Below are 57,671 nucleotides of genomic sequence, written 5' to 3' on the forward strand. Positions count from 1 at the left end.
AAAATATATAAAAAAATATATTTTAATTTGAAAAAGGGGAGTAGTAAGTTTTAGCTACTCCTATTTTTATTGCTATTATAAGAATAAAATGAAATTGGCAATTTATAGACAAAAATTAGGTATTAATAAGTAATTTATAGAATATATCTATAAATAATGTGGTTAATATCAATTGGAATAGTGATGAAAGGTACAATATAATAAATATAACGTTAAATAATTAACGTGATTAAAATAACAATTATTTTAATGAAGAAATTAATGATTTAGCAATATTTATAAACAAAGATAATGATAAATAAATTTATAGTTAGGAGATATATATGAATAATTACAAAAACCTTTTAAGTCCTATAACGATTAAACATATGACAGTAAGAAATAGAGTAGCAATGCCTCCTATGGGAACAAATTACGGTGGAGCTATGGGAGATTTTACTGATGAGCATATAACATATTATGAAAAAAGAGCAGAAGGTGGAACAGGTCTTATTATAGTTGAAAATGCTTGTGTAGACTTTCCTTTAGGATCAAATGGTACAACTCAAATAAGATTAGATCATGATAGATATATTCCAAATTTATTTAAATTAACAGAAAGGTTACATAGACAGGGTGCGTCTGTAGCTATTCAAATTAATCATTCAGGTGCTTCAGCAGTTCCAGGTAGAATAGAGGGAAATACTCCAGTATCATCTTCTAATATACCATCAAAAACTGGAGGGGCAGTGCCAAGACCTTTAGAAATAGAAGAAATACATGCAATAGTACATAAATATGCAGAAGCTGCTAAGAGAGCTCAAATTGCAGGTTTTGATGCTGTTGAAATTCATGGTGGACATTCATATTTACTATGTCAATTCTTATCACCTGTGTATAATAAAAGAACTGATGAATTTGGTGGAAGTGTTGAAAATAGAACTAGATTTGCAAGATTAGTTTTAAAAGCTGTAAGAGAAGCTGTAGGACCAATGTTTCCAATAAGTTTTAGATTTAGTGCGGAAGAGTTAGTTGAAGGTGGAAATACATTAGAAGATTCTTTAGAAATGCTAGAATATTTACAAGAAGATGCAGATATTTTAAATGTATCAGCAGCTTTAAATGATTCACTTCAATATCAAATAGATGCTAACTATTTAGAAGATGGATGGCGTTCATACATGGCTAAGGCTGTAAAAGAAAAGTATCCAGAAAAAGTAGTTATAACATCAGGAAATATAAGAAATCCTAAGATTGCTGAAAGAATAATTGAAGAAGGACATGCAGATATGGTGGCTATAGGACGTGGACTTATAGCAGAACCACAATGGGTTAATAAGGTTAAAAGTGGAAGAGAAGATGAATTAAGAAAATGTATATCTTGTAATATTGCTTGTTCAGGACATAGAATTGGATTAAATAGACCTGTAAGATGTACAGTTAATCCAAGTGTAATATTTGGAGATACTCATAAAGAATTAAAAGTAAACAAGGCTACTAATGTGGTAGTTATAGGTGGAGGAACAGCTGGACTTGAAGCAGCTTGTACTGCTGCAGAAGTAGGATGTACTACATTCTTATTTGAAGCTAAGCCATACTTAGGAGGATTAGCAAGAGAAATAGCAAAACTTCCAGCTAAAGATAGAATAAATGATTTCCCAGATTATTTAATAAACAGAGCTAAAAAATTAAAGAATTTATATATATTTACTAATACTACTGCAACGATAGAAGCAATAGAAAATTTAAAACCAGATGTAGTGGTAAATGCTACAGGTTCAAACCCTCTATTACCTCCAATTACTGGATTACACAACGTAGTTGATAAAGAAAATGAAAAAGTAATGTCTATCTTTGGATTTATAAAAAATATTAAAGAATTCGAAGCAATGAAATTAGAAGGTAAGAAGATTGGTGTAATTGGTGGAGGAGCTGTTGGGCTTGATGTTGTTGAATATTTTGCTAATAAAGGTGCTCGTGTAACAATTGTTGAAAGAATGCCAGCAGTAGGAAATGGATTAGATTTTATAAGTAAGATAGATTTCTTATCTATGTTAAAGAAAAAAGAAGTTGACGTAAGAGTTGACACTTCATTATTAGAAGTTAAGCCAAATAGTTTTATTATTAATAAAGATGGTGTAGATGAGGAATTAGAATTTGATTTTGGATTTGTATGTTTAGGAATGAGAGCTTATTCACCATTAATGAATGAATTAGAAGAAAAATTTGCTTCTAATGAAGTAGAAGTTGTTAATATTGGTGATAGTGTAAGAGCTAGAAGAATTATTGAAGGTGTTGATGAAGGTAGAAATATAACAGATACACTAAAGAGAATAGGAAGATTATAAGATATAGTTATAAGCTGATGTAAAATTAATATTTTACATTGGCTTATTTTTATTAATATATATAATGGATTAAAAAGTGCTATAATTTCAGATATAATAAATATTTATTTATATTTTATAGGTGGAGAAAAAGATGAATTTAAATTATTTAAGATATTTTAGAGTATTAGCCAAAATGGAGCATTATACTAAAGCTGCAGAAGAGCTAGCAATAACTCAACCCAGTTTAAGTCATGCAATGTCAACTTTAGAAAAGGAACTTGGCACATATCTTTTTGAAAAAGATGGAAGGAATATTAAACTTACTAAATATGGAAAAATATATTATGAATATGTAGAGAAAGCATTAGGAGAATTAGAAGAAGGCGAAAAAAGAATTAAAGAGCTAATAGGTATAGGAACTGGTAGCGTAGAATTGGGATATATATTTACTTTAGGACCTGAATTTGTACCTAAGTTGGTAAATGGCTTTATAAATGAAGAAGGGAATTCAAAAGTTAAATTTACTTTTGGACAAGGAACTACATCCTGTTTATTAAAGGATTTAAAAAGTGAAAAATATGATATAGTATTTTCATCTATAGCTAAAGATGAAGAAGAAATAGAGTTTGCACCTATAATGGAAGAGGAGTTAGTAGTGATAGTAGATAAAGATCATGTTTTGGCCAGTAAGAGTTCGGTAGATTTAGCAGAGATAAGTGAATATCCATTTATTGCTTTTGGTAATAAAAGTGGAATAAGACAGATAATCGATGGATTATTTAAAGCTGTTGATAATAAGCCTAATATCATTTGTGAAGTGGAAGAAAATAATGCCATTGCTGGATTGGTGGAAGTTAAATATGGTATATCAATAGTTCCTAAAATTACAGCACTAAAATACTTTAATGTGAAGATATTGCCAATATCTAATCCACAGCATAAAAGGTATATTTATATGGCTACTTTAAAAAATAAATATCAAAGTCCAACAATGAAGATGTTTAAAAAGTATGTTGAAGAATTTTGTAGAAAAAATAGCCTTGGATAAAAATATAACTTAAAAAAAATTCCTATGCTAAAAAATACATTATATTATGGGAAAATAGGGATTTACTAATGTGAAAATATATAATTAGCATATTTTTTATGCTAAAATATATACAATAATGGGAGAAGAATTTTAGTATGAGACGAAAAATTTAACTGAAATTATAAAATAGATGTAGTTGGAGGTAAGTATATGATCGTAGTAATGAAGCCTACAGTAAGAGAAGATACTATTAATTTTGTAAAAAGTAATTTAGAGAAATATGGCGTAGAAGTCAATGTATCTAAGGGAGGTACATATTGTATTTTAGGATTAGTAGGAGATTCTTCTAAAATAGATTCAGATAAGATTTTAACTTTTGAAGGCGTAGAAAAAGTATTAAAAGTACAAGATCCATTTAAAAAGGCTAATAGATTATTTAAGCCTGATGACAGTATAATAAATGTAAATGGCACTTTAATTGGTGGAGGAAATCTTGGCGTAATGGCAGGACCTTGTTCTGTGGAAAGTGAAGAACAAATTGTAGAAGTAGCTAGAGCAGTTAAGAATTCAGGTGCCAATTTCTTAAGAGGGGGAGCTTTTAAGCCAAGAACATCACCTTATAGTTTCCAAGGTCTTGAACTTGAAGGATTAAGGCTTTTAGAAATTGCTAAGAAGGAAACAGGATTAAATATAGTAACAGAAATAATGTCTACAGATTATATTGATGAATTTGTTGACAGAGTTGATGTAATTCAAGTTGGTGCAAGAAATATGCAAAACTTTGATTTATTAAAACAATTAGGTAAGACTAATAAGCCAATACTTCTTAAGAGAGGGATTGCAGCAACTATTGAAGAATGGCTAATGTCTGCAGAATATATCATGGCTGGTGGAAATGAAAATGTAATTCTTTGTGAAAGAGGAATAAGAACTTATGAAAATTACACAAGAAATACATTAGATTTAAGTGCAATTCCAGTGGTAAAAAGATTATCACATTTACCTATAATAGTGGATCCAAGCCACGCAGCAGGATACTGGTATCTAGTAGAACCATTAGCAAAAGCTGCCATAGCTGTTGGAGCTGATGGACTTATGATAGAAGTTCATAACAATCCTCAATGTGCATTAAGTGATGGACAACAATCAATTAAGCCAGCTGCTTTTGATGAGCTTATGAAGAAGGTAAAAGTAATAGCTGAAATGGAAGGGAAAAAACTTAGATAATTCATAATTAAAATAAGAGTTGGGGAGAGAGTTTATGAAAATAGTAATAGTGGGGCTAGGGGTTATTGGTGGTAGCTATGCCATGGCATTAAAAAATGCTGGATATGAAGATGTTTATGGTATAGATACTAATACTGAAACATTAAGAAAAGCTAAAGAAATGGGTATAATTAAAGAAGGGTATGTTGAAGGAAAAGAAGTAATTAGGGAAGCTGATATAATTATTTTAGGAATATATCCCAATTTAATTAAAAGCTTTATAGAAAATAATAAGCATAACTTTAAAGATGGAGCTATAATAAATGATGTTACAGGAATTAAGGAATTGTTTATTGATGAAGTATTAAGTATATTGCCAGAAAATATTGATTTTGTATTTGGTCATCCAATGGCTGGAAGAGAGAAAAAAGGTATAGAATATGCTAGTGATGAGGTTTTTAAAGGAGCTAATTATTTAATTACCATCACTGAAAAGAATAAAGAAGCTAATATTGAGATAATAAAGAATATTGTTTATGATTTGGGATTTAGTCATATTAAAATAATAACGCCTAAGTATCATGATGAAATGATAGGTTTTACAAGTCAACTTCCTCATGCATTGGCTGTTGCACTTATTAATAGTGATGAAGAGGGAAGAGATACAGGAAGTTTTATAGGTGATAGTTATAGAGATTTAACTAGAATTGCCAATATAAATGAAAGTCTTTGGAGTCAATTGTTTTTAGGAAACAAGAAAAACTTATTAAAGTCCATGAAAGCTTTTGAAAATGAATTTAATAAAATACTTAAATGTATTGAAGATGAAGATAAGGAAGGCTTAGAAGAGCTTTTTATAAAATCATCAAAAAGAAGAGAGAAGCTTTAAATGGCAGATGAAAAAGGCATTTCTATAAGTGAGTTTATATGTTCATCATGTGAGGATATTGCTAAGAAAAAAATAGAAAAAGATATTCAAAAAGAAAAAATTGAGGCTAGAATTAATAATACTGAAATGAAATTACAACAATTAAAAAAGAAACTTAATGCAAAAAGATGTATAAGAAGTGGTTTTCGTCAGTTTGTTTTAAGATTTAGATGAAAATGCCATAGGAATAATTATCCTATTATAAAATAAATAATAAATATAATGTATGTTATAATAAATATTAAGAAGTAAATATAGAGCCAAATATAGTTTGTGAAGTGGAAGAAAATAATGCAGTGGCAGGGCTAGTAGAAATAGATTATGGAATAGCAGTGGTTCCTAAAATATCATCACTTAAGCATTTTAATGTTAAAGTTTTACCTATTAATAATCCTTCACATGAAAGATATATATATGGCAACTATAAAAAATAAATATCAAACACCATCGGTAACATTATTTAAGAAATTTGTTTTAGATAATAGTAGTGAAATTTCACAGTAAAACCAACTCAGATTAGTCTTAGTTGGTTTTATTTTTGTGCAAAAAATAGCAAATATTATAATGTATTGTAAAGTGGATGTGCAGTTAGGAATTAGTATTATAATGATAACCCCATAACTAGTTTGTTGTGGGGTTAAAATCAAACTTATTGTTTAACAGAGCCAAATAATAAAAACTAATATTCATTGGAAAATTTAATACTTACTTGTAGTATCTCTAACTATTAATTCAGTTGGTACAACAATATGCTCAATAGGTGCAATTTTATTATTTTTTTTAAGGTTTATTTGTCTTAATAGAGACTTTATAGCATAGTCAGATATTTTATCAATATTTTGACCTATTGTTGTTATAGGAATTATTGCTTCAGTAGAAATTGGAGAATTATCAAAGCCTATTAGTTCATATTCGTCTGGTATACTTTTTTTATTTCTTATAAGAATATTTAGAAATATATTTGCATGTGTATCATTACTTAGAAATACTCCTTTTTTTACATAAGGATAATTTTTATCAATATCTAAATAAATTTGATAAAGAGAATTATAGCTTTCCTCAAAAGAACTTTTAATGTCTGACATATAAATTTTAAAAGCTTGATTATTCCTTTCGCAAGTTTCTTTAAATGCTTCAATACGCTTGTAAGCAGGAGTATTGTCATTTATTTTTCCATTAATATGTATTAATATATCACATTTATTCTTAATTAGTAATTTACTTGCTTTTTCAGCACCAGAATAATTATCACTATTTACACTTGATATATAATTGTCTTCACGTTCTATGGCTACAATTGGAATATTAAATTCTTTTAATTGATGTGAACTTATAGAATGACTTAATATGATGAGTCCCTCAATTTTATAAGCCATTAGTTCCTTTATATATTTTATTTCTTCATTTGGATCAGAATTTCCTAAGAATACTAAAAATTTATAATTATATTTACTATAGGTATCTATTATATTATTTAATATTTGAGAATAATAGTGAAGAAATAAGTTAGGGATTATAATTCCTATAATTTCAGTTTTACCATTTGCTAAACTTCTGGCAACTTTATTTTCAGTATAATTTAATTCTGATAATGCTTTTTCAATTTTTTGTATTGAAGCTTGAGTCAAAGTTTCTGGAGAATTAAAATATCTTGATATTGTTGTTTTAGAAAAATTTGTATATTTAGCTATATCACTAAAAGTGATGTTTTTTTTCATGTATTTACCTCCTATTTCAATAATCCTTATATTAAGTTTATAAATACAAGGTTTAAAATATGTATTAAAGCTATGTAAAGCAAAAGAATATTAAAATTAATGAAATTATACCATTAAATATTAATTTTATCAAAAAATGTTAAAAACATATTGATTTGTAAATGTTTTCCTGATATACTTTGATTAGGGTAACCGGTTACATTATCGGTAATTTAAAATGGGAGGAATGAATAGTGAAGAAATTTTATGGTTTTATTTTACTAATATTTTGTTTTAATCTTTTTGGATGTTCTTTTAGAAATGCAGAAGTATCTAATAAAAATATTCAAGGATACGACAAAGGCGAGGAGCTTATAACAATGTGGGTTCATGTTATAGAAGAAACTCCAGAAGGACAAGCTTATAAAAATTCAGTAGAAAGGTTTAATAAAGAATACAATGGTAAGTATTGTTTAAGTGTTGAATTTGTACCTCGTAACGAAAGTGGAGGAGGATATACTGATAAAATAAATTCATCAGTAATTTCTGGAGGACTTCCAGACATAATAACTGTTGATGGTCCAAATGTATCAGCTTATGTTGCAAACAACATAATTCAGCCTTTAGTAGGTATAACTGATGATGAAAAGGCTAAATATTTACCGTCAGTAATAGAGCAGGGAACAATAAACAATAAATTATATGCATTAGGTCTAATGGAATCTAGTACGTTATTTTTTTATAACAAAGATATATTAAACGAAGTAGGAATACAAGTACCATCATTTGATAATCCATGGACTTGGGATGAATTAAACAAGGTCTGCGAAAAAGTTAAGAACTATTTAGATGAAAAAAATGGATATCCAATAGATATGTCATTCCCAGCAGGGGAAACAACTATTTATTTTTATGCACCATTTATATGGTCAAATGGTGGAGATTTTGTAAGCTCTGATGGTTTAAAGGTTAATGGAGTATTTAATTCTGAAAAGAATGTAGAAACTATTAGTTATTTTAAAGAAATTACAGACAAAGGATATATACCTAAATATACAATAAGTGATTTATTTGAAAAGGGAAGAGCTGCATTTAAATTTGATGGAGCATGGGCTATTACAAATATAAGAAATAACTATCCAGATTTTAATTTAGGAATAGCACCATATCCAGTGGGAAATGATTGGAATGGAGAAAAGTATACACCAACAGGAGGATGGGCTTTTGCAACAACTACATCTTGTAAAAACCCTGAGGCTGCAAAAGAAGCAATCAAGGTTTTAACTAATGCAGAAAGTGGCATAGATATGTATAACTTAACAGGTAATTTACCATCTACATTTGAAGCTTATGAAAATATTGATGCATTTAAAACTGATGAATTATTTAAAACAGCATATTATCAGCTTGTTAACTATGGTCATCCAAGACCAAAATCACCAGCCTATCCTCAGATAAGTACATCATATCAGCAGGCTATTGAAGGTGTACTATTAAATGATGAAACACCAGAAGAATCGTTATATAAAACAATGAGAAGAATAGAAGATAAGTTAATACGTTATCAAGATTAATATAATTGGAGGTGGAAAGTAATGAATAAGATAAGAGAAAAGATAATGGGAATGGCTTTTTTTGGTCCAGCATTAGTGTTACTAACATTATTTTTGTTTATTCCTATGATTTTAACTTTGATATTTAGTTTTACAGACTTTTTTACATTAAATCCTAGCGCAACAAAGTTTGTTGGACTTAGAAATTATACAAGATTATTTAATGATGAGTTATTTGGAAAAGCATTTTTTAATACAATAAAATTTGCACTTGTAGTTGTACCATTGCAGATGGGAGGAGCATTACTTTTAGCACTTGGCATAAATAAAGTTACTCATTGTAAAAAATATTTCAAAATAGCATTTTTTATTCCAGTAGTAATGTCACTTGCAGTAGTATCAACTTTGTGGATGCAGATTTACAGCCCTGAAGGTATATTAAACAATATGTTAAATGCTATTGGAATATCATCTCAGCCATTTATATTCAGTAAAGATCAAGCACTTAATTCTATATCAGCATTAAGTATATGGCAAGGAATGGGATATCAGATGATTATTTTTCTAGGTGGCTTGCAGGCTATTTCTCCTAGTTTATATGAAGCAGCAGAAATTGATAATGCAAGTGGATGGGGCAAATTTTGGAATGTAACAGTTCCAGAACTTAAACCAATCTCAATATATATATTATTAACAATTACAATAGGAGCATTTAAATTATTAGTTCAGCCTATGGTGATGACAGGAGGAGGACCAGCTTTCTCAACATATTCACTTGTGTACTATATCTATGATACTGGTACAGTTAATTGGGATATGGGATATTCTTCAGCAATGGCAATTGTATTTGCAATTATAGTAATTGCACTTGCAGGTATTCAATATAAACTTACAAACAAAAAGGAGGATTAATATGCTTTCAAATAAAGGAAAAATTTTAAATAGAATTCTTATAATTTTTATGCTTGCATTATCAATATTGTTTTTGTTTCCTATTATATGGATGGTTGTAAATTCTTTTAAACCAGATGCTATGATAACACAAGATATGAACAGTATAGCAGCATTTCTTCCACCACTAAGCTTTGATAACTTTTTTGAAAATTATATAACTATTATTACAAACAGCAGTTTAATGCGATATATGACTAATACGTTAGTTTATGCAGCAATACTTATAGTTTTAAGTATTATAGTTAATGGTCTAGCAGGATATGCTTTAGCAAAAATAAATTTTCCATTTAAAGAAGTATGGGTATTTATAATACTACTATTAATGATTGTACCTATGGAAACTATAAGTATTATTCACTTTTTAATGATTGCAAAAGCAGGACTATTAAATACTGTAGTTGGATATATTCTTCCTATGATTGTAAGTCCGTTTAACATATTCTTATTTAGACAAGTATTTATGAAGCTTCCAGATGATTTATATGAAGCAGCGCAGCTAGATCATTGTGGTCCATTAAAATATTTTTTCAGAGTTGTTATACCTATGTCAAAGTCTATAGTAGCAACAGTAGGGGTATTCACATTCTTAGGAATATGGAATGACTTTTTATGGCCATCATTGGTGTTTACATCAAGCAATTTATTGACAGTTCAAATAGGATTAAATTCAATTACTGCAAATGATAATGTTACAACAGGTCAGGTACTTGCAACTATAACACTGGTTACAATACCAATATTAATAGTATATTCTCTTTTCTCTAAGCAATTAGTAGAAGGAGCAATGTCATCAGGATCAAAAGAGGGCTAAAATTTATATAAATAAAAGAAAGGTTAGGCGATAAAAATGGGTTTTATAGAATTTAAGAATGTAGAAAAACAATATAAGAATGCAACAAAGAAGTCAGTTACTGATTTTAATTTATCCATAGATGAAAAAGAATTTATAGTATTTGTAGGACCATCAGGATGTGGTAAATCAACAACTTTAAGAATGCTTGCAGGTTTTGAAGAAATAACTGGAGGAACTATTTCAATAGATGGAAATATAGTCAATAATACGCCGCCAAGAGAACGTGGAATATCTATGGTGTTCCAAAACTATGCATTATATCCTCATATGACAGTAGAAGATAATATAGCTTTTGGATTAAAGAATATTAAAACTCCAAAAGATGAAATAAAGAAAAAAGTAAACTGGGCAATTGAGATTTTAGGTTTAGAAGAATACAGAAAGCGTAAGCCTAAGAATTTATCTGGAGGACAACGTCAAAGGGTTGCACTTGGAAGAGCAATAGTACGTAATCAAAAAGTATTCTTAATGGACGAGCCTTTAAGTAATTTAGATGCTAAATTACGTGTCAGTATGCGTAATGAGATAAGTAAATTGCATAGAGAACTTGGAAGTACTACAATTTATGTTACCCATGATCAGGTTGAAGCTATGACTATGGCAGATAGAATTGTTGTTATGAAAGATGGAATAATACAACAAATAGGAACACCTATGGACTTATATGACAATCCTAGAAACAAATTTGTTGGAAGCTTCATAGGCTCACCACAAATGAACTTTCTTAATGTTGAAGTTAAAGGAAATAAAGCTATATTAGAAAATGGAAGCAAAATAACTCTTCCAGAAGGAATATTAAAAAGAATGAACAACAGACAAGGTAAATTATGTATGGGATTTAGAGCTGAAGATATAAAGCTTGATAATCTAAATATTGGATTATTTGAAGACAGTATTATTACTTCAGCTATAGAAAATACAGAAATCATGGGAAATGAAAATAACCTGTATTTTAAAATAGGCAACACTACAGCAGTAGCAAGAGTAGGAAAAGAAGACGTAAAGGAAATTGGAGAGCAATTCAAATTTGTAATCAATGTAAATAAAGTTCATTTCTTTGACTTGGATACTGAAGAAAATATACTAAACTTAGGAAATACTCTAACTTTAGAGAACGCTGAAGAAAATATATTAAAATTAAGAAATACTCTAACTTTAGAGCACTAGGAGGAAAATTAATGAGAAGGCCTAAATTACATTTTACATCACCTAAAAATTGGATAAATGATCCTAACGGATTTATATATTATAAAGGAGAATATCATTTATACTATCAATACTTCCCATATGCTGCAGAGTGGGGAACTACACATTGGGGACACGCAACTAGTAAGGATTTAGTAAATTTTGAACATCACGGTATTGCATTATTCCCAAGTAAGAAATTTGACAGTAACGGATGTTTCTCAGGAACAGCATTAATAGAAGATGATAAACTACAATTTTATTATACTGGAATTAAATATTTAAGGACTGAAGATGAAAATATTCATAGACCATATGATAATGAATCATTTGAAGCGTGCCAAGTGAAAATAGAAAGTAAGGATGGATATACATTTGATAACTTTAATGATAAAAAAGTTGTTATTCCACCTATAACTGATAGAAAATTAGGTAATAAAACTCATACAAGAGATCCAAAGGTTTGGAAATATAAAGATGGATATTCAATGATAGTTGGAAGTAAGTTTGAAAAAGAAGGTGTAGAAGGATATATAGGACAGGCTCTTTTCTACACAAGTAAGGACGGAGAATCTTGGGAATACAAAAACCGTTGCTACGATGAAAGTATAGGTGATATGTGGGAATGTCCAGATTTAGTTAATGTAGATGGAAAATATATTTTAATTATGTCTCCTGAACATATAACAAATGATGGGGTAAACTATACAAATAATTCTATTTACTCAATTGTAGATTTTGATGAAGAAACTTGTGAAATGAAAATAACAAATGGATATAGTTATTTAGATGAAGGGCTTGATGTTTATGCACCTCAAACAACTTTAGACAAAGATGGAAACAGAATTTTAATTGGCTGGGTTCGTATGCCTAAGAAGTTTGAAGGTGAAGAATGGATAGGTATGATGACTCTTCCAAGAGTAATAAATGTAATAGATAATAAAGTACATTTTGCAGTTACAGAAAATATACAAAACTTATTTACAAAAGAAATAAATAGATCAGATTTTGATATTAATAATCCATGCAGAATAAAAGTAAAGCTAAACAAAGAAAGTCATATAAATATTGGAGGATACAAAATATGTGTAGAAGATGATAGCATAGCAGTTGATAGAAGCGGTGTATTTGCAGATACTGATTTCAAAGCAGTAAAATTTAAATCATCTAAATTAGATGGAATATACGAGTTAGACATATTTGTAGATAACGGAATAATTGAAATTTTTATAAATGGTGGAAAGTATGTAATTACAAATGTAGTATACAATATGCAATCATACATTAAATATGATAATATTAATGAATTGGAAATGTTTGAGATAAATAATCCTGATATTATTTTATAAATTGAAAAAGTTTAAGAGTACCGCATTTTTAAAATAGTAGTACTCTTATCTAGCATATTATTGGAGGAATGGAAGATGAAAAAAGTACTTTGCCCTGGAGAAGCATTAATTGATTTTGTATCTAATGAGCATGGAAAAGCTTTAAAAGATACAAGTGGATTTATTAGAAAAGCTGGAGGTGCACCTGCTAATGTTGCTGCTGCAATATCTAAGCTTGGAGCAGATGCATATTTTTGTGGAACAGTTGGAGATGATTTTTTTGGGGAGTTTTTAGAGGAAACTTTTAAAAAAAATAATATTAATACTGAAATGATGATTAAATTAAAAGATAAAAGCACTACTTTAGCCTTTGTTTCACTTAAAGAAGATGGGGATAGAGATTTTAAGTTTATGAGAAATGCAGATTCAGATTTAATTTTTGATGAAATAAAGAATAATCTTGATCAATTCGATTTATTCCATTTTGGAAGTGCAACAGCATTTCTTGAAGGAGAATTAAAGAATACTTATTACAAGCTAAAAGACTATGCATTAAAAAATAATAAGATAATAACTTTTGATGCAAACTACAGAGACGCTTTATTTTGTGAAGATAAAGATACTTTTGTAAGTTGCTGTAAGGACTTTATAAAAGACAGTAAAATAGTTAAACTTAGTGATGAAGAAGCATGTTTAATAAGTGGCATGGAAAACATAGAAGAAGCAGCTAAATATATAATAGATTTAGGTTGTGAAAACTTAATAATAACTTTAGGTAAAAAAGGTGCACTTCTTACAACTAAAGAAAAACAAATATTAATACCAACAAACGAAATGAAAATGGTAGATGCAACAGGTGCTGGTGATGCTTTTATAGGTGCTGTTATTGCACAAGTGCTTAATACTCCTAATAAAAGCATAGAAGATATAATAAAAACAGCTAATTTAGTTGGAGGAATTACAACTACAAGAATAGGTGCATTAGAATCAATTCCAACATGGGATGAATTAGAACAATATAGTAAATTAGATCAAATATAGTATATTTTAAAAGTGTAGATATACAAAATAAAAGTTTGCAATTTTAACATTAGACTATGTTAGATAATTGTGTAATATATAAGCAATAAAAATAGCTAGACTACCTAGAATTATCCAATATCTAGCTATTTTTTGTATAATTTATACAAATCTGTAGATAGTCTATACTACTTATTATCTTCCAGGAGTACTTCCAGTTATTCCTCTTTCGGCTAAAATATCATAAATAGTTTGAGAAGTAGTATCTTCTAAAGTATATCCAAGAGAAGTAACAACTTTTTCTAAATTTTCAATGGAATCTGTTTCTATTTCAATATAAGGGAAAGGGCAGAAGCTTTTATCGTTAATATCTATTTCCACAAGAGCATTTTCAAGTTCATAGCTTTCTCTATATTTTTTTATAGATTCTTTCAATTTAAGACCTAATGATAAGAAGATTTTTCTTCCCATTTCAGCATCCATAATTATAGTTTCATTTTCTTCCATAACTTTAAATGTATCTTGGCTTAACATTTTCTTTGTAGTCATAAAAGTAATTTCTTTATTTGAAAGTCTGTCTGTAACAGTTCTAATTCTTGCATAACCTTTAGCAGATAGCAGTCTTCCATCTTCAAAATCATAAATTTCATTAACTTGGTCTTCAGATTTTACTTTTTTACCACCAAGAGATAGCAATTTTTCTCTTATATCATCTACATCAATATCAACAATTCTTGTTTCTAATTCTCTCATAAAATTTATTCTCCTTATTAAATTAATGTTTTAATTTCAAAGTCTAATAGTCTTGCTTTTAGTTCATCATAGTTTATATTAAGTTTAATATCATCAAGATTAACATTTGCAATGGATTCTATATCAGTTTTTATTGTAGCAAGTTCTTTACTCATAAAAGCAGATTCTTTTGCACATAATTGAACTCCATAAACTTCTTCATTTCTTAACTTTTCTATATCTTCAGCATTAGAAAGTCTTATAGGGAATCTTAATTTTCCAAGCTTTTCTTCAAATAAAGGTTGTAATGCTTTATCTTCCTCAGTAACTTCATCAAAAATAACATTGTAGTTAATTTTTTCTCCACTGCTTAAAGCAATAACACCTTCAGCAAGCATATAAGAAATAGGTGATCTTCCAATGCCTAAGCTCTCTTTAAAGAATTTCTTTAATTCCTTTTCTTCTTTTGAAGAAAGGTTTTCTATTGTATCATATATTGATTCAATATTTCCATACTCTTGAAGAAGAGGAATAACAGCTTTTTCACCTACACCTTTAACTCCAGGAATATTATCAGAAGTATCTCCACAAAGAGCTTTATATTCAACTATTTGATATGGTTCTAACCCTTTTATATCTTTTAACGTTGAAAGGGTAAATTCAAAGAAGCCATCAGGTACGTTAAATTCCTGTCTGTTTAAACCTAAATCTTCAAACATCTTATCAGCTTTGCTGCTTCCAAGCCATACTCTTGTATTTACATCAACAAGCTATAGCGATAGGTAAGTCTTTGGACCTAGTCCTCCGTTAAACAGCCTTCAATAACTGTAATAAGTTATCTAATACACTGAAACTTTTCCCCCGCTCCATACCGTGCATGCGACTTTCACCGCACACGGCAGTCCATCAATCTATTTTATACATTTTCTTTATATAGCTATTTCATAATTTCCAAATTTCTTTCTATATGTATTTAATTTTGCCATTTGTTTATTATCTAGAGTAACTTTCTTTAAATTTTCTTTTATAGTTTCAGGGTCAGTTGCATGTATTAATATATGGATGGTCTTTTTAACAAACATTAGATTGCTAAATTTATCAGCTCCATCAATATTTCTACCTTTTAGATGATGTACATCATCACCTTTTTCTAGCAGTTCCCCTGAAATAGCACATTTCCCTTTTTGAGCTATGAATTTTGATATTCTGTTATCATTGAATTCTGCACTTTCATTTTCATTTGGATTCTCCATAAGATATCTTAGTAGTTCATAATCAATATCAACCATAAGATTTGAATGTATCTTATCTCTTCCCTTTTTAGTATACAGGCAAACGTCTTGTTGAAAATTTAAAGGTTTTTTAGTTTTAACTGCATATATTGGGAACAAGGTTATTCCTCTTAATGAGAAGGTTTTTCCATTGTAATCCTCATACAGTCTGCGAAAAGTTTCGCTAGTGTTTTCTTTGTTGGTTACTCTTTTGAGGTTCTTACGTAGTCTGTTGTATTGTACTATTGAACACTCATAATTGATATTTGCAAAATCTTTACATACATGCGAGGCTATTTTATAGTAATTTTGTAGCCCCATAACAATAGCATTATATTGGTTAATTGTTTTAACTTCTTGGTTTTGCACTATATTTTTTATAGCAGTTTTAATTTTACGTTTAGCTTTTGCCACTGATTTGTCTGTTAATCTGCTTTTTGTAGTCCATTTATCTTTGTTAGTTTTATATGTTAATATAGTTTTAAATCCTAAGAATTCACAATAGGTTTTTCTTAGATTGGTTATTTTAGAGTTTTCTTCACTTATTTCCAATCCCAATCTATCTTTCAACCATTTAGTTACAGCATAGTACGTCTTTATAGCTGATTTATAGTCTCTACACATGATTTTGAAATCATCAGCATATCTTACTATATACATTTCTTTGAGCTTTGTTTTCTTTAGAGCTGCATATTTTGCTGTTTGGTCGAAGACACCATTCTTTTTGTAGTAACCATAGCTGTGAGATGTCACCATAAACTCCCACTGACTAGCAACCCACCAATCTAGCTCATTTAGAACTATATTCGATAGTAAAGGACTAAGTATACCTCCTTGAGGAATTCCTTTTGTGGGTTTTCCTTGGCCTTGGATTTCTGATTTGAGGATTCTTTTTATAATGCTTAACACTTTCTTATCTCTTATACCTAAATGATATAATTGCCTAATTAACTTGTTATGATTAACATTATCAAAGAAATCATTAATATCTATATCAACTACATAGTGAAGTTTATTGATATTAGCTAATGTATGAAATCTTGCTATGGCATGATGTGTATTCCTATTAGGTCTAAATCCATAACTGTGATTGTAAAATTTTGCTTCGCATATTGGTTCGAATATTTGTAGTATACATTGTTGAATTAATCTATCTTCAATGGTTGGGATGCCAAACGGTCTTTTTCTTTTCCCTTCATTATCTATCATAATTCTTTTAACAGCTTTTGGATTATAATCTAATAGTTTTCTTTTTACCATTTCTATAATGTCTATTGTATTTAGATAGTCTATGGTTAAGCCATCAACTCCAGGTGTATTTGCACCTTTGTTGTTTTGTATATTCCTATAGGCTAATTTAATATTATTTTTATCCACTATCATATCAAATAACTTGTAGAAGTTTCTACCTTCGTTACTATATTTATATAGTGTGTCAAATTTTTGTTGCATGTTGTAATATTCATTGTTTATTAATGTTTGTTTCTTTCTATTTGCTAAACTTTTCGCCATAAGTCTATAACCTCCTTTAATGGTGATTATATATATTTGTCTTACTCGAATACTCATCGTTCTAAGCTTAACTAATAAAAGAATTTAGAGTGTTTTAAAGAAAATATAGATTGACTTAGGGCTATTCCTCCACTACTTATTATCATAGCTTCATTGGTACTGTGCCCCTACTTTCAGACTAATTAAACAGAGATTTCTCACTAATAGCTACAGTTTTCCCACTCTGACCACTTCGTTGGGTGCAAGCCCTCCATGTTATAGTCCTTACCATGTTCCATTTAACCTATCATAGAATATCCTTAGGTGTCTTCTATAGACCTGTTTGCTAGAATGTTGCCTGTAACAACATTAGGGCTTTCATTACCGACAAGCTTACTAACCCCACAAACCACTCTCAGGAGTGTTATCCCACATTAGAGATATAGACTTTTAGACCCGTACATTCAAAGATTCGTCAGAGCTGATGCTCATTCTCACCATAGATATTCGACCCCAGACCTATCAACACTCGACTGCCTCCAGTTCGCATTTCCTCTACCATATCTTAGATATAGTGTTAGGGTGTCTCTCAGCCTACTTTACCGAGCTTATTACAATTATATTCTTGCAAATATGGTTGCAATTCGGAGCTTCAGGGAAGGCGTTTCAGGGCGTTACACCATCATTCCACCTTTCGGTTAAATAGTTTTATAGAATAAATCTATAAGCTAATCTTTTCAATTAGCAACATGTCGCACGCAAATAGTCTTCATCTTTTGTATGTAAAAATACAGGTATTTCTTTTTGGAATCTTTTTGCCAGTGATCCAGCAAAGTCATCAGCTTCATAAATAATTTCATCATCTTTTCCACTTAAAAACTGAGGAATAATTCCTTGTAATAAGTTTTGAGTAGCTATAAATTGTTCTTTTAATGGATGAGGAGTTGCTTTTCTTGTACCTTTATATGTACCACCAGCAATTTCTTGTCTGAAGGTTTGTCTTGAAACGTCCCATACCACTGCTAAGTGAGTAGGTTCATTTTTCTTAATTAAAGATAAAAGCGTTCTCATGAAAGGAAATACACCGTTAGTATATCTTCCGTCAGAAGTTTTCATCAGTCTTGTTAGAGCTTTTTCTTTATCTTCGTCAGTCTTAGCCATTAAGTAAGCAGTAGCAGTGGCATAAAAGCTAGTGCTTAGCAAACTGCTGCCATCTATAATAAGTAATTTTTCAGTCATAATATGCTCCTTAAATAATAATTTTTTGTATTATAATTATAACCTCTATTATAACAAAAAAAACAAGAAATTTAATTAGCAGAATATTTAATATTCTATGATTTCAAATAATAAAGTTGTAAACACCTTAATATTTATTTATAATTAATTGAAAATTAAAAATGAATTTAATTATTATGCTTACAAATCTTAAGATTAAATACAATGAAAATGTTAATACAAGAATAGTATATTTGAGCAACTTAATTTTTCATTTTTAATTATTAATTTTTAGCATTAAGGGGTGTTTTCTTTGGAATACGTTAATGACATAAATATTCAAGAAGCAGTAATACATATATTAGATAGTAATAGTCCTGATCCAATTTTAAATGAATTTACTTTAGAGCTTACAGAAGATATATATAAGTTTTTATATAGACATATTGAAAAGTGTTTTAAAGATGAAGAATTAAAAACAGCTGTCTTTAAGGAAGAAAGAAATATAGTTAAAGAAATTGTACAGGATTATTTAAATGGTGTAGACCATGATATAGTGAATCTTTCTAAGGAACTAGCAAGACAATTATTTGCCATAATGAATGGTAATACTAATATTCCATCATGTGATTTAATTGTTGTTTCTTTAATAACAGATCAAGGACCAATGATAGGTATACTTAAAATGGATTATGTTAAAAACTATACTCATCAAGTAGATTTTGTTGAAGATAAAATAGGAATAGGAATAGTTCCACAAATGGCAGGGCTTCCAGGCAGTGGTCAAAGAATTCAAAAAGCTGCATTTATAAAGCCAATAAGAGAAGATAATAAGTTTGATTTATATGTTATAGATAAACAAAGAAAATCTAAAGACGATGAAGAATATGGTGCTAATTATTTTATGAACCATTTTTTAGGATGTTCAGTGGTGGCTAATAACAGAGATATGACAAAGACATTTTTAAAAGCTACAGAAGCATGGACAAGAAGTAATGTAACAGAAGATGCAGTAAAAGCTGAAAAAATAAGAACAGCTGTAAAAAGTAGATTAAAAGAAGATGAATCTATTAATATAGAAGATTTAGCAACTCAATTATTCCATAATGAGCCAAATGCAAAACAAGATTTTTCTACCTTTATCAAGGGTCAAGGAATTGAAGAGGAAGTATCTGTTGATAAGGCTTGGGTTGAAAAGAAATTAAAGCGTGTAAGATTAAAAATAGATAAAGATATTGACTTATATATTAATGAAGAAACTTACCATGATAACAGTAAATTTGAAATTCAAAGAAATGGTGATGGAAGCATTAATATGATAATAAAACATGTTATAAATTACATAGAAAAATAATGTGAAAAAGGGTTGTTTTGAAATGATTTTTCATGCAGCCTATTTTTATGCTCTTGATTTTGTTTTTAAGAAATATTGTTATGAATAAATGAAAAAACAATGTTAAGAATTAAAATAAAAATGATATAATAACTTATATAAATTACGTAATGGAGTGTTAATATATGCCTAGAGTTTTATTAAGTCCTAAAATAGATTTTGTGTTTAAAAAAATATTTGGAAATGAAAAACATCCTGAAATATTAATATCTTTTTTAAATGCAGTTATGGAATCTACTGATCCTATAAAATCAGTACAAATTAAAAATTCAGATATAGAAAAAGAGCATATAGAAGATAAATATAGCAGGTTAGATATAAAAGCTATAACAAATAGTGGAGAGTATATTAATGTAGAAATACAGGTTAAAAATGAATACAACATGATAAAGCGTAGTCTTTATTATTGGAGTAAGATATATGAAGAGCAAATTGTTCAAGGTGATAACTATGAAAAGTTAGCTAAAACAGTTTGTATAAATATATTAGATTTTAAATATTTAAAAAATAATAGATATCATAATGCATATAGACTAAAAGAAATTGAAACAAATGAACAGCTTACAGATATAATGGAGATTCATTTCATTGAAATACCAAAGCTTAAAAAAGTGGAAAATTCAGAAGAAATAACAGATATGTTAACGGCTTGGGTTGAGTTTATAAGCAATCCAGAAGGTGATGTTATTGCAAATCTAGAGATGTGCAAAAAAGAAATAAGAGAAGCAAAAGAAGAACTAATTAGATTAAGTGCAAATTCTAGGGAGAGAATGCTTTATGAAAAGAGAAAAGAATCATTATTAAATAAAGCAAGTGCCATTATAAAAGCTACTGAAGAGGGAAGAGCTGAAGGTAGAGCTGAAGGTAGAGCTGAAGGAAGGGCAGAAGGAATAGAAGAAGGTAAGAAGGAGGAAAAAATTAAAAATGTAAAGAGTTTTTTACTTCTTGGTGTTGATTTAGAAACTATAGCTAAAGGTGCCGGAATATCAATTGAAGAAGTAATAAAGATAAAGGAAGAAATGTAGAACAATGAAAGGGGCTGTGGTACTAAATAATTAGTACACAGCCCCTTTAAAATATAAGAAAATTTACTGTATGTTTAAAATTGAATCATCTGAATTAAAGGTATTTGCATTAAATAAAAATAAAAGATCAGTAATTGAATTGTTTTCTATTAAGGTATTTATATTGTCATAATAATATCTTAAATCCACCACAAAAATTTCACCATAGTGAGATGTTAAAAATGGTAAAAAGCAGTTGGCATATGAATCTTTAATAAGAAGAAGCTTTTTACTAGGATCACCAGTAGATTTAATATTTATTAAAGGGTGATTTCCTCCTGTAAAAACTTCATATTTATCTTTAGTATTTAATGCTTCACTTTTGAATAAAGTAGATGATTTAAATTGTTCAGAAATATAATTTACAACCATAGGAGAATATTTAGGAACGTATAGTTCTATGCTATCAGAAGTATTTCCTAAAACACCTATTTTAGATGATAAGCTACCATAAAATTTATCAGTAACATTTACAATATCAAATTCATCTTTAGATTTGGCAGTGAGTCCTAATGCTTTGCAAAATTCAGTATAAGCAATATAGGCGCCGTTGCTAGTCCAATGATGATCTGTTTTATAATATACATAATTATCTTTATTTTCATATAATGCATTATATGGGTTTATTTTAATTATACTTTCATTTAACTCAGAAAAAACTTTATCAATAAAAGCTAATTCATCATCATTTACTGAAAATGGAGGAAGATATTCCTCTAAAACTTTTGTAGCAGTAGGTACTAGCATTATGTTTGTATTTAAATTAGAGTGTTCATTAAAAAAAGAGTTTATTGCATTTATTTTAGCAGATGTCTCTTCCTCACTGGCTTCAGTAAATGATTGAATAAGATAATTTTTTTTACCTAAATATACAGAGTTAATTTTAGTTTTTCCTAAAAGTTTTTCAAAGGAAGTTTTTATAGATAAAAATCCATTTCTACCAGCAAAATTATCATTTATATAGCTAGAAAAATCTTCACTAAAATCTCCATTCATAAAAGAGCTTATTGTAAACTTAGGCATTGTAGTTAATGTTCTGTTTTCTATTTCAGAAAAAGATTTATCTTTTGCAAGTATATTTATTATCATAATAAGAAATATTGCAAATATAAAAAATACCATTAAAAATCTATCTATAATTTTGTTATAAAATAATATTTTTTTTTCTTTTTTTAAATTAGATGAATTTTTTTTATGTAATTGTTCAGCATTATACATAACATGGCTCCTTAAAATATTTGTTAAAACCTAAAATATAAAAATGGATTAAAGCTTTCTCCTACTAAATAGGAAATAGATAATATAAATATTATTAAATACATTGAAATAATAATAAATATGTTAGATTTTTTTAAAGAACATCTTAATTTTTTAAATACATTAGGTAATAATGTAGTACTGCATATTATACCAATTAATAAAATAACTATATTATTTGATAAAATAAACAGTGAAAGTTTATCAACAACTAAATTATTAGATAATCCAAACATAATACTTATGTATTCCATTGCCGATGATAGAGTATTCATATCAAAAATTACCCAACCAATAAGTACCAGTATTAAAGTATATATATGACATAAGAATGAAGGTAATTTATTTAAAATATTTTTAAATATTATTTTTTCTATAAATAAAATAACTCCAAAATATATTCCCCAAGCAATAAAGTTAAAGCTTGCACCATGCCAAAGGCCTGTTGTAAACCAAACAACAAATAAATTTCGTATTTGTATTAAGTTTCCTTTTTTATTACCACCAAGAGGAATATAAAGATATTCTCTAAACCATGTACCAACAGAAATATGCCATCTTCTCCAAAACTCAGTTACACTTTTAGATATGTAAGGATAATTAAAGTTCTCTAAAAATTCAAAACCAAACATTTTAGCTAAACCAATGGCCATATCTGAATATCCACTAAAATCAAAATATATTTGTAATGCAAAGGCTATAATACCTATCCAAGAAGTTAATATTGAAATCTCATTAAGTGGAATAACTTTAATTTCACTCCAAATTGCTCCTATTGAATTTGCTAATAAAACTTTTTTACCTAATCCAATAATGAATCTATGTACACCTGATGAAAATTGAGTTAAATTTTCATTTCTATTTTTAAGTTGACTTTCTATATCATTATACTTTACAATTGGCCCAGCAATTAGTTGAGGAAACATTGTAATATATGCAGCAAAATTTATTAAGTTTTTTTGTACTTTTGTTTTTTTTGTATACACATCAATTATGTATGAAATCTGTTGGAATGTATAAAAAGATATACCTAAAGGAAGAGGAATATCTCTTATAACTAAATCAATTCCAAAAAGTGAACCTATAGAACTTATTATAAATCCGTAATATTTAAAAAAGAATAAAATACTTATATCAATTAAAAGTAATGTTATAAATATAAATTTTCTTTTTTCAGTATCTGACGAATTTTTTACTATTTGTAAAGCACCTATATAATTTATTAATATAGATAAAATAATAAGAAAAATAAATTTAGGTTCTCCCCAAGCATAAAATATTAAACTGAAAAGTAGTATAACAAAATTTTTCAATGGCCTTGGTGATATGTAATAAATTAATAAAACTATTGGTAAAAATACAAATAAAAATGTTAAACTGCTAAAAACCATAGTAACTATCTCCAATCAATAAAATTATTTAAAACTAGAATTTATTAGTTTATTTATATCTGATGAATTTTTAGAGACAATAAAAACTAAATAATTACCATGTGTTTTCAAGACAGCATTTTTTAATATACTGTAATTTTCAGGAATATAAGTTTTAAAAGTTTCACTTTGTTTTTCTAATCTAGAATTAACCTTATCTTTTAATAAAGGTAAGGTTTCTGAGTTTTTGGCTTTTAAAATTAATATTTCCTCAGCATCTACATTGCTTTTTGGCGTATAGCAAATAAAGTCTTCTATATAATTTTGATTTATGTAATAAAGTTTTTTTATATCATTAATATCACCTGGTTTTAAATAATTAAAGTCTACTATATTATCTAAATTTTTTTTTAGTGAATCCATATCTATGTTCTTTAATGATAAAATTGGATAAAGTCCAATAAATATTAAAAATAATATGATAAATTCTAATTGATAGTATTTTTTATAATTAATTGGTTTTTTATAATTCATAAAAATTTCCTCTTTTAGTTTATATAATTTTTTAGATAATCTAACATCATTGGATAAAAATCATATTGAAAATGGATACCATCACTGGTATGAAGATTTTCATTAGACAAAGCCAAAGAAGATAAATCTATATAAGTAGTATTAGTTTCTAATGCAACCTCTTGAACTAAATTTCTAAATATATTTAAATTTTCGTTTGTTAACCTATAATTTCTTTGATAACTACTTGTGTCTGTTATAGGTAATGGTGATATAAGGTATATATTTGAATTAGGTAGTCCAGATTGTAAACTTTCAACAAGTTCTAAATATTTATCTTTAAACACTTGAAAACTCCATCCTGCTGGATCGGTGCTATAAAACTCTATAACATCATTTAAACCATAAAATAAAACAATATTTTTAGGATTCATATTTTTAATGGTAGATATATATTCAAGACCATTTAAAACTGTATCACCTTTGCCACAAATTACATTATAGCTATCTATAAATCCAAACTCTTCAAAGCCTTCAGTAATTGAATCTCCAACAAATAAAGTATTGCTGAAATATTCAGCATAGCTTAAGTTAGGGTTAGAAGAGTTAATTTCAGTTGTATCTTCAACTGGAGGTTTAAGTGAATTTAAGTAATTATTTATAGCTTCCTCAGAAGAAGCTACTGAAGTTTCTTCTAAAGTTTGTAAGAACTTTTCGTTATTTATATTATTATTCAATAAATTAATAGGAAAAATTCCTTTTATAAAATTTATAGAAATGAAGAATATTAAAAAATATATAAAAAAATACACGAATTTTATCATAATTGTTCTCCTTAAAAATAGTACATATTAAAGTATATTTTTTTATGGATTCTAGGTCAAGTATAATGAAATAAATGTTTTATTAAAAATTTATTAAATTTGTAAAGACTAGTGGAAAGTTTTATGTCGATGTAGTAATATGGTAGTAAAATTTTAGAAGGACAGGAGTTTTGATTATGTTAAGAAATAAATTTAAGAATATAGCATTTAGCTTAGCTATTGTTATGGGCATAGGGGTAGCTACTCCAGTATTTGCAAAGTCAGATTATAATCCAGGAGATATTTTAGCTTTAGGTTCTGATTTAACTGATGCTCAAGAAGCTGCTTTAAGAAAATATTTTAATGCTCCAGATGGGACAAACACCATATATGTAACAGATGAAGTGATAATAGAGCAATTAGGTTTGGATCCAAATGACCCAGCTAATTATGCAGGTGGATGCTATTCAAGTGCATATGTAAAATTATTAGATGATAATAGTGGAATTAATGTAACGGCTACTAATTTAACAGAAGTAACAGAAAGTATGCTGATGAATGCTTTAATTACTTCAGGAATAACATCAGCAGATGTTAAGGTTTCTGCACCTTTTAAAGTTACAGGAACTTCAGCTTTATCAGGAATACTTGCAGGTGTTGAAGAAGTTGGTGGCTTTGAAATTTCATTAAAGCAAAAGGAAACAGCACAAAAGGAAATTGAAACAACAGTTGCAGTTGGGGATGAAATAGGTTCAGAAGAAGCTTCTACCTTAATTAATGATGTTAAAACAGAAGTAATTAAAGAACAGCCAGAAACAGAAGAAGAAATTAAGGAAATAGTTGAAAACATTACAAATCAATATAATGTGAATATTAGTGTTAATGCAAAAGATTCTATTGTAAACTTAATGAGTGATGTTAATGACTTAGATTTAGATTACTCAGAATTAAAAAATTCTTTAAAGGAAGCAAGCAATAAATTAAGTAATAACCTTAAAGAACTTGGGATTAAGCTAAAAGAAGAAGGTTTCTTTGAAAAGATTAAAAATTGGTTCGTAGATTTATGGGACAAGTTTATAAGCTTATTTAGAAGTAGTGATAGTAATGAAGAAGAGAACACAGATAGTATTCCTCTAGAATTAAATCAAGAGCCAACACAAGAACAATCTGAAGCTGATAATCAAAATTTAGAAGAAGAGATTAAGCCAGTGGATGATACACAAATAGGAGATACAATAATAGAAGAGCCCGTAAATGATGAAAATACAACTGAAGATACAACAACTTCAGAAGAAGGACAAACATCAGATAATACAGATGAAACTATAATAGAAACTGAAACAACAGAAAATTAATAATAAGCTGAAAATTAGAAGATTATCTAATTTTCAGCTTATTATTATACAAATATTGGAAAAAAGTGGTGGGTGGTGATAAACTAATAAATAGAATTAAGAAAAGGGGGTAGCCACTTGATTAAAGTTGAGAACTTAAGTAAGGAATTTAAGATTAGTAAAAAATATCCTGGTTTTAAGGGAGCTTTAAGGTCATTTTTTTCAACTGAGTATACAATAAAAAAAGCAGTAGATGATATTAGTTTTGAAATAAATGATGGAGAAATTGTTGGATATATTGGAGCAAATGGTGCAGGAAAGTCTACAACCATTAAAATGATGACAGGAATCCTTACACCATCATCAGGCAGGATAATAGTGGATGGAGTTGTACCATACGAAAATCGTGAAAAGAATGCAAAAAATATTGGTGTTGTCTTTGGGCAAAAGACTCAGCTATGGTGGGATTTGCCTGTTTTGGAAACGTTTCCACTATTAAAGGATATATATGGAGTAAGTGATGAAGAATATGAAGAGAGAATGAATTATTTTAAAGAGATATTAGGCTTAGATGAATTCTTTTTAAGTCCAGTAAGAACATTGTCTTTAGCTCAAAGGATGAGAGCTGATTTGGCAGCAGCACTTATTCATAATCCTAAAATAATATATTTAGATGAACCTACTATTGGTTTAGATGTTGTGGTAAAGGAAAGTGTTAGGAAAGCTATAAAATATATTAATGAAAAGTATGGAACTACAATTATACTAACAACCCATGACTTAAATGATATTGAGGAGTTATGTAACAGAATAATCATAATTGATAGTGGCAAAAAGATATATGATGGGGAGCTTGAAGGTGTTAAAGAACAATTTGGATATTTAACAACCATTGAAATTCAGTTAAAAGATAAAAGTAATATAGAAAAAATTAATTTCGCAAGATTTAAAGATGATGACTTTAAGCTAAATATGAAAGAAAGTAAGGTTAGTATAACCTTTAATAAAAATAATATATCTTCAGCAGATATAATTGGTGAAGTTATGAAAAAATCAAAGGTTATAGATTTTAATATTAAAGAAACCAGTATTGAAGATATTGTAAAGAAGATGTATAAAAATGAGGTGTGAAAATGAATAGGTTAGGAGATTTAAAAACTTATTTACCTTTTGCCAAAAATTCATTTCAACAATTAATTTCATATAAAGCTAATGTTATTATGTTTATGTTTGGGGATGGATTGATGCTAGCTGTTACTTATTATCTATGGAAAGCTATATATTCAAGCACATCAGACAAGCTATTAAATGGTTTTACATTAAATGAAATGATAATTTATGTTTTTATATCTTTTTTAACAGCATTAATAATAGATGTAGATATAAGTTATAGTATTTCAGAGGAAGTTAAAAATGGATAAATAGCAGTAAATTTAATAAAACCAATAAACTATGAAAAAAGAATGTTATTTCAAGGACTAGGAAAAGTTTTTTATAATTTTGTAGTTATTTTTGTATTAGCTTTTACAGTAACAGTAATTATGTTCTATAAATTTTTTGGGTTTATAAGTATAGGAAGAATTTTAATATATTTTTTAAGTATTATCTTAGGTGTTTTTATTAATTTTTATTTTAGCTATATCTTTGGGTTATTGTCTTTTAAAATAACTAACATGTGGGGGCTATCTCAAATAATGGGAGCAATAATAAATTTGTTATCAGGTATGTTAATTCCAATTTCCTTTTTTCCATTATGGGCACAAAAAATAGTAAATTTTTTTCCTTTTAGTTCAACAATTTATACTCCTTCTATGATATTTTTAGGTAAGATTAATGGAATATAGAGCAGATTTTTTATTAGGGCTTATAGGTTTTATATTAGTACAAGGTGTAGGAATAGTCTTTATAGGTCTAGTTTTTAATTCAATACCTACTTTAAAGGGATGGAGCTTTTATGAAATATTATTTATATTTTATCATTCCTTTTGCTTTTACAGGTTATTTTCCAGCGGCTTATATATTAGGAAAAGGAAGCTTTTTATTAGGGGTAGTGCTTACATTTGTAGTAAGTTTTATATCAATTTTTATAGCATATAGAATATGGCTTATAGGAATAAAAAGGTATGAAAGTTCAGGAAGTTAGAAATTATTTCAGGATTTCTTTACATTTAAAAATAATTTATTTGGGTATACTAATAAAATAAAAATATTAAATTTAAATGTAAGGAGATATTATATATGAGTTTAGATATGGAAAAATATATAAAAGTAAGAAAGGCTCAAGCAGAAGGAGTAAGAACAGTTGAAGAACTTAAAGAAAAATCTGATATAGTAATAGATAATGATACTGAAATTCAGGAAATAGAAAAAATATTACAAAATGCTTGTAAGTGTAAAAATGTATCTGTAAGTGAAGTGGTGAGCGCAGTTAAAAATGGTGCAGATACTTTTGAAAAAGTTGCTGAAACAACAGGAGCAGGTACTGCCTGTGGAAGATGTAAGGAAATTATATTAAACATAATAGAAAATAAAAGATAATTAGAATTAAATAAGACTTATAATTTTAGTTTAAATAAAATCATAAGTCTTATTTTTTAGAAAGTTCCAAAGGAATTTCATACATAATTATTCACAATAAATTTTCAGTTATAAAAGATTAGGATAATAATTTTACTAAGATTGCTTTTTGAGCATGTAGTCTATTTTCTGCTTCTTCAAAAATAGTATCAGCATGAGCTTCTAATATTTCTTCAGTTATTTCCTCTTCTCTATGAGCAGGAAGACAGTGAAGAACTATGGCATCCTCTTTAGCTAAGCTCATAAGCTCTTTATTTACCTGGTAGTCTTTAAAAGCTTTCATTCTCTCTGCAGCTTCTTTTTCTTGCCCCATACTAGCCCATACATCAGTTATAACAACGTCAGCATCTTTAACAGCTTCTTCTGGAGATTTTGTCATAAAGAAAGAGACACCGTTTTTAATAGCAAGTTCATTTCCTTTATTTACATAGTAAGCTGGTGGTTTATATCCTTCAGGATTAGCTATAGATATATGCATTCCTAAAGTTAAACATCCAACTAAAAGAGAATTACACATATTATTTCCATCACCAATATAGGCAACTTTTAATCCTTCAAGAATTAATTTCTTTTCTCTAATGGTCATTAAATCAGCTAATACCTGACAAGGATGCTCATCATCAGTTAATCCGTTTATAATTGGAATAGATGATACTTCAGCTAGAGTTTCTACACCTTTTTGTGAAAAGGTTCTAATCATAATACCATCTAAATATCTTGATAATACCCTTGCTGTATCTTGGATAGGTTCTCCACGACCAATTTGTAAATCCTTTGAACTTAAAAATAGAGGATGGCCTCCAAGTTCATACATACCAACTTCAAAAGATACTCTTGTACGAGTAGATGCTTTTTCAAATATCATCCCTAACGACTTACCCTTAAGCAAATGATGTTCAATACCATGTTTGTTTTCATATTTTAATTGATCCGCAAGATTTAAAATATCTAATATTTCTTCTTTTGATAAATTATCCATACGTAATAAATCCTTTTTCATAAAAAAAACCCCCCTTAAGTTAATGATGAATGATGAGTGATGAATTGTGGAATAAACTCCAAGAAGGAGTTTAAAAAGAATTAATTTATAGAAACTCTTTGAGTTTCATCCTTAATTCATAATTCATCATTCATAATTCTTAATTTATTTTAGTGCTTGCACTAAAATATTAATTCCTTCTTTAAGTTCACTTTCTGAAATGGTAAGCGGTGGTAGAAGTCTCACTACGTTTTTACCAGCTGTTAGTACTAGAAGTCCATTTTCAAGAGCTTTTTTTTGAATTTCAGCTGGAGGGCAGGAAACTTCAATTCCAATCATCAATCCTAAGCCACGGATATTTTTAACTAAAGGAAGATTGGACTTTAATAATGTTTCTCTTATAAGTTCTCCTTTAGCTTGGACAGATGATAATAAGTCCTCATTGCAAATTTGATCTAAGACAGCCATTGCGCCAGCACATACCACTGGATTACCACCAAAAGTTGATCCATGATCTCCAGGTACAAAAGTATCAGCTAATTTTTCATTACAAAGAATTGCACCAATAGGAAGACCTCCACCTAAGCCTTTAGCAAGAGTAATAATATCAGCTTCTACACCAAATTCTTGAAAGCCAAAAAGATAACCTGTTCTGCCTAGTCCACATTGAACTTCATCAAAGATAACTAAAACATCTTTTTCTTTGCATATTTTACATACGTCTTTAACAAAATCACTATCTAATAAATTAACGCCACCTTCACCTTGAATTGCCTCCATGATAACAGCACAGACATCATCAGTTAATTTTTCTTTAAAATCTTCCAGTGAATTAGGAATTACATAATCATAGCCTTCAGGAAAAGGAGCAAAATATTTATGAAACTTATCTTGTCCTGTAGCAGTAAGTGTAGCTAATGTCCTACCATGAAAAGAATCTTTTAAAGAAAGAATTTTATTTCGCTTTTCACCATATTTCATGAAGCTATATTTCTTAGCTAATTTTAAAGCACCTTCATTTGCTTCAGCACCTGAGTTAGCAAAAAATACTTTGCTCATTTTGGATACTGTAGTTAATTTGTCAGCTAATTCAACAGTAGGTGTGCTTAAGAGAATATTTGAAAGATGGGTAAAAGAATTAAGTTGATTTAAAATAGCTTTATTTAATTTTTTATTGTTATAACCAACAGAGTTAACTCCAATTCCACTGGTAAAATCTATATATTTTTTATTGTTTTCATCAAATAAGCAAGAACCTTCCCCATGAGTAATTACTATAGGGAGAGGAGCATAAGTATGCATTAAACATTCATTAGCTTTTTCAAATAAATCCATGTAAAAACCCCCTTAGTTAATGATGAATTATGAATTAAGAATGACGAATTAATGATGAAATTCTTACAGAATTTCTGAAAATTATATTTTTACTAAATTCCGTTGAGGAATTTATTCCACAATTCATCATTCATCATCCATCACTCATCATTTAATAAATTTCTGTTCCGATTCCTTTTTCGGATAGCAGTTCAAGTAGTATAGCATGAGGAATTCTTCCATCTATAATTACTGATTTTTTTACACCAAGGCGTACAGCTTCAACGCAACAACTTATCTTAGGTAGCATTCCACCTTGTATTACTTTATCTAAAGTAAGCTTTGGAATTTCATGAAGTCTTAAAGTTGATATCAAGGAAGAATTATCTTTAGGATTCATTAGCACACCAGGTACATCAGTAAGTAAAAGAAGTTTTTCTGCCTTAAGAGCAGCAGCAACTTTAGCAGCACAAGTGTCAGCATTGATGTTATAGCTATCTTGATGATCTTTATCAGTACCTATGGAAGCTACCACAGGAATGTAGCCTGCTTCAATGGCTAACTTTAAAGGTTCAGTATTCACATTAGTTATTTCACCAACATAGCCTAAATCAACATCAGAATTTAACTTTTTACAAGTAATAAGGTCACCATCAATACCTGAGAAGCCTAATGCTTTTCCACCGCAACGGCCAAGAAGCTTTACAAGGTCTTTATTGACTTTTCCAGCAAGAACCATTTGAGCAACATCCATGGTATCTTTGTCAGTATATCTTAGACCATTAATAAATTTAATTTCATGATTCATTTTCTTTAAAGTTCCACTTATATCAGGACCACCACCATGAACAATGATAGGATTTATTCCTATACATTTCATTAAGACTATATCGTTGATGACTGTTTTAGTTAATTCATCATTAATCATGGCGTTGCCACCATATTTTATAACCATAGTCTTACCGTAATAGGCTTGTATATATGGCAGTGCTTGAATTAATATATTTGCATGTTCGCTATGATTCAATTTAACTCACTTCCTAACTTCTATACTCACCGTTTATTTTTACATAATCATAAGTTAAATCGCAGCCCCAGGCAGTAGCAGAGGCATTGCCAGAATGTAAATTAATATTTATTTTAACGGTATCCTTTAATAATATTTCTTTGGCTTTAGTTTCATCAAATTCTATAGAGCAGCCATTTTCACATACAAGAATGGAATCTGATTCACTGGCAAAATATACGCTCACTAAATTAGGATCAAAATCAGCATCAGCATAGCCTAAGGCACAAAGAACTCGTCCCCAATTAGCATCACTACCAAAGATAGCAGCTTTTACTAAGCTGGAGTTAATTACACTTTTAGCAAGAATTTCAGCAGATTTTTCATCTTTAGAGCCAGATACATTACATTCAATTAATTTTGTAGCGCCTTCACCATCCTTAGCAATTTCTTTTGCTAAATGTATATTAAGTGTATTTAATGCTTCAAGGAATATAGAGTATTTTTCATCTTTCTCAGTTATGGTAGCATTGCCTGCTAATCCATTGGCTAATATTACTACCATATCATTGGTGCTAGAATCGCCATCAACACTTACTCTGTTATAGGATAAATCAACAGAAGACTTTAAAGCTTCTTTTAAAAGTTTTGCATCAATATTTAAATCTGTTGTTATAAAAGAAAGCATAGTAGCCATATTAGGATGTATCATCCCTGAGCCTTTTGCCATAGCTCCAATAACCACAGGAACACCATCAATTTCAAATTCAATAGATATTTCCTTTGTAGAAGTATCTGTAGTAATTATTGCTTCAGCAGCAGAGTGACCACTTTGGCTATCAAGATTTGCCACAGCTATAGGAATACCATCTTTAATAGCATCAATGTTTAAAGGAACTCCTATTACCCCAGTAGAAGCAACTAAAACATCATCAGCTTTTACATTTAATGCTTTCCCACAAAGAACAGTCATTTTTTTTGCTTTTTCTAAACCATCATTGCCTGTGCAAGTATTGGCGTTACCACTATTAATTATGATGGCTTGCGCACATTTATTGCTTAAATGCTCCTTGGTGATAAGCAGTGGAGCACCTTTAACTTTATTTTTTGTATAAACGCCACATGCAGTAGCTGGAACGTCCGAATAAATAATAGCTAAATCTTTTTTTAAGGAACTTTTTTTTATGCCACAATGAACTCCAGCAGCCTTAAACCCATTTGGTGCAGTAACACCATTATTTATATTAATTTTCATTTTGAATAACCCCCTTAGTTAATGATGAATGATGAATTATGAATGATGAATTATGAATGCATTGTTATGAATACAAAGTGTAGAATTTGGATAGAGTTAACTAGTAGGTGATAAATATGTCTAATATGGTATTAAAAAAAACTTTTAATTTTTCTGTTAATTCTATCGAAGTATATAGAACTTTGATTGCAAAAAGCGAATATGTTTTATCTAAACAATTTTTAAGAGCTGCAACATCTATAGGAGCCAATGTAAGGGAGGCTAAGAGAGCACAAAGTAAAAAAGATTTTTTAAGTAAAATCAATATAGCTCTGAAAGAAGCTGACGAAATTTTATATTGGATAGAATTGCTTTATGCAACTAATTATTTAGATAAAAAAGAATTTGATTTTTTAGATTCAAATTGTATAGAGTTAGTTAAGATATTATCTAATATCGTAGCTACAACTAAAAAAAATTTAAATAATAAATTATAAAATAATTTATTATTATCCGAAATTCATCATTCATCATTCTTAATTCATAATTATTAAAAAGCTGGGCTTATCATATTTAACCCGCAATTTTCATTTAGTCCGAGAATTAAGTTTAGGTTTTGTATAGCTTGTCCTGCTGCACCTTTAATCATATTATCTATGGTGCTGACAATTATTAATTTATCTTTTCTATAGTTTTCATGTAATGAGATTTGACAATTATTAGAGTACTTGACGTTTTTAATTTCTGCTGTAGTGTCTAAAGGTAAGACTTGAAGGAAGTTTTCATCTTTATAAAATTCTCTATATATATGATGTATTGCTTCAAGTGATAGGTTATCTTTTGGTTCACAATAAATTGTTGAAAGAATACCTCTATTTATTGGTAGAAGGTGAGGAGTAAATGTTACTTCCACTGATTCACCAGCAATAGATGAAAGTGTTTGCTCAATTTCAGGAGTGTGTCTATGAGAGCCTATTTTGTAAGGCGCAAAGTTTTCATTTAATTCGGCATAGTGGCTTTTAAGAGAAAGTCCACGGCCAGCACCTGTAGCACCAGATTTTGAGTCAATAATTATATTGTTTGTTTTAATTAATGAATTTTTTAGTAAAGGCATTAAAGCTAAGGCAATGCTTGTTGGATAACAGCCAGGGTTAGCAATAATGCTACAATCTTTTATTTTTTTTCGGTTTAATTCAGGTAAGCCATAAACGCTAAGCTTATGTATATCACTATTTAAAAAATCTTTACCATACCATTCTTTGTAGCTTGATTCAGAATCAAGTCTAAAATCTGCACCTAAATCGATGATTTTCTTTTTTTTCTCTAAGGCTTTTAAAGCAAATTTTTCGCTAAATCCATGAGGAAGAGCAGTGAATATCACATCAGATTTTTCAATAACGTCCTCAGGATCTTCACAAATTAAATTAGTTTTATGAAAGAGCATTTTATATACGGAAGCTATTTCTTCACCTTTAAAAGATGAAGATGAAATAGCTTCAACAGTAACAAAAGGATGATTTAAAAGTAGCCTTAAAAGTTCTATGCCCACATATCCTGTGGCACCAATAATTCCTACTTTAGACATTTTAGCACCTCCATTTTTTCACTTATAAAGTTTTCTAAAAGGGAAATCTGACTTTGCACTGATGAAGAGCTAGGTCCCCCCATAACGCTTCTTTCTTCTACACAAGTTATAAGGTCTATGGCTTTATATACATCTTCTTCAAAGAAAGGAGAAAATGATTTAAATTCATCAAGGCTTAAATCATCAATGGCCTTATTTTCATCTATGCAGTATAAGACGATTTTACCAACTATTTCATGAGCATTTCTAAAGGCTTCACCTTTTTTTACTAGGTAATCAGCAACATCTGTGGCATTGGTAAATCCGCCAGAAGCAGCTTTCTTCATTACATCTTTTTTTATTTTCATGGTATCAAGCATGCCAGTAAAGGTTTGGATTGATATTAGTACAGTATCAAGTCCATCAAATAAAGCTTCCTTATCTTCCTGCATATCTTTGTTATAAGCTAAAGGAATCCCTTTCATAACTGTTAAAAGTGTCATTAAATCACCATAAACACGGCCTGTCTTGCCACGAACTAATTCTGCCACATCAGGATTTTTCTTTTGAGGCATTATGCTACTACCAGTACTATAAGCATCATCTAATTCAACAAAGTTAAATTCACCTGTACACCAAAGGATCACTTCTTCAGAAAAACGAGAAAGATGCATCATTATAAGTGAAAGGGCAGATAATGCTTCAATGGCGTAATCTCTATCTGAAACAGAATCAATACTATTTACTGTAGGCTTATTAAAGCCAAGCTCATTACTGACAAAGTTTCTATCGATGGGATAAGTAGAAGTTGCCAGTGCACCACTGCCTAAAGGCATTTCATTCATTCTTTCATAGCAGTCTAAAAGTCTGCCGTAGTCTCTTTTAAGCATTTCAGCATAAGCCATTATATGATGAGCAAAGGTAATTGGTTGAGCTTTTTGCATATGAGTGTAGCCAGGCATAATGGTATTTATATTTTCCTTTGCTTTATTTAAAATGACAGTTTGTAAATTTAATAGTTCATTGGCCACCACTATTAAATATTTTTTTACATATAGTTTAGTATCTAAAGCTACCTGATCATTACGACTTCTGCCAGTATGAAGTTTTTTACCTTCATCACCAATATAATATGTCAAAGTACTTTCAATAAAACTATGAATATCTTCAGAAGAGTTATCTATATGGATAACTCCGTTTTCCATTCTTTTTAGTATTTCATTTAATCCATTCACTATTTTTTCACTGTCCTTTGCTGGTATTATTCCTTGTTTGCCAAGCATCTTTACATGGGCAAGGCTTCCTAAAATATCTTCCTTATACATACGAGAATCAATTGATATTGAGGCGTTAAAGGTATTGACTAATTCATTAACGCCAGATTTAAATCTTCCACCCCAAAGCTTCATGGTTATTGATCCTGTTTATTAATTGATGAATGCATTTTTGAATTTACTACTGTAGGAAGACCAAAAAGATTGATAAATCCTTCAGCATCTTTTTGATTATAGACACCATCTTCACCGAAAGTAGCATATTCTTCGCTATATAAGGAATAAGGAGAAGTCATACCAGCATTTACTATATTACCTTTATATAATTTTAATTTAACTTCACCAGTGACAGTTTCTTGTGTTTTGCTAACAAAAGCAGATAAAGATTCTCTAAGAGGAGAGAACCATTGGCCATTATATACTAAATCAGCAAATTTTAAGGCAATGATTTCTTTATAGTGGGCAGTTTCTTTATCTAAACATAATTCTTCTAGATCTTTATGAGCTTTGTAAAGAATAGTTCCACCAGGAGTTTCATATACACCACGAGATTTCATTCCTACAAGTCTGTTTTCCACCATATCAATTATTCCAATAGCATTCTTTCCACCAATGTCATTTAGTTTTTCTATTAATTTAACACCAGAAAGTTTTTCACCATTTAAAGCAACAGCAATACCTTTTTCAAAAGTTAAGCTTATATAAGTAGCTTCATCAGGTGCATTTTCTAAAGTGTTAGAAAGCTCAAGAATCTTATGATATTTTGGCTCATTTTCAGGATATTCAAGATCAAGGCCTTCATGGCTTAAGTGCCAAAGGTTTTTATCCTTACTATAGTTTGTTTCATAAGTAATTTTTAGCGGAATATTATGGTCTTCGGCGTATTTAATTTCTTCTTCTCTAGATTTTATATCCCAAATTCTCCATGGAGCAATGATGTCCATATCAGGAGCAAAATGTTTCACAGCAAGTTCAAAACGTACTTGGTCATTACCTTTACCAGTACAGCCATGGCAAATAGCATCAGCACCTTCCTTAAGAGCAATTTCTACTAATTTTTTACCAATGATAGGTCTCGCAAAAGAAGTTCCTAGAAGATATTTCCCTTCATAAATAGCACCAGCTTGAATAGTTGGGAATATATAGTCTTCCACAAATTCTTTAGTTAAATCTTCAATATAAATTTTAGATGCCCCAGAAGCTAAAGCTTTTTCTTTTAAGCCTTCAAGTTCATCTTTTTGCCCCACATTTCCAACAACAGCAATAACTTCACAGCCATAAGTTTCTTTTAGCCAAGAGATAATTATAGATGTATCTAATCCTCCAGAATAAGCTAGTACAACTTTATTGTATTTTTTCATAAATATAGCCCCCTTATATTTCAACTAAAACATGGTGTTTTTAAAAATAATTTCCAAATATCTTTATATATGATTATATTCCGAGATGAATAAATATGCAACAATTATTTTTAAAAATGCATAAAAACTTTATATTTAGCTTAAAAATGAATAAAAATTTAATTTAAATGTATAAAATATGTAGTGATAAAATAAAAATAGCATGAAGTAGTATATTTAAAAGTTTTAAAAAATATACTACTTTATGCTATTAATAAATGATAACAGTACGAGAAATATTCTTAAAAGAAAGAGTAGAGTCATTTTTACAAGTTACAATAAAACATCAGAATATATTTTTTAAATCAGGTACTTGAAGGTCTTTTATATGCTGTGCTGCAAATTTTAATAGATGCAGAGAAGCAGAAGCTTCAGACATATCATCTTCTTCAATATATACGGTAAGCTTTAAAGCTTCATTTAATAACACATCATAATCAAGATGATTAATATAAATTGAAGGAATAATATTTTGTTCATCAAGACGGCTAAAGATAATCATAGCTGCTTGGAAGCTTTCTTCTTTATTTTCACTGGATAATCCATATTCTAAAAATTCGCAATCGTTGATTGTTTCTGTACATAAATTTTTAAATTTCATATCTGAATAAAATAAAAAAGATATTAAAACCAAAAAAATAAAAATTGAAATTAATGAATTTTTCATTGATCCTCCTTAATATATTCATCATATCTTTGAAAAAAGAACTTTCCTTGGGTATCAGTCATAGCTAAAATGATATCTTCAATTTTTCCTGCCTTATGTTGATCTAATTTCTTTTGTATCCACTCTCTATTTTCTCCACTAGTAGTTAAGGCATTATTATTAATATGCCCATCAAGAACGTATATAATAGGTAATATTGGTGGAGAACTGTTGGAACTTTGATTATTTTTATAAGATGATTGTTGCTTTTGACTATCTGAAGAGGAACCATTTCCTCCGCCAGAGCTATTTGTAGCATTATTTTGAGCAGGCTGAGTATTGCAAGAACATTTAACTATAGGACTTGGAGAACTAGAGCTTGAAGTAGAGCTAGAGTTAGTCAAAAATGACAATTGTCCGTTATTTTCCAAAATTGCATACTCAATTTCACTTAAATCAAAGTAACCAGCTAGTCTAAGCTCTTCCATAAGTTCATCTAAATTAATTTGTTGTTTTGAAAGAGCTTTCATATTTATCTTGCCTTTATGAACTAAAATTACTGGTTCACCCTCTAATATTTTCCTTGCTGTTTGGCTTTTAAGTTGTAGTTGAGTTAAAATTGTCTTAATAAACAGCAAGGTAATTATAGGTATTATACCTAAAATTAAAGGAAGACGAGTATCTTGCATTGGAAGTGCTGCTAAATCTGAAATCATTATTGTTATTACAAATTCATAAGGTTGTAATTCTCCTATTTGACGTTTGCCCATTAATCTCATCACAAGTATTACCAATGAGTAGAGAATAATGGTTCTTATTAATACTATAAACATATGCTAAAACCACCTCAAAATAAGTATTTGTAAATATTACTCTTTTATTCAAAGTATATCTTTTATAAGGAAAAAGATTTTAGGACAAAATAATATAAAATGATAGAATAAAATCTTTTTATGTATATAATGGAAATAAGAGGCAAACAATTTAGGAGGAAGAATTATGGACAACATACGAAATAATTCTAGAACACTACAATTCATATTTATAAAAGCAGTTTTAGATTTATACAAAGATGCAATAGTAACCATGGAACATAGCATAGGAAAATGGGTATTTGGAGAAATTCATAAGAAAGAGCCTTTGACAGAACAAGAAGTAAATAATATTAAGCAAGCAATGCAAAAATTAATTGATAAAAATTATCCTATAAAGAGAATTAAGGTAAAGGGAGAAGAGGCAATAAAAATTTTCCAAAACTACGGTATGACAGATAAAGTAAAGCTATTGCAGCAAACAGGATTTAAAGTAGTAACTTTATATGAATTAGATGGAAGATACGATTATTTTTATGGGCCAATGTGGGAATCAACAGGAGTAATTAAAAATTTTGATGTTAAATTTTATAATGGAGGATTTATTTTAGGATATCCAACAGATGAAAATTTAATGGTAGTAAATAAATTTGTGGAACAAAGAAAGCTTACTAACATATTTAGGGAAACAGAAAAGTGGTTAAATATTTTAGGTATAGGTGAAGTTGGTTCTTTAAATGAAAAAATATCAAATGGAGAATTAATAGATTTGATTATGATAAGTGAAGCTCTTCATGAAAAGAAAATTGCTCAAATATCAGATATGATTAATGAGAAAAAAGAGATAAAAGCTGTTTTTGTGGCAGGACCAAGCTCCTCAGGAAAGACAACCTTTGCCAATAGATTAGCTATCCAGTTAAAGGTTAATGGACTAAATCCCATACCAATATCTCTTGATAATTACTTTGTTAATAGGGAAGATACTCCAAGAGATGAAAATGGAGAATATGATTTTGAGTCAATAAAATCTATAGATGTAAAGTTTTTCAAAGATCAAATGAAGGAATTATTTGAAGGTAAGGAAGTAGAAATACCTATATTTAATTTTTTAACAGGATATAGGGAGAAATCAGGTAGTAAGGTGAAAATGCCTAAGAATGGAATTTTAATAATTGAAGGAATTCATGGACTTAATCCAATTCTTACATCTTCCTTAGATGAAAATAATATTTTTAAAATTTATATATCAGCATTAACACAGTTAAATTTGGACAATCATAATAGAATTTCCACTTCAGATGTACGAAGAGTGAGAAGAATTGTTAGAGATAGTTTATCAAGAGGAAAAAATGCAGAGGAAACATTGCTTATGTGGCCAAGTATAAAGAAAGGTGAAGAAAAAAATATATTTGTTTACCAAGAAGAAGCAGATGTTATGTTTAATTCCACTTTAGTATATGAATTATGTGTATTAAAGAAAAAAGCCTTAGAGGAATTAGATAAAGTAGTTGCAGATAGCAGTGTTTATGATGAAGTAAAAAGACTTAAAGCATTCTTAGGATTTTTTGATGAAATAGATAAAGGGCTGGTGCCAGAAAATTCTATTTTAAGAGAGTTTATTGGTGGAAGCATTTTTTATAAATATTAAATAAAAACTTATAAATGAAAAACTTAGATAATGATGAACCTTAGATAATTATGAACTTAGATAATGATGAACTTAGTTAATGATGAATTATGAATGATGAGTGATGAATGAAGGAATAAACTCCCCTATGGGAGTTTAGAAAATATATATTTCTCAGAAACTCTTCGAGTTTCATCCTTAATTCATAATTCATAATTTATAATTCATAATTATTTATTGTTCCATGTCCATAAGTTTTCCACCGTATAATTTTTTTACGGTAAACTCAATGTCAAAGGCTTTTTCATAAGATTGAAGTATTTCAATATCCTTATTAGTTATTAAACATACAGAAACTCCAGAATTATTTCCTCTAGCTGTTCTTCCAGCTCTATGTAAGTATTCATCAGGATTTACAGGGAAATCTAAGCTGATTATATGGCTTACTTCAGGAATATCTAGCCCTCTGGCAGATAAGTCAGAAGAAACAAGAACATTACATTTACCTCTTCTAAAAGCATCTAAAGCTCTTTGTCGTTCTTCTTTAGAGGCATTTCCATAAATAGCTGTAGATTTAACCTTGTGGTATTGTAATTTTTCGTTAATCTGTCTAAGGTCAGTATTGTTATTAACAAATACTATAGCTCTTTGAGGTTGCTCAGCAGCAAGTAGTTTTCTTAAATTTTCAAACCTATCTCTAAGACTTCCTAAGATGCAGATATGTTCAATTTTAGGGTTTATTTCAGATTTATTTTCAATTTTGATAATTTCAACATCTTTTACTAATGTTTTAGCAAGGTTTAAAGTTTCTTTATTAATACTTGCAGAGAAGAACATTAGCTGACGATCCTTCATAGTTGATTTTATAATATCTTTTATTATTACAGGCTTATTTTTAGATAATAAATTATCTGCTTCATCTAGTACTATAGTTTTAATAGTATGGGCAGTAATCTTTTTCTTTTTGATTAAGTCAAGAATTCTTCCAGGTGAACCAACAATTATGTGTGGTTTAACTTCTTTTAGTTTCTTTATTTGCTTTTCAATGTTAGACTCTCCCATTATTGATAAAGATGTAACATTTATGCCAGAATTAGTAGATAGAAGTTTTATTTGTGATTCAATTTGGACTACTAACTCATGAGTAGGTGCTAGAATAATAGCTTGCATTTCACGTTTTTCTACGTTGATCTTTTCAAATATAGGAATAAGGAATGCAAGAGTTTTTCCAGTTCCAGTATGTGCTTCTGCAATAATATCTTTATTTTCTAAAGCAAAGGGAATAGCAGTTTCTTGAATACCTGTAGGTATTGTTATATTTTGTTTTTCAAGTCCAACAACAATTGAATTGTTTATATTTAATTCATTAAATGAGTTATTCATTAGTATCTCCTTAATATAATAATAGTATTTATAGTATACACTAAAATAAATAACAGTATAAAGAAAAAATAGTAAAAAAAATGAGGGAATTTTGCGAATGAAAAAGTGATAATAAAAGGTATAAATAGTGTATAATGGTTTAGGGGAAAAGTTGTTTAAATAGGGGAGGGATTAATATGAGCAATGATGATAAAAAAGTAGATGAAGTACATGAAACAACTTCTGAAGAACCAATAGAAAATGAAGCTCATGAAGAAATAGCTGAATTTGAAGATACTATCAATAAAATCTCTGAAAAAGATATTTATAAGGATGTAGATTTAAAGAATAAAAAATTTAAGATTGGATTAATAGCAGGAATTATAGTTCTTATAGCTATTATAGGTGGAGTATTATATTGGTGGACAAGTAATAAAAAACTTGTTGATAGTTATGAGTATAAGGTATATCCAGAAGTATATATTTATTCTGAACCAGTAGGTGAATTAAATGAAGTGGATTTATCAAAGGTGTTAGCAGAAAAAGATGCTGAGATTGCTAGTAAAACTGTTAAGGTAACTGTAAATGATAAAGAGTATTCTTCAAGTTATGCTGGATTAGATGTTACAACTAATAAAGATGAACTTGAAGATAAAATAATGTCATATGGAAAAAACAAGAGTTTCAAGGGAAAATTAAATTTAATTAATGAACCTAAGAAAAAAACTTATAACATGACAACTACAGTTAATGAAGAAAAGATTAAGGAATTTGTTGCACAGATATCTGAAGATGTAAAAGTTGATCCAGTAAATGCAAGTGCATCAATTTCAGGTGGAGTAGTAAATATAGTTGAAGGACAAAACGGATATGTATTAGACGAGAAAGCTTTAGTTGATTCAATAACTTCTCAAATCACTGGCAAAAACGGTGGGGCTGATGTAGTTGCTAATGGAGCATTAGTTGAAAGTGAAGCAGATATAACTGCTAATGAATTAAGAACAATTGATACTAGAATTTCAAGCTTTACAACGTATTTTTCACCTGGAAATAGTGGACATAATATTCAAACAGGGGCATCATATTTTAATAATACATTATTAATGCCAGGTGAGGAATTCTCTTGTACTGATGGAATAGGACCAACTACAGCAGAGAGAGGTTTTGTAAGTTCAAACACTTATGTAGGTGGAAAAGTAGTTCCAGGAATGGGAGGCGGAGTATGCCAAATAGCTACTACTTTATATAATGCAGAACTTAGAGCAGGGATACTTCCAACAGAAAGACAAAATCATATGATGACCGTAGGTTATGTAGGAATAGGATTAGATGCAACATTAGCAGATGATTTAATTGACTTAAGATTTGTTAATACTTATGACTATCCATTAATAATAACTACTTCATCAACATCAGGATCTCTAACTGTGGAAATATGGTCAAATTCAAATGCTACTAATGGATATACTTATGAACCTAGAGTAGAGGCAATAAGTAGTCTTGATTGCTATACTTATTTAGATAAGTATGATTCATCTGGAAATTTAGTTGATAGCATATATTTAAATGAAAGTGTGTATCAGCCATTTTCTTAAAAAAATAAAAAAGCTATTGCAGAAATGCAATAGTTTTTTTATTTATATATGGTTATAAAATACAATTTTAAGGGAAATATATTTAATAGTTATAATTTTTTAGGATACGGTGATGTAAATATGAAAAAAATATTTTGCTGTTTATTTATTTTTTTAGGAATTATTTTCTGTACTAATAAATACTATGTTTTTGCAATGAAAGAAACAGAAGATAATGATGAGTTAAAGAAAAATTTATTTTCACTAATAAAGGGATATAGTGACTATATATCATCAATTGAAAAAAATGAAAAAGGTGAAATTTTTATAATCACAAAGAATAATACTAGAATAATATATGATGATTTAAAAGATAAATCAGTAAATGAGAAATTTATTAATCCAGATTTACAAGATTTATTTTTTGAAAGCTATCCGCTACAGCCTATTAGAAAGGTGATGGAATTAAACAAGGATCCAGGAAGACTAAGAAACTATAAATTATTAAATAATGTTTACGGTAGTAGTAAAAGTGAAATTGAAAAAAATTTAACTACTATTAATACCAAATATGGTAATATAATTTTTAATAAATGTAATAATGCTGCTGAAAATTTAAAAAAAGCTTTGGATGAAGTTTGGATTGCATCTTGTGATGATGCAAAAATTAATAATTTTGTAATGCCAATCAGTGGTACGTATAATTACAGAGTTATTCAAGATACTGGAATGTTAAGTCCTCATTCCTATGGCATTGCCATAGATTTAAATAGAAATGATGCAGATTATTGGAAGTGGGTACCAAGAGAAAAGGGTGATAGTAGAATAGCTATTTATCCAAAAGTAATAGTAGAATCTTTTGAAAAGTATGGATTTGTATGGGGGGGTAAATGGTCTCATTTTGATATTTTACATTTTGAATATAAACCAGAAATTATAATTAGAGCACAGTATTTTTTTGAGGATGACAAAAATGAAGCTTGGGATTATAATATTCCTAAAGATGATAAAAATATAGAAATTATTAATTTAATTAATGAAAAAATAAATTAATTAAATTAACATAGATTATTATAATTTTTATAATAGAGAGGTGAAATTATGGCGGGAAAGAATGGAAAAAAGATTTTTTTAGGAGCACTTTCAGCAATAGCAGCTTCAGTTGCAGCTGGAACTATGATAAAGAATAAAATAAGTGAAAAAAATAAAAAAAATAAAAAAGAAAAAGGACTTTATTATACTGTTTCATTAGAAGATTTATACAATTCATATGATGACAAAACATTAAGTGAAGAAGAAATGATAAATGAAATTAAAAAAGAAAGTTCACTTTAAAAAATAGTTAAGCTTGTTAGCTTAGCTATTTTAAAAAAAAATATCCAATATTATAAGTAAATTCTTTATTATAGTGGGAAAATGTGCTATAATAACTGTTGTTATTAATAGAAAATGGAGGATTTGTACATGAAACATATTAAGACAATTAACAAGACTAACATCAAGAATAGCTTAAGCAAACCAGGCTGTAAGGAATGTGCAAACTCATGTCAATCAGCTTGCAAGACTTCTTGCACAGTTGCTAACTTAGAATGTGAAGTATAGTTAAAAAGTGGCAGTAACTATAATGCTTAGTTACTGCCTATACTTTTAAGAAATCAAAGAAAGAATACCTATAAATTGTAGCGTAAGTTAATAAAGTTGAATTATTAAGATTACTAAAGAAAAATTTATATATAGTGTAGTATTTAATAATAGCTGTATTGTTATAAGGAGGATGTATTAATGTCATTAATTCATAAATTTAAACAAGGTGGAAAATGCTTTGTTTTAGATGTAAATACTGGAGCAGTTCATATAGTAGACGAGCTAGTATATGATTTAGTAGATGACAACAGATTAAGATCAAAAGAGGAGTTAGTAGCAGATTTTGGAGCTAAATATGGGGCTGATGTAGTTGAAGAAGCTTATGAAGAACTACAAGAATTAGTTGCTGAAGGAATTCTTTACACAGAAGATCAGTATGAAGATATAGCTCATTCTTCAATGGATGATAGAGATTATATAAAAGCAGTATGTTTAAATATAATCCATGCTTGTAATTTAAGATGCAAGTATTGCTTTGCCGATGAAGGAGAATATAATGGACATAAAGGTAAGATGTCATTAGAAACAGCAAAAAAAGCAATAGATTATGTAGTTAAAAGAAGTGGTCCTAGAAAAAATATTGAAATAGATTTGTTTGGTGGAGAACCAACAATGATGATGGATACAATCAAAGAAATTATTGCGTATGCTAGAGAAAATGAAGCAAAATGGAATAAGAGAATAAGATTTACCATGACCACTAATGCTACACTTTTAACTGATGAGATGATGGACTATATGGATAAGGAGTTAGAAAACATAATCCTTTCCATAGATGGTAGAAAAGAAGTGAATGATAAGGTAAGAATTAGATTTGATGGCAAAGGATCATATGATCAAATATTACCAAATATAAAGAAAATGGTAGCTAAGAGAGATAAGACTAAAGCTCATACTGTAAGAGGTACATTTACAAGAGAAAATCTTGATTTCTACGAAGATGTTAAGATGATGGTAGATGAAGGATTTAGAGAAATATCTATCGAGCCAGTTGTTTTAGAAGATGGACATCCGTTAGCTTTAAGAAAAGAAGACTTACCTAAAATATTTGAAAGCTATGATAAATTATATGATGAACTAGTACAAAAGAAAGCAGAAGGAAAAGAGTTTAACTTCTACCACTTTAAAGTAGATTTAAACGGTGGTCCTTGCGTTTATAAGAGAATATCAGGTTGTGGAGCAGGATTTGAATATGTTGCAATAACGCCACAAGGTGAAGTTTATCCATGTCACCAATTTGTTGGTAAGGAAGAATATAAATTAGGAAGCATTTATGATGATAGTTATAATGCAGATTTAGGAATGAGTTTTAAGAAAGCACATATATACAATAAGCCAAAATGTAGAAACTGTTGGGCTAGATTCTATTGCTCAGGTGGATGCCAAGCTAACAACATAGCGTTCAATAACGATATTAACAATCCTTACGATATTGGATGTCAAATGCAAAAGAAGAGAATTGAATGTGCTATAGCACTTAAGGCAGAATAATAAAAAAACGAAGCAATAGCTTCGTTTTTTTAATAAACAGCAGTAGCAGTTTATCAATTAAATTTTTAGGGGGTATTATGCAAGAATATATATTAAAGAATGGTTTAAAGCTTGTGTATAAAAGTACTGATTCCATGTTGTCATCTATATCTATTGCACTAGATGCAGGTGCAGTAAGAGATACAGAGGGGAAGTTTGGGATTGCACATGTAACAGAACACATGATATATAAGGGTACAAGCAATAGATCAGAAGCAGAAATAAATAAAGAATTTAGTGAAATTTTTGGCTTTCAAAATGCCATGACTAATTATCCTTATGTAATATATTATGGAACATTATTAAGTGAGGATTTAGAAAAAGGTATAGAATTATATGCAGATTTATTGATTAATACTACATTGGGAAATACTGGTTTTGAAGAAGAAATGGATGTTATTAAGGAAGAACTTAAAGAGTGGGATGAAGAAGTAGAACAATTCTGTGAAGATAGGTTATTCCTTAATAGTTATAAGGAGAGAAGAATAAAATATCCCATTATTGGTACAGAAGAATCTTTAGAAAAGATAACCATTGAGGATGTAAAAGATTTTTATAATAAATATTATTTCCCGAAAAACACAACTATAGTGATAATATCTCAAAAGAGTTTTAAAGAGGTAATTGATCTTGTTAGTAAATATTTTAGTGGTTGGAATAATATTGGATATAAAATACCTTTAAAAGAAAGTGAAAAGGCTGAAGGAAAGACTTATAAAGATAAAAGACATGGTATTAATACTGCAAAAGTTTTAATTACATATAATATTAGTGCTTTAAGTCATGAAGAAATAAAGGCTTTAAAAGTTTTAAATCAGTATATTGGTGAAGGTGTTAATTCCCTTTTATTTGATAGTTTAAGAACTAAAAAGGGATTAGTTTATGATGTGTTAACTAGGATTAGCAATGAAAGCAGCATTGGATTATATAAAATTACTTTCAGTACTGCAGAAGAAAAAGTACAAGAAGCAATAAATTCAATTGAGAGTATTTTTGAGAATTTAGAAGAAACATTAAAAAGATTATCTAAAAAAGAAATTAATAGCCTTGTAAAAAGCTTGAAATTAAAGAGATTATTCAATGAAGAACAAAGCATAAGATTATCTAATGCAACAGCAATGTATGATGTTATGTTTGGTGATTATAAGTTATATCTTGATGAAATTGAGGGTTTAGAAAAAATAAATAAAGAAGATTTAATCAATGTAAGCACTAAAGTCTTCAAAGATAAGTGCGTAGAAATAATAACAAGATAATATGAATATTTTTTTATAAAAAATGCCAAAGAGATAAAAACCTTTGGTGTTTTTTGTATTTAGAAAACTATCTGTTTTACGGTGGGGCATGATTATGTTAACAATTATGCTGTGGTAAAATATGTATTAATAAGAATGTATTTTCCATAGAATATAATATAGGTTAATAATTTAATAGGAGGAGTGATTATGAGTAAGAGAGGAAAAGTAATGTCTATATTGGTTATGTGCTTATTGTTTTTTATAAGTTGTGAAAAAATAGATAGTTTTATAGAAAAGAATTCAGTAGATACAGAAGAACAGATGGAGAGCACAGAAGGAACTATTAGTGACATAAGTAGTGATATTTCTAATGATATAGAAAATGAAATTAAAAATAATAAAGAATTGGCAACCGATTATTTTTGGCAAGATAAAATAACTGATGATACTGTGGCAGTGATTGTTAATAACATTACAGATGAAGAGTACAGTAGCTTAAATAATGTCGAAACTGTTATTTTAGGTGATACAACTGAAGGAATTGTTGCTGTGGCAGCTATTGATGGTATTGATATGGAAATATGGTCTCTTGAATATAGTGAAGATGAATTAAAGGAAAAAGAAATGATTCATAAGCGAAAAAGTATGAAGGTTAATGAAGCTATAAATATTGAAACACTTATTCCAGAAGGGACTCCAAGTTATAAGATAAAGGGAAGTAGTAGTCAGGGAGATTTTCAGTATATTATCCAATATAATGGATTGAATGGTGGAAAGCATATAGAGTATATATCATATGGAGTAGATAGTACCAATACTTCCAGTGAAAAATCTAAAATTAAAACCATGAAATGTAGACTCTTTTTCTTTGATGGTGTTAATATGCAACAATATTATATTGATAAGGAGATAGCTGTTGAAGATAGGGCTGTTATAAAAGCACTTACTAAAGAACTACAAAAAGCAGAGCAGTATGATAATAATTTTTTAGCACTTAGTGATAAAGTGGAAATAACATCGGCTAAAGTAGAAAATGGAGTTTTAAAAGTTGAGTTTTCATCAGATTATACTTTGGATGAAACTTTAGGTAGTAGCACTGAGGATGGATTGTTAAATTCTCTAATTAATACCTATGGTTATAATTTAGGAGTAGATAAAGTTGCTATTTATTTTGGTAATGAACTTTATACTGGTGTAAAAGGAGAGTTAGAACCAGGATACTTTAAGGTAGACTTTAGCTCTGCAGAGATATATAGCTAAATTATTTTCAGGTAATATTTGTGAGTAACTTACTAAAAAATGTGAACAAATGAAAGAAACTATATTATAATATCATAGAAAAAACATTGAATGGAGAACTTAGATGAGTAATAAAACACCTCTTTTAGATGAAGTATTAAAATATAAAAAGGAAGAAAATTTGATTTTTTCAATGCCCGGAAATAAATGTGGAAAGGTCTTTTTAAAAGATAATATAGGAAAAGAATTTGTAGACACCATGGGGTATCTTGATATAACAGAAGTGGATCCTTTAGATAACCTTCATGCACCTGAAGGAATAATATTAGAAGCACAGCAATTATTAGCAAAGACATATGGTGTGAAAAAGGCATATTTTATGGTTAATGGAAGTACTGGAGGTAATCTTTGTTCAATTTTTGCAGCCTTTAATGAAGGTGATGAGGTATTAGTTGAAAGAAATTGCCATAAGTCTATCTATAATGGACTTATTTTAAGAAAACTAAAAGTTAAATATATTGAACCACTAATAGATGAAAAGTTAGGAATATTTTTACCACCAGATAAAAAGAATATTTATGATGCCATAGAACAGTGTGAAAACTTAAAGGGAATTATTTTAACTTATCCAAGTTATTTTGGCATAACTTATGATATTGAAGAAGTTTTGTTAGATTTAAAGAAAAGAGGATTAAAAATAGTGGTGGATAGCGCTCATGGTGCTCATTTTATTGCCAATAACAAGTTACCTAAAGCTATTTATGGAATTCCTGATTATGTGGTTTTAAGTGCACATAAGACATTGCCAGCATTAACTCAAGGATCATATCTTTTATCTAATACAGATGATAATGCTGTAGAATTTTATCTAAATACTTTTATGACTACGTCGCCATCATATCTTATTATGTCATCGCTGGATTATGCAAGATATTATTTAGATGAATATGGTTATGATGAATATGAAAGACTTATAAATAAGGCAGAAAAGTATAGAAGTATAATTAATTCATTAAATAAAGTTCATATAATATCCAAAGAGGATTTGGCAGAGGATTATGACATTGATAAGTCACGATATATTGTAACGGTGTCAAAAGAATACAGTGGTCATAAACTTTTAGAGTATTTAAGGGAGCAAAGAATACAATGTGAAATGAGTTTTGCGTCAGGCGTAGTTTTACTACTATCACCTATAAATGATGATGATGATTTTAAGAAACTCTTAAAATCATTTGAAAATTTGCAGCTTAAGGATATAAGACAAGATAATTATTCTAAATATTATTCTTTTATTCCTAAAAAAGTATTGGAACCTTATGAGGTTTTTAAAAAAGAATGTAAGTATATAAAGATAAATGAGGCAGATAAAAATATTGCCTGTGAAGCTATAATACCATATCCTCCAGGAATACCACTTTTATGTCCTGGTGAAGTAATAACAAAAGAAGCTATAGATATCATTGATGACTATATTAGCAATAATCGCTCAGTAATTGGTATAAAAAATAAAGAATATATTAAAGTTGTTATAGAATAGTAGAAATATATATGGGCAAAATAAATTAGAATCGTATATGGGAGTTGATGTTATGCATTATAGAGTAGCAGAATTAAATGAAAAAGAATTTCAAGCTGTGAAAAAAGTTGAAGCAATAATGGAAGAAGAAACAGGTAAAAAATATGTTATGATTGCATGGGAAAAAGAAAAATAGTTATAAAAAAGTTAAGCAAAAAATTGCTTAACTTTTTATTCAACAAAAAATGATATAATAAAAAGGACATAATTTAAAAAAAATACTAGAATTTATATTCTTTATAGTATATAATGTAATACCCGCAGGAAAAAAATAAGTAACTATAAAGATAAAGTATGAGGTAAAAATTATGGAATTATTTGTTACAGATTTAGATGGAACATTATTAAATAGTAATAAAGAGGTATCTATAAAGTCAACTGAGATTTTGAACAAGCTTATAGATAATGGTGTTAACTTTACAGTTGCTACGGCAAGAACACCTGCAACGGTTGTAGATTTATTACAAGATGTAAATCTAAAACTTCCAGCAGTATTAATGAATGGTGTATTGCTTTATGATATTAAAGAAGAAAAGTATATTAATATAAAAGAAATAGAAAAAGATACAGTAGATAAAGTGTTTGATATATTAAATAAATTTGATAAGAACGCAATGGTGTATGGAATAAGAAATAATCACTTATGGGTTTATCATAAAGAATTTGAATATTCATGGGAATATAATTTTTATAAAGAAAGAGCTGATAGAAAACAAAAGACTTTCTTAAAAGTTGAAAATTATCAAGAGAGTATTAAGGAATCAAAAATAATTAACTTTATAGTTTTTGATAAATACGAAAAGATAAAAGGAATATATGAAGAACTTAAAAAGATAGATGAAATATCAGTTGAATATTATGAAGACATATATGAAAAAGGATGTTACTTCCTTGAGGCTTATAGTGCAGAGGCATCTAAAGCAAATGGAATTAAGCTATTAAGTGATTATATTGAGCATGACAAGCTTATATGCTTTGGTGATAATTTAAATGATATACCAATGTTTGAATTAGCAGATGAATGTTATGCTACAGCAAATGCTGTGGAGAGTGTTAAGGAAATTTCCACAGATGTTATTGGAAGTTGCGACGAAGATGGTGTTGCATTATTTATGGAAAAGAAATTAAAAGTGAAAAGTTAATAATATAATTAATAAGATTGATATGTTTGCATACATATCAATTTTTTTTATATAAAAAAGCAAAAATTATAAAGATTACATAATTAATTTATCATAAAAAAGCACTACAAAATTAATTATAATCAAAATTTAATCGTATACATTGATAAAGTAATAAAAAAATCAAGATATATGTAACAAAAATGTAATTTTGTATTGCATAAATGGTTTAAATGATATATTATATAGAAAAGACAAAGAAAACGTAACAAATTAATAATAAAAAGGTTAATTATATGATAAATTGTTAAAATGGAGGAATGAAAAATGAAAGAAAGTAGAGAACAGTGGGGTAGTAAATTAGGATTTATTCTTGCAGCTGTAGGATCTGCTGTAGGGTTAGGAAATATATGGAGATTTCCTTATTTAGTATATACAAATGGTGGAGGAGCATTTTTGATTCCATATTTTGTAGCTATATTTACAGCAGCTATTCCAATACTTATATTAGAGTATGGAATGGGACATAAATATAAAGGTTCAACACCTTTAGCAATTGCTAGAGCAAATAAAAAATGGGAATGGCTTGGTTGGTGGCCAACTATTAATGCATTTATTATATTAGCTTATTATTCGATGATATTAAGTTGGGCATTAAAGTATTTAACATTAAGTTTTACAAAAGGCTGGGGAAATGATACGAATTCATATTTTTATAATGATTTCCTTCAATCTTCAAGTTCAGCATTTGAGTTTGGTTATATAATATGGCCAATACTTATAGGAATTGCAATTTTATGGGCTGTAAATTGGTTCATATGCTACAAAGGTGTAAAAGGTGGTATAGAAAAACTTAATAAGGTATTATTACCATTATTAATAGTTATAATGATTATAATTGTTATAAGAGGAGTTACATTAGAAGGTGCAACTATTGGTTTAAATAAATTATTTACACCAGATTGGAGTAAAATGTTAGAACCGCAAGTTTGGATTGCAGCTTATGGACAAGTGTTCTTTTCATTAAGTGTTGGAATGGGAATTATGATGACTTTTTCAAGTTATCTTCCAAAGAAAAGTGATATAAATAATAGTGCATTTATGACAGCATTTGCAAACTGTGGATTTGAGTTTTTATGTGCTATAGGCGTATTTGGAATATTAGGATTTATGGCATCAAGCCAAGGATTACCATTTGAAGAAGTTGTTTCTGGTGGAATAGGACTAGCGTTTATAGTTTTTCCTAAAGTATTTGGATTAATGGGAGTATGGGGAACAATACTTGGAGTATTATTCTTTACATGTTTAGTATTTGCTGGTTTAACTTCATCAGTATCTCTAGTGGAGGCTGTAAGTTCAGCTGTTATTGATAAAACAGGATGGGAAAGAAAAAAAGTAGTAAGCTTAATATGTGGATTAGGATTTGTTGTTAGTATAGCTTTTGCCACAAGAGCAGGACTTTACTTATTAGATATTATAGATAACTTTGTTAATAATTATGGAATAGTAGTTATTGGATTGTTAGAAGCATTTGTAATAGGATGGATAATTAAACCAGAGACTATTAGAAAGCATACAAATTCAGTTTCTTATTATAGCATAGGAAAATGGTGGGATATTACTATTAAATATATAACACCAACAATACTTGCAATTATGTTAATAAGTAGTATAGTTACTGAAATTAAAACACCATATGGAGGGTATTCAACAGCTGAACTAATAACATATGGATGGGCTATTGTAGGAATTGGAATAATAGGTGCACTTTTAGTTAGTAAAATGCCATGGAAAAATAAAGATATAACAGGTTTTGATAATGAAAGTGAGGTTGCATAATATGACACCAGTAGCAATGACATTCTTCTTTATAGGATCAATAGTTTTATATGGAGGATTAATAACAACATTAACAATAACAATAAAAAATGAAAGAAAATAATAAGGGAATAGCCGTCTGGCTATTCCCCTTATTATTTAATTAAACAGTGAATATCGCTCCGCTAATTCACTTAGTTAAGTAGCCATAAATGGCTAATGAAACGCTTATATTGCTACGCTCATAAGCTAGTTAAAATTTTGCATGCAAGCATGTAAAAAATTAAGGTGAGAATTTCTACGAAATTCTTTAAAAATATATTTTCAGAAACTCCCTAAGGAGTTTCAACCTTAATTCATCATTCATAATCCATAATTCATAATTAAAAAAGGAATTTCCCAAGGAATTTCATCCTCAATTTTTAATTTTTCATTCTTTTAATTAGCGAAGCGGCTTAACTAATTAGCGGTAGCGTTCATTAACGAAGTGTTAATTAGCGTAGCGTTAATTAAAATTAATCACCCTGATTATTTTAAAGCATAAATTGTGTATTATATGAAAATAATGAGAAGGTGAAATTATGTGTGGTATAGCTGGATGGATAAATTTTGGTGAAAATTTAAAATCAAATAGCACAATTATTAAAAAAATGACTGAAAAATTAGAAAGGCGAGGCCCTGATAGTGAAGGCATATATGAAAGTGAAAATGTGCTTTTGGGGCATAGGAGATTGATAGTGGTTGACCCAGAAGGTGGAAAGCAGCCAATGATAAAAATAATTCATGGAAGTAAATATGTTTTAGTGTATAACGGCGAATTGTATAATACTGAGGAATTAAGAAAAAATCTTTTAGAAGAAGGATATGCTTTTGATTCTTACAGTGATACAGAAGTACTATTAATGGCTTATATAGCATGGGGTGTAGAATGCATAAAGAAGTTTAATGGTATATTTGCTTTTGCCATTTATGATGAAGATAAGGGACGAGTATTTTTAGCACGAGATCAAATGGGAGTAAAACCTTTATTTTATTCTATTAATAATAAAAATATAATTTTTGCATCGGAGATAAAGGCAATATTAGCAAATCCTATGGTAAAGGCTCAAGTTGATAGAGATGGAATTACAGAACTATTTGCTTTAGGGCCAGCTGTAACTCCAGGAAAAACTATTTACAAAAATATTTCAGAAATTGCACCAGCCAATTGTATGGTTATAAGCAAGGGAAATATTAAAGTGTGGGAATATTGGAAGGTTAGTTTAGAAGAAAATAAAGAAACTGTGGAAGAAGCAGCAGAACATGTAAGAACATTAGTAGTTGATGCAATAAAACGTCAATTGGTAGGTGATGTACCAATATGTACTTTTTTATCAGGGGGATTAGATTCATCGGCAATATCAGCAATAGCAGCAGAAGAATTTAGAAATAGGGGAAAGGTGCTAGACACTTATTCTATTGATTATAAAGATAATGAGAAGTATTTTAAATCTTCTTTGTTTCAGCCTACTTCAGATAAATACTGGGCTTGTAAGGTGGCGGAATTTATTAAAAGCAATCATAAAAATGTAGTGCTAAATCATAAAGATTTGGTGTTGGCATTGAGAGATGCTACCGTAGCAAGAGACATTCCTGGAATGGCAGATGTAGATTCATCTCTATTACTATTTTGTAAAGAAATAAGAAAAGATTTTGTGGTAGGATTATCAGGTGAATGTGCTGATGAAATTTTTGGAGGATATCCATGGTATACTAATGAGGATATGCTAAATTCAGAAACTTTTCCTTGGTCCAGATCTGTGGGAATGAGAAAAAGTATTTTAAATGAAAAAATTAAAAAGTTTAATATAGAAGAATGTGCTCAGTATGAATATTTAAAAACTTTAAAGGAAGTACCACATTTTGAAAATGAAGATAAGAAAAATTATAGAATGAAAGAAATGTTCTATTTGAATTTAAAGTGGTTCATGGTAAATCTATTAAATAGAAAAGATAGATGTAGCATGTATAATAGCTTAGAAGTAAGGGTACCATTTGCAGATATTAGGATAGTGGAGTATGCTTTTAATCTTCCAGTGGAGATAAAACTTCTTCATGGTCGGGAAAAGGGAATTCTAAGAAAAGCCTTAGAAGGAATATTACCAGAAGATATAGTATATAGAAAGAAAAGTCCATATCCTAAAACTCATAATCCTATATATACAGAAATGGTATGTAAAGAGATGAATAAGATTTTAAGTGATAACCAGTCTCCTATTTTAGAATTAATTGATAAGAAGGTTGTTAAAGAAATCGTTGATACAGAAGGTAAATCATATACTACTCCTTGGTTTGGTCAATTGATGACAGGTCCACAACTTATAGCATATTTAATTCAACTTAATATATGGCTAAAAGAATATGATGTAAATATATTAATGTAATTACATTAACTGTTTTGCATAATTTACGAAAGTGAAGTATAATTTACAAGATTATTCGCATATGTACAGAGATGCAAAGTTGCGACAGGGAGGAATTAAATATGAACAAAAGATTAATTGCATTAGCAATGTCAGGATTAATGGTTACAGGACTTGTAGGATGTGGAGCAAGTGAAGGTGAAGGAAATGATGTATTAAAAGTAGGGATGGTAACAGATTCTGCTACTATTGATGACAGATCATTCAACCAAGGAACTTGGGAAGGAATACAAGCAGCTGAGGAAGCGTTTGGTATATCAAGCACTTATATGCAACCAGCAGGAGAGACAGAAGCTGATTATGCTACAGAGATAGCAAATCTTTATGATGCTGGGTATGATTTTATAATCACACCAGGATTCAAATTTGAAACAGCCATTTATGAAGCTCAAGCAAAATATGAAGATGCAAAATTTGTAATTTTAGATGGAACTCCAAATGATGGAGGAGAAAATAGCTTAGTTGCAGATAACACAGTTTCAATTTATTTTGCAGAAGAGCAATCAGGATTTATTGCGGGAGTTGCAGCAGCCTTAGAAATCGGTGAAGGAGACTTTGGATTTATAGGTGGTATGAAAATACCAGCAGTTCAAAGATTTGAAATTGGTTTCGCTGAAGGTATAGCATATGCTAATGAAAATTTAGGGACTAGCATTTCTCTAAAGGAAGAAAATGTAGTTTATGAAGGTACTTTTAGTAATGTTGCAGGTGGGCAACAATTAGCAGCTCAAATGTATGATAGTGGAGTTAAAGCAATATTTGTTGCAGCAGGTTCAGTAGGAATTGGTGCAATAAATGAAGCTAAGACACAAGTGGCAGCAGGAAAAGAAGCTTGGGTAATTGGTGTTGATTCAGATCAATATGAAGATGGAATATATGATGTTGAAAATAATAAATCAGTAGTTCTTACTTCAGCAATAAAAAAGGTTAATGAAGCAGCATACCAAATTATTGAAGCAGAACTTGCAGGTAAATTTAATGGCGGCGAAACAATAGTATTTGATGCCTCAAATGATGGTGTAGGAATACCAGAAGAAAATCCAAACTTAAGTGAAGATACTATTGCTAAAGTTAGTGAAGTATACGAACTTGTAAAGAATGGTGAAATTTCAGTTAGAGCTGAATAATATGTAATTAAAAATCAATTAGAGCTAGAAGATTT

At 28.9% G+C, this 57,671-nt stretch carries 53 protein-coding genes and 1 pseudogene; 35 read left to right on the forward strand and 19 right to left on the reverse strand.

All coding sequences use genetic code 11. The features are described from left to right. Nucleotides 1-323 precede the first annotated feature (323 nt). The 6 genes from Q5O44_RS13080 to Q5O44_RS13105 all read left to right on the forward strand — a co-directional run bounded on the left by Q5O44_RS13080 (nucleotide 324) and on the right by Q5O44_RS13105 (nucleotide 5,907). On the forward strand, nucleotides 324-2,327 hold the full coding sequence (locus Q5O44_RS13080; RefSeq protein WP_022168887.1) for an FAD-dependent oxidoreductase: 2,004 nt from the start codon (nucleotides 324-326) through the stop codon (nucleotides 2,325-2,327). Between the two features lie 133 nt (nucleotides 2,328-2,460). Then, nucleotides 2,461-3,357 (forward strand): LysR family transcriptional regulator, encoded by an 897-nt coding sequence (locus tag Q5O44_RS13085; protein ID WP_022168888.1) that lies wholly within the window; start codon nucleotides 2,461-2,463, stop codon nucleotides 3,355-3,357. Nucleotides 3,358-3,549: 192 nt separating this feature from the next. After that, complete coding sequence (gene aroF, locus Q5O44_RS13090; protein ID WP_022168889.1) at nucleotides 3,550-4,566, forward strand: 3-deoxy-7-phosphoheptulonate synthase; 1,017 nt, start codon at nucleotides 3,550-3,552, stop codon at nucleotides 4,564-4,566. A 34-nt stretch (nucleotides 4,567-4,600) separates the two neighbouring features. Further along, nucleotides 4,601-5,434 (forward strand): prephenate dehydrogenase, encoded by an 834-nt coding sequence (locus Q5O44_RS13095; protein WP_022168890.1) that lies wholly within the window; start codon nucleotides 4,601-4,603, stop codon nucleotides 5,432-5,434. Then, a complete protein-coding gene (locus Q5O44_RS13100; protein WP_022168891.1) occupies nucleotides 5,435-5,647 on the forward strand; it encodes a hypothetical protein in 213 nt (70 codons plus the stop codon). 104 nt (nucleotides 5,648-5,751) lie between these two features. Next, entirely contained in the window at nucleotides 5,752-5,907 is a 156-nt protein-coding gene (locus tag Q5O44_RS13105) for a hypothetical protein (RefSeq protein ID WP_277643998.1), read from the forward strand. 264 nt (nucleotides 5,908-6,171) lie between these two features. Here Q5O44_RS13105 and Q5O44_RS13110 read toward each other — a convergent pair whose 3' ends face one another. Continuing rightward, entirely contained in the window at nucleotides 6,172-7,191 is a 1,020-nt protein-coding gene (locus tag Q5O44_RS13110; RefSeq protein ID WP_022168892.1) for a LacI family DNA-binding transcriptional regulator, read from the reverse strand. Between the two features lie 233 nt (nucleotides 7,192-7,424). Between Q5O44_RS13110 and Q5O44_RS13115 the strand changes: the two genes are divergently transcribed. The 6 genes from Q5O44_RS13115 (at nucleotide 7,425) to Q5O44_RS13140 (ending at nucleotide 14,084) form a co-directional block, all read left to right on the forward strand. Continuing rightward, nucleotides 7,425-8,744, forward strand: coding sequence for a sugar ABC transporter substrate-binding protein (locus Q5O44_RS13115; RefSeq protein WP_022168893.1), 1,320 nt, complete (start codon nucleotides 7,425-7,427; stop codon nucleotides 8,742-8,744). 21 nt (nucleotides 8,745-8,765) lie between these two features. Further along, entirely contained in the window at nucleotides 8,766-9,635 is an 870-nt protein-coding gene (locus tag Q5O44_RS13120; protein WP_003467041.1) for a carbohydrate ABC transporter permease, read from the forward strand. 1 nt (nucleotide 9,636) lies between these two features. Continuing rightward, complete coding sequence (locus tag Q5O44_RS13125; RefSeq protein ID WP_022168894.1) at nucleotides 9,637-10,488, forward strand: carbohydrate ABC transporter permease; 852 nt, start codon at nucleotides 9,637-9,639, stop codon at nucleotides 10,486-10,488. A gap of 36 nt (nucleotides 10,489-10,524) precedes the next feature. Further along, nucleotides 10,525-11,697, forward strand: coding sequence for an ABC transporter ATP-binding protein (locus tag Q5O44_RS13130; protein WP_022168895.1), 1,173 nt, complete (start codon nucleotides 10,525-10,527; stop codon nucleotides 11,695-11,697). Nucleotides 11,698-11,708: 11 nt separating this feature from the next. Beyond that, nucleotides 11,709-13,064 (forward strand): glycoside hydrolase family 32 protein, encoded by a 1,356-nt coding sequence (locus tag Q5O44_RS13135; RefSeq protein WP_022168896.1) that lies wholly within the window; start codon nucleotides 11,709-11,711, stop codon nucleotides 13,062-13,064. Between the two features lie 75 nt (nucleotides 13,065-13,139). Beyond that, nucleotides 13,140-14,084: a carbohydrate kinase gene (locus Q5O44_RS13140; RefSeq protein WP_022168897.1), complete on the forward strand. Its 945-nt coding sequence runs from the start codon at nucleotides 13,140-13,142 to the stop codon at nucleotides 14,082-14,084. A 174-nt stretch (nucleotides 14,085-14,258) separates the two neighbouring features. Here Q5O44_RS13140 and Q5O44_RS13145 read toward each other — a convergent pair whose 3' ends face one another. The 4 genes from Q5O44_RS13145 to Q5O44_RS13160 all read right to left on the reverse strand — a co-directional run bounded on the left by Q5O44_RS13145 (nucleotide 14,259) and on the right by Q5O44_RS13160 (nucleotide 18,796). After that, complete coding sequence (locus Q5O44_RS13145; protein ID WP_022168898.1) at nucleotides 14,259-14,816, reverse strand: class IV adenylate cyclase; 558 nt, start codon at nucleotides 14,814-14,816, stop codon at nucleotides 14,259-14,261. A gap of 17 nt (nucleotides 14,817-14,833) precedes the next feature. Further along, entirely contained in the window at nucleotides 14,834-15,514 is a 681-nt protein-coding gene (locus Q5O44_RS13150; protein WP_022168899.1) for a 5'-3' exonuclease H3TH domain-containing protein, read from the reverse strand. A gap of 210 nt (nucleotides 15,515-15,724) precedes the next feature. Next, entirely contained in the window at nucleotides 15,725-17,578 is a 1,854-nt protein-coding gene (gene ltrA, locus Q5O44_RS13155) for a group II intron reverse transcriptase/maturase (protein WP_022168900.1), read from the reverse strand. A 720-nt stretch (nucleotides 17,579-18,298) separates the two neighbouring features. After that, a complete protein-coding gene (locus Q5O44_RS13160; RefSeq protein WP_022168901.1) occupies nucleotides 18,299-18,796 on the reverse strand; it encodes a PIN domain-containing protein in 498 nt (165 codons plus the stop codon). A 292-nt stretch (nucleotides 18,797-19,088) separates the two neighbouring features. On the opposite strand from Q5O44_RS13160, the gene Q5O44_RS13165 reads away from it, so the two are divergent. Both Q5O44_RS13165 and Q5O44_RS13170 read left to right on the forward strand, forming a co-directional pair. After that, on the forward strand, nucleotides 19,089-20,129 hold the full coding sequence (locus tag Q5O44_RS13165) for a nucleoid-associated protein (RefSeq protein ID WP_022168902.1): 1,041 nt from the start codon (nucleotides 19,089-19,091) through the stop codon (nucleotides 20,127-20,129). Between the two features lie 164 nt (nucleotides 20,130-20,293). After that, entirely contained in the window at nucleotides 20,294-21,193 is a 900-nt protein-coding gene (locus Q5O44_RS13170; protein ID WP_022168903.1) for an Rpn family recombination-promoting nuclease/putative transposase, read from the forward strand. Nucleotides 21,194-21,256: 63 nt separating this feature from the next. Here Q5O44_RS13170 and Q5O44_RS13175 read toward each other — a convergent pair whose 3' ends face one another. Genes Q5O44_RS13175 through Q5O44_RS13190 form a run of 4 tightly spaced genes read right to left on the reverse strand, consistent with a single transcriptional unit; the run spans nucleotide 21,257 to nucleotide 25,196 of the window. Then, nucleotides 21,257-22,450, reverse strand: a complete 1,194-nt coding sequence (locus tag Q5O44_RS13175; protein ID WP_022168904.1) for a DHHW family protein — start codon at nucleotides 22,448-22,450, stop codon at nucleotides 21,257-21,259. A 23-nt stretch (nucleotides 22,451-22,473) separates the two neighbouring features. After that, nucleotides 22,474-23,880 carry an MBOAT family protein gene (locus tag Q5O44_RS13180; RefSeq protein WP_022168905.1) on the reverse strand — a complete coding sequence of 469 codons (1,407 nt, stop codon included), beginning with the start codon at nucleotides 23,878-23,880 and terminating at the stop codon, nucleotides 22,474-22,476. A 24-nt stretch (nucleotides 23,881-23,904) separates the two neighbouring features. Next, nucleotides 23,905-24,393, reverse strand: coding sequence for a DUF4358 domain-containing protein (locus tag Q5O44_RS13185; RefSeq protein WP_022168906.1), 489 nt, complete (start codon nucleotides 24,391-24,393; stop codon nucleotides 23,905-23,907). 14 nt (nucleotides 24,394-24,407) lie between these two features. Beyond that, nucleotides 24,408-25,196, reverse strand: coding sequence for a GDSL-type esterase/lipase family protein (locus Q5O44_RS13190; protein WP_022168907.1), 789 nt, complete (start codon nucleotides 25,194-25,196; stop codon nucleotides 24,408-24,410). 176 nt (nucleotides 25,197-25,372) lie between these two features. On the opposite strand from Q5O44_RS13190, the gene Q5O44_RS13195 reads away from it, so the two are divergent. From Q5O44_RS13195 to Q5O44_RS13215, 5 genes and pseudogenes are all read left to right on the forward strand, one after another. Further along, nucleotides 25,373-26,530 (forward strand): DUF1002 domain-containing protein, encoded by a 1,158-nt coding sequence (locus Q5O44_RS13195; RefSeq protein ID WP_022168908.1) that lies wholly within the window; start codon nucleotides 25,373-25,375, stop codon nucleotides 26,528-26,530. Between the two features lie 117 nt (nucleotides 26,531-26,647). Beyond that, the gene (locus tag Q5O44_RS13200) at nucleotides 26,648-27,640 is read left to right on the forward strand and encodes an ATP-binding cassette domain-containing protein (RefSeq protein ID WP_022168909.1); all 993 of its coding nucleotides are present in this window, start codon (nucleotides 26,648-26,650) and stop codon (nucleotides 27,638-27,640) included. Nucleotides 27,641-27,753: 113 nt separating this feature from the next. Then, nucleotides 27,754-28,353 (forward strand): annotated as a pseudogene (locus tag Q5O44_RS13205) (ABC transporter permease). 110 nt (nucleotides 28,354-28,463) lie between these two features. Continuing rightward, a complete protein-coding gene (locus Q5O44_RS13210; RefSeq protein WP_022168912.1) occupies nucleotides 28,464-28,652 on the forward strand; it encodes an ABC-2 family transporter protein in 189 nt (62 codons plus the stop codon). Between the two features lie 95 nt (nucleotides 28,653-28,747). Continuing rightward, nucleotides 28,748-29,047, forward strand: coding sequence for a bacterioferritin-associated ferredoxin (locus tag Q5O44_RS13215; RefSeq protein WP_022168913.1), 300 nt, complete (start codon nucleotides 28,748-28,750; stop codon nucleotides 29,045-29,047). 118 nt (nucleotides 29,048-29,165) lie between these two features. Here the strand turns inward: Q5O44_RS13215 and argF are convergent, their stop codons facing one another. The 4 genes from argF to argJ form a co-directional block, all read right to left on the reverse strand. Beyond that, entirely contained in the window at nucleotides 29,166-30,086 is a 921-nt protein-coding gene (gene argF / locus Q5O44_RS13220) for an ornithine carbamoyltransferase (protein WP_022168914.1), read from the reverse strand. Between the two features lie 144 nt (nucleotides 30,087-30,230). After that, a complete protein-coding gene (locus Q5O44_RS13225) occupies nucleotides 30,231-31,400 on the reverse strand; it encodes an aspartate aminotransferase family protein (protein WP_022168915.1) in 1,170 nt (389 codons plus the stop codon). A gap of 151 nt (nucleotides 31,401-31,551) precedes the next feature. Continuing rightward, nucleotides 31,552-32,406, reverse strand: coding sequence for an acetylglutamate kinase (gene argB, locus Q5O44_RS13230; RefSeq protein ID WP_022168916.1), 855 nt, complete (start codon nucleotides 32,404-32,406; stop codon nucleotides 31,552-31,554). Nucleotides 32,407-32,419: 13 nt separating this feature from the next. Then, nucleotides 32,420-33,640, reverse strand: a complete 1,221-nt coding sequence (gene argJ, locus Q5O44_RS13235; protein ID WP_022168917.1) for a bifunctional ornithine acetyltransferase/N-acetylglutamate synthase — start codon at nucleotides 33,638-33,640, stop codon at nucleotides 32,420-32,422. Nucleotides 33,641-33,756: 116 nt separating this feature from the next. On the opposite strand from argJ, the gene Q5O44_RS13240 reads away from it, so the two are divergent. Next, complete coding sequence (locus tag Q5O44_RS13240) at nucleotides 33,757-34,116, forward strand: four helix bundle protein (RefSeq protein WP_022168918.1); 360 nt, start codon at nucleotides 33,757-33,759, stop codon at nucleotides 34,114-34,116. A gap of 53 nt (nucleotides 34,117-34,169) precedes the next feature. On the opposite strand, the gene argC is transcribed toward Q5O44_RS13240, so the two are convergent. From argC to Q5O44_RS13265, 5 genes are all read right to left on the reverse strand, one after another. Continuing rightward, complete coding sequence (argC, locus tag Q5O44_RS13245) at nucleotides 34,170-35,204, reverse strand: N-acetyl-gamma-glutamyl-phosphate reductase (RefSeq protein ID WP_022168919.1); 1,035 nt, start codon at nucleotides 35,202-35,204, stop codon at nucleotides 34,170-34,172. Beyond that, the gene (gene argH / locus Q5O44_RS13250; protein ID WP_022168920.1) at nucleotides 35,192-36,592 is read right to left on the reverse strand and encodes an argininosuccinate lyase; all 1,401 of its coding nucleotides are present in this window, start codon (nucleotides 36,590-36,592) and stop codon (nucleotides 35,192-35,194) included. The genes argC and argH overlap by 13 nt, the downstream gene beginning before the upstream one ends. Before the next feature lie 2 nt (nucleotides 36,593-36,594). After that, a complete protein-coding gene (locus tag Q5O44_RS13255) occupies nucleotides 36,595-37,818 on the reverse strand; it encodes an argininosuccinate synthase (protein WP_022168921.1) in 1,224 nt (407 codons plus the stop codon). 325 nt (nucleotides 37,819-38,143) lie between these two features. Further along, nucleotides 38,144-38,524, reverse strand: coding sequence for a DUF4363 family protein (locus Q5O44_RS13260; protein WP_022168922.1), 381 nt, complete (start codon nucleotides 38,522-38,524; stop codon nucleotides 38,144-38,146). Further along, nucleotides 38,521-39,336, reverse strand: a complete 816-nt coding sequence (locus Q5O44_RS13265) for a YetF domain-containing protein (protein WP_022168923.1) — start codon at nucleotides 39,334-39,336, stop codon at nucleotides 38,521-38,523. Before Q5O44_RS13265 ends, Q5O44_RS13260 begins: the two co-directional genes overlap by 4 nt. Before the next feature lie 166 nt (nucleotides 39,337-39,502). Here Q5O44_RS13265 and Q5O44_RS13270 point away from each other — a divergent pair, with 166 nt between their 5' ends. After that, complete coding sequence (locus tag Q5O44_RS13270; protein WP_022168924.1) at nucleotides 39,503-40,963, forward strand: nucleoside kinase; 1,461 nt, start codon at nucleotides 39,503-39,505, stop codon at nucleotides 40,961-40,963. A gap of 213 nt (nucleotides 40,964-41,176) precedes the next feature. Here Q5O44_RS13270 and Q5O44_RS13275 read toward each other — a convergent pair whose 3' ends face one another. Beyond that, nucleotides 41,177-42,325 (reverse strand): DEAD/DEAH box helicase, encoded by a 1,149-nt coding sequence (locus Q5O44_RS13275; RefSeq protein ID WP_022168925.1) that lies wholly within the window; start codon nucleotides 42,323-42,325, stop codon nucleotides 41,177-41,179. Nucleotides 42,326-42,501: 176 nt separating this feature from the next. On the opposite strand from Q5O44_RS13275, the gene Q5O44_RS13280 reads away from it, so the two are divergent. The 14 genes from Q5O44_RS13280 (at nucleotide 42,502) to Q5O44_RS13345 (ending at nucleotide 57,636) form a co-directional block, all read left to right on the forward strand. Further along, on the forward strand, nucleotides 42,502-43,899 hold the full coding sequence (locus Q5O44_RS13280; protein WP_022168926.1) for a VanW family protein: 1,398 nt from the start codon (nucleotides 42,502-42,504) through the stop codon (nucleotides 43,897-43,899). 120 nt (nucleotides 43,900-44,019) lie between these two features. Continuing rightward, entirely contained in the window at nucleotides 44,020-44,931 is a 912-nt protein-coding gene (locus Q5O44_RS13285) for a M15 family metallopeptidase (protein ID WP_302638153.1), read from the forward strand. Nucleotides 44,932-44,979: 48 nt separating this feature from the next. Beyond that, on the forward strand, nucleotides 44,980-45,213 hold the full coding sequence (locus tag Q5O44_RS13290; protein ID WP_022168928.1) for a hypothetical protein: 234 nt from the start codon (nucleotides 44,980-44,982) through the stop codon (nucleotides 45,211-45,213). 129 nt (nucleotides 45,214-45,342) lie between these two features. After that, nucleotides 45,343-45,480, forward strand: a complete 138-nt coding sequence (scfA, locus tag Q5O44_RS13295; protein WP_022168929.1) for a six-cysteine ranthipeptide SCIFF — start codon at nucleotides 45,343-45,345, stop codon at nucleotides 45,478-45,480. A gap of 180 nt (nucleotides 45,481-45,660) precedes the next feature. Further along, complete coding sequence (scfB, locus tag Q5O44_RS13300; RefSeq protein WP_022168930.1) at nucleotides 45,661-47,013, forward strand: thioether cross-link-forming SCIFF peptide maturase; 1,353 nt, start codon at nucleotides 45,661-45,663, stop codon at nucleotides 47,011-47,013. 77 nt (nucleotides 47,014-47,090) lie between these two features. Then, nucleotides 47,091-48,308 carry a pitrilysin family protein gene (locus Q5O44_RS13305; protein WP_022168931.1) on the forward strand — a complete coding sequence of 406 codons (1,218 nt, stop codon included), beginning with the start codon at nucleotides 47,091-47,093 and terminating at the stop codon, nucleotides 48,306-48,308. Between the two features lie 189 nt (nucleotides 48,309-48,497). Continuing rightward, entirely contained in the window at nucleotides 48,498-49,550 is a 1,053-nt protein-coding gene (locus Q5O44_RS13310; RefSeq protein WP_022168932.1) for a GerMN domain-containing protein, read from the forward strand. Between the two features lie 103 nt (nucleotides 49,551-49,653). Then, nucleotides 49,654-51,069 (forward strand): aminotransferase class I/II-fold pyridoxal phosphate-dependent enzyme, encoded by a 1,416-nt coding sequence (locus tag Q5O44_RS13315; RefSeq protein WP_022168933.1) that lies wholly within the window; start codon nucleotides 49,654-49,656, stop codon nucleotides 51,067-51,069. A 52-nt stretch (nucleotides 51,070-51,121) separates the two neighbouring features. After that, nucleotides 51,122-51,244 carry a hypothetical protein gene (locus tag Q5O44_RS13320; RefSeq protein WP_022168934.1) on the forward strand — a complete coding sequence of 41 codons (123 nt, stop codon included), beginning with the start codon at nucleotides 51,122-51,124 and terminating at the stop codon, nucleotides 51,242-51,244. 172 nt (nucleotides 51,245-51,416) lie between these two features. Further along, entirely contained in the window at nucleotides 51,417-52,250 is an 834-nt protein-coding gene (locus Q5O44_RS13325; protein WP_022168935.1) for a Cof-type HAD-IIB family hydrolase, read from the forward strand. Nucleotides 52,251-52,556: 306 nt separating this feature from the next. Further along, nucleotides 52,557-54,068: a sodium-dependent transporter gene (locus tag Q5O44_RS13330; protein ID WP_022168936.1), complete on the forward strand. Its 1,512-nt coding sequence runs from the start codon at nucleotides 52,557-52,559 to the stop codon at nucleotides 54,066-54,068. A gap of 1 nt (nucleotide 54,069) precedes the next feature. Further along, the gene (locus Q5O44_RS13335; RefSeq protein ID WP_022168937.1) at nucleotides 54,070-54,171 is read left to right on the forward strand and encodes a MetS family NSS transporter small subunit; all 102 of its coding nucleotides are present in this window, start codon (nucleotides 54,070-54,072) and stop codon (nucleotides 54,169-54,171) included. A 457-nt stretch (nucleotides 54,172-54,628) separates the two neighbouring features. Next, nucleotides 54,629-56,470, forward strand: coding sequence for an asparagine synthase (glutamine-hydrolyzing) (asnB, locus tag Q5O44_RS13340; protein WP_022168938.1), 1,842 nt, complete (start codon nucleotides 54,629-54,631; stop codon nucleotides 56,468-56,470). A gap of 101 nt (nucleotides 56,471-56,571) precedes the next feature. Further along, nucleotides 56,572-57,636 carry a BMP family protein gene (locus Q5O44_RS13345; protein WP_022168939.1) on the forward strand — a complete coding sequence of 355 codons (1,065 nt, stop codon included), beginning with the start codon at nucleotides 56,572-56,574 and terminating at the stop codon, nucleotides 57,634-57,636. The last annotated feature ends 35 nt before the right edge of the window (nucleotides 57,637-57,671 follow it).

The organism is Clostridium sp. CAG:221 (genome assembly GCA_000435835.1).
In the GTDB taxonomy this organism is placed as follows: Bacteria; Bacillota; Clostridia; order Clostridiales; family Clostridiaceae; genus Clostridium.

Excerpts from the sequence above, each read along its gene's own strand:
- Q5O44_RS13240 (WP_022168918.1), top strand. The coding sequence starts at position 33,757 with ATGTCTAATATGGTATTAAAAAAAACTTTTAATTTTTCTGTTAATTCT.
- Q5O44_RS13100 (WP_022168891.1), top strand. The coding sequence starts at position 5,435 with ATGGCAGATGAAAAAGGCATTTCTATAAGTGAGTTTATATGTTCATCA.
- Q5O44_RS13325 (WP_022168935.1), top strand. The coding sequence starts at position 51,417 with ATGGAATTATTTGTTACAGATTTAGATGGAACATTATTAAATAGTAAT.
- Q5O44_RS13345 (WP_022168939.1), top strand. The coding sequence starts at position 56,572 with ATGAACAAAAGATTAATTGCATTAGCAATGTCAGGATTAATGGTTACA.
- argF (WP_022168914.1), bottom strand. The coding sequence starts at position 30,086 with ATGAAAAAGGATTTATTACGTATGGATAATTTATCAAAAGAAGAAATA.
- argH (WP_022168920.1), bottom strand. The coding sequence starts at position 36,592 with ATGAAGCTTTGGGGTGGAAGATTTAAATCTGGCGTTAATGAATTAGTC.
- Q5O44_RS13095 (WP_022168890.1), top strand. The coding sequence starts at position 4,601 with ATGAAAATAGTAATAGTGGGGCTAGGGGTTATTGGTGGTAGCTATGCC.
- Q5O44_RS13260 (WP_022168922.1), bottom strand. The coding sequence starts at position 38,524 with ATGAAAAATTCATTAATTTCAATTTTTATTTTTTTGGTTTTAATATCT.
- aroF (WP_022168889.1), top strand. The coding sequence starts at position 3,550 with ATGATCGTAGTAATGAAGCCTACAGTAAGAGAAGATACTATTAATTTT.
- Q5O44_RS13150 (WP_022168899.1), bottom strand. The coding sequence starts at position 15,514 with ATGTTTGAAGATTTAGGTTTAAACAGACAGGAATTTAACGTACCTGAT.
- scfB (WP_022168930.1), top strand. The coding sequence starts at position 45,661 with ATGTCATTAATTCATAAATTTAAACAAGGTGGAAAATGCTTTGTTTTA.
- asnB (WP_022168938.1), top strand. The coding sequence starts at position 54,629 with ATGTGTGGTATAGCTGGATGGATAAATTTTGGTGAAAATTTAAAATCA.
- Q5O44_RS13185 (WP_022168906.1), bottom strand. The coding sequence starts at position 24,393 with ATGAATTATAAAAAACCAATTAATTATAAAAAATACTATCAATTAGAA.
- Q5O44_RS13210 (WP_022168912.1), top strand. The coding sequence starts at position 28,464 with ATGAAATATTATTTATATTTTATCATTCCTTTTGCTTTTACAGGTTAT.
- Q5O44_RS13110 (WP_022168892.1), bottom strand. The coding sequence starts at position 7,191 with ATGAAAAAAAACATCACTTTTAGTGATATAGCTAAATATACAAATTTT.
- Q5O44_RS13160 (WP_022168901.1), bottom strand. The coding sequence starts at position 18,796 with ATGACTGAAAAATTACTTATTATAGATGGCAGCAGTTTGCTAAGCACT.
- Q5O44_RS13280 (WP_022168926.1), top strand. The coding sequence starts at position 42,502 with ATGAGCAATGATGATAAAAAAGTAGATGAAGTACATGAAACAACTTCT.
- Q5O44_RS13315 (WP_022168933.1), top strand. The coding sequence starts at position 49,654 with ATGAGTAATAAAACACCTCTTTTAGATGAAGTATTAAAATATAAAAAG.
- Q5O44_RS13120 (WP_003467041.1), top strand. The coding sequence starts at position 8,766 with ATGAATAAGATAAGAGAAAAGATAATGGGAATGGCTTTTTTTGGTCCA.
- Q5O44_RS13145 (WP_022168898.1), bottom strand. The coding sequence starts at position 14,816 with ATGAGAGAATTAGAAACAAGAATTGTTGATATTGATGTAGATGATATA.
- Q5O44_RS13170 (WP_022168903.1), top strand. The coding sequence starts at position 20,294 with ATGCCTAGAGTTTTATTAAGTCCTAAAATAGATTTTGTGTTTAAAAAA.
- Q5O44_RS13270 (WP_022168924.1), top strand. The coding sequence starts at position 39,503 with ATGGACAACATACGAAATAATTCTAGAACACTACAATTCATATTTATA.
- Q5O44_RS13290 (WP_022168928.1), top strand. The coding sequence starts at position 44,980 with ATGGCGGGAAAGAATGGAAAAAAGATTTTTTTAGGAGCACTTTCAGCA.
- Q5O44_RS13305 (WP_022168931.1), top strand. The coding sequence starts at position 47,091 with ATGCAAGAATATATATTAAAGAATGGTTTAAAGCTTGTGTATAAAAGT.
- Q5O44_RS13275 (WP_022168925.1), bottom strand. The coding sequence starts at position 42,325 with ATGAATAACTCATTTAATGAATTAAATATAAACAATTCAATTGTTGTT.
- Q5O44_RS13175 (WP_022168904.1), bottom strand. The coding sequence starts at position 22,450 with ATGTATAATGCTGAACAATTACATAAAAAAAATTCATCTAATTTAAAA.
- ltrA (WP_022168900.1), bottom strand. The coding sequence starts at position 17,578 with ATGGCGAAAAGTTTAGCAAATAGAAAGAAACAAACATTAATAAACAAT.
- Q5O44_RS13180 (WP_022168905.1), bottom strand. The coding sequence starts at position 23,880 with ATGGTTTTTAGCAGTTTAACATTTTTATTTGTATTTTTACCAATAGTT.
- Q5O44_RS13255 (WP_022168921.1), bottom strand. The coding sequence starts at position 37,818 with ATGAAAAAATACAATAAAGTTGTACTAGCTTATTCTGGAGGATTAGAT.
- Q5O44_RS13080 (WP_022168887.1), top strand. The coding sequence starts at position 324 with ATGAATAATTACAAAAACCTTTTAAGTCCTATAACGATTAAACATATG.
- argJ (WP_022168917.1), bottom strand. The coding sequence starts at position 33,640 with ATGAAAATTAATATAAATAATGGTGTTACTGCACCAAATGGGTTTAAG.
- Q5O44_RS13135 (WP_022168896.1), top strand. The coding sequence starts at position 11,709 with ATGAGAAGGCCTAAATTACATTTTACATCACCTAAAAATTGGATAAAT.
- scfA (WP_022168929.1), top strand. The coding sequence starts at position 45,343 with ATGAAACATATTAAGACAATTAACAAGACTAACATCAAGAATAGCTTA.
- Q5O44_RS13130 (WP_022168895.1), top strand. The coding sequence starts at position 10,525 with ATGGGTTTTATAGAATTTAAGAATGTAGAAAAACAATATAAGAATGCA.
- Q5O44_RS13140 (WP_022168897.1), top strand. The coding sequence starts at position 13,140 with ATGAAAAAAGTACTTTGCCCTGGAGAAGCATTAATTGATTTTGTATCT.
- Q5O44_RS13195 (WP_022168908.1), top strand. The coding sequence starts at position 25,373 with ATGTTAAGAAATAAATTTAAGAATATAGCATTTAGCTTAGCTATTGTT.
- argC (WP_022168919.1), bottom strand. The coding sequence starts at position 35,204 with ATGTCTAAAGTAGGAATTATTGGTGCCACAGGATATGTGGGCATAGAA.
- Q5O44_RS13320 (WP_022168934.1), top strand. The coding sequence starts at position 51,122 with ATGCATTATAGAGTAGCAGAATTAAATGAAAAAGAATTTCAAGCTGTG.
- Q5O44_RS13330 (WP_022168936.1), top strand. The coding sequence starts at position 52,557 with ATGAAAGAAAGTAGAGAACAGTGGGGTAGTAAATTAGGATTTATTCTT.
- Q5O44_RS13285 (WP_302638153.1), top strand. The coding sequence starts at position 44,020 with ATGAAAAAAATATTTTGCTGTTTATTTATTTTTTTAGGAATTATTTTC.
- Q5O44_RS13085 (WP_022168888.1), top strand. The coding sequence starts at position 2,461 with ATGAATTTAAATTATTTAAGATATTTTAGAGTATTAGCCAAAATGGAG.
- Q5O44_RS13265 (WP_022168923.1), bottom strand. The coding sequence starts at position 39,336 with ATGTTTATAGTATTAATAAGAACCATTATTCTCTACTCATTGGTAATA.
- Q5O44_RS13225 (WP_022168915.1), bottom strand. The coding sequence starts at position 31,400 with ATGGATTTATTTGAAAAAGCTAATGAATGTTTAATGCATACTTATGCT.
- Q5O44_RS13335 (WP_022168937.1), top strand. The coding sequence starts at position 54,070 with ATGACACCAGTAGCAATGACATTCTTCTTTATAGGATCAATAGTTTTA.
- Q5O44_RS13125 (WP_022168894.1), top strand. The coding sequence starts at position 9,637 with ATGCTTTCAAATAAAGGAAAAATTTTAAATAGAATTCTTATAATTTTT.
- Q5O44_RS13310 (WP_022168932.1), top strand. The coding sequence starts at position 48,498 with ATGAGTAAGAGAGGAAAAGTAATGTCTATATTGGTTATGTGCTTATTG.
- Q5O44_RS13215 (WP_022168913.1), top strand. The coding sequence starts at position 28,748 with ATGAGTTTAGATATGGAAAAATATATAAAAGTAAGAAAGGCTCAAGCA.
- Q5O44_RS13190 (WP_022168907.1), bottom strand. The coding sequence starts at position 25,196 with ATGATAAAATTCGTGTATTTTTTTATATATTTTTTAATATTCTTCATT.